Origin of the sequence: Colwellia sp. C1TZA3 (genome assembly GCF_007954265.1) — a bacterium.
Lineage (GTDB): Bacteria > Pseudomonadota > Gammaproteobacteria > Enterobacterales > Alteromonadaceae > Cognaticolwellia.
Map to the genome: position 1 here is coordinate 1 of NZ_VOLS01000009.1, position 57,671 is coordinate 57,671.

The following is a 57,671-nucleotide window of genomic DNA, read 5'->3' on the forward strand; positions in this document are numbered from 1 at the left end:
CCTGCTTACTTTTACATGTTTGGCAGCTTGAGTTCTGTCAGCTCCATCCTTAATGTGCAATAAAGCTAATAGGCGAATTCTCATTCTGCCATTGGTTTCTTGAGCAATAAGTGCCTTTAAATTAATAAGCTCCAATTTCTCAGATAATTGTTTTTTAGTAATATATTTCATAACTACCATTAGATCACAAATTTAATGTAATTGGTATAATACCAGTTCCATTAAGTTTGTGATCTTGTTGTGCGCAGGAAAAATAATTCAAGGTAAGGCGCTCGATTGAGCAATAGCTGGCTATTGGGAGTGAGAGCAACACAGCCTTGAGCTATTTTAACTAGTACAAGTGAGCAATAACTTAATGTAATTGGTATAAGGCTTTTGGCATAGCAATCACTTAACTAAAAGTATGTCGGCTGAATTAGATTTAATGTCAGATAATACAGTTCAGCTTTTTAAAGCGCTAGATTAGTGTATGCTTTAACTTAGTCTTTAATTATTAAGATAAAAATTGCTAAAAAATAAGTTTTAGCGGCATAATAAATCATAGTTTTTTTAGTCTTTACTGGTTTGACCACTATTTACATTTGGTTTTAGCGATTTATAATCGAGTATTAATTTAAGTGGTTACCGGTTAATTACCTGAGTATAAAAAATCACTAACGCTAGAGGTATATATGTACAACCTACCATTAACAATAAAACAAAAAATAATAATGGGGTTTAGCACAATAGGAATTTTATTAGTTGCAGGAAGCCTTTTTTTTTATAATTCATTAACACAAATCAGCAAGGCCAACAGTAATGTTGAGTTATTAGCTGTTCCGGTACAAAAGCAAAGTAGTGCCTTACAAATCAAATTACTTAATATGATAAAAGTAGGCGCTTTAGGCTTCACCCAACAAGACAGCGCTAACTTGCTTAAAAGTGAGCAAGCATACGCGAATTTAAATCAACAATTTCAATCTGCTGTTACGGTTTTACGCAGTAAAGTAACGGACCAACCTAAAATGTTACAAGCCTTAAAGCAGGCCGAAAATCATTATCAAGACTACGTCAGCCAAAGTGAAAAATTTTATTTGGCGAAAAAAAATGTCGCCTCAGCTAATGAAAATTTTATGATTAATTTTCAATTATTTATTGAAAGTCGCAATCAAGCCAGTAACAAAATGCTTGATCTTGAATTACTTGAACTCCCTGATAATGGTCAGTTACTCGCAGAGATTATTGGTACTGGCGCACGAATAGACGATATGCTGTTTACGCTAAAAGACACTATGTCAGGTTTAAAGCAAGTTTCTGAGCTTGATGTTTTAGCTCAACACAAAGAGGATGTAAGCTTTTTAATTGCCAACGTGACTAATAACTACGACTTTCTACTGCAGTTATTCGATGGTATTGATGACAAGTCCTTAGTTGAAGAGTTTGCTATTGAGTTTGCTATTTTAAATAATCTATTGGTTGAACCAGGCAAATTATATCAAGATAAACAACAAGCCCTTGACGATTATATTAATGCAAATAACACCTACAACCTTTCGGTAGAGAGCTTTAATGCGACCTATCAGCAATTAACCTTGCTGTTATCACTTGCGGAAGCTCGCTTTGATGAATTGCAGCTAACAACAAAAGCAAAAGTCGCCACCGGAGTAAACCTAGCAATATATATGGCACTGATCTTTGTTATTTTAGCCGCTTTTATTGCCGTGGCCACTACTCGGGCGATGTTAGGTCCTTTAGCGACGGCCAATAAATCATTAGCACTGATTGCGCAGGGCGATTTAACGCAAAGATTGACCATTAAGAACCAAGATGAATTTGGTGATTTATTTAATAATATCAATAAACTGAGTGATGATTTAACTTCATTGCTGAAAAATATTAGTCAGAATGCCTATTCACTAGATAAATCAGCAAAAGTGACTAGTGAGCAAAGCCACCGTATTGCCCAATCTACATCAGCACAAATTACCCGAGTGAATGAGGCCAAACAAATTGCTGAAAAAATGTTTCTCAGTTCATCAAGTGTTACAGACCAAGCAAACTTGACGGCTAACAACGTTTCAGAAGCTTCAAAGCACAGTTTTGAAGTACACACTATTGCCGACGATAACAGTAACCGCATTGATCTATTGTCAACCAGTTTAAGTGACTCAGTTGCAGTAATGGCACGTTTAAGTAAGCACAGCGATAGCATTGGTGGCATTTTAGATACCATTGGTAGTATTGCTGATCAAACTAATTTACTGGCATTAAATGCGGCAATTGAGGCAGCAAGAGCAGGTGAACACGGTCGAGGTTTTGCCGTTGTAGCAGATGAGGTAAGATCACTAGCGTCTCGTACACAGGCATCAACAGCTGAAATTCAAAAGATGATTAATTCACTACAAAAAGAAACAAAAACAGCAGAAGTAGCGATTTTTCAAGGGCAAAGTCAGGCGACTGAATGTGCTTCTAAAAGCCAAGAGTTAAGCCATGGCATCAAACAAATAGACACGGCACTGCAAACCATTGATGAAATGAGTAAAAGCATTAGTGTTGCGTCGAATGAACAACTGGGTTTTAGTCAAGATATTGAAGTCACGATGAATGCAGCGGCCGAAGCAGCAACCCATAATGCGGCAGAATCACAAGATTTATCGAATCGCAGCGATGATGTAAATAAATTGGCGGGTTCGCTAACTGATTCAGTAGCACGATTTAAGCTTTAAGCCTGAGATTTTAAGTTAATAAATACAAAAAAGCCCTAAATAGCAGAGGTTATTTAGGGCTTTTTTAAGCTCATAAAAATATGATGGTTATCTAGGCGCATCAGAATAAGGGTCAAATGGCTTGTTCTCATTTGAGCCTTTATTTGAACTACTACTTGAACTACTTTCGCTAGGGTTATGACTTAATTTATCATTAACACTAGGGCGGCTGCTTTCGCGCTTATGCTCAGGCTTATAGGCTTTTTTATGTTCAGGTTTAGAGCGATGAGTCTCTTTAAAACTATCTTTGCTTAGCGGTATAATCGCTTCACCCCGAACCAATACTTTGGGTTTTTTAGTTTTAATATGTAACGCAATAACTCGTTGGCGCGGTGGTGTTTCGAACTCATCTTCACCGGCTTCTGGTAAGTTTTTATAATCATAGAGATAAAAACGTTCAAGCTTTTCTCTTGCCCACTCAGTTTTACGCAAAAACTTTAAGCTTGAAGCTATGCTTGGATTACTTTTAAAGCAATTAATTCGCGTATACTCAGCCAAAATATCAAAGCCATAGTGGCTTACTAATTCGTTTAGTAGCGTGTCTAATTTTAATCCATGCAAAGGATTATGTAATTGTTCGTTTTCTTGACTCATATTTCGACTTATTTTTACCGTACTTGCGGCTATTATATACCCAAACCATCTTAAGGTGTGCGTTTCAGTGGCAATTAAGTGATTTAGGCGCAGCATAGCTTCCTATATAAGCTAAGTACTTATACCAATCCCATTAAGTTATTGCTCACTTGTACTAGTTAAAATAGCTCAAGGCTGTGTTGCTCTCACTCCCAATAGCCAGCTATTGCTCAATCGAGCGCCTTACCTTGAGTTATTTTTCCTGCGCACAACAAGATCACAAACTTAATGGAACTGGTATTACATCTATCTACGCAAAGTTACTGTTAGCTATTGTGATTTATTAGAAAAATAATGAACATGATATAAACCTCTTTAAACCCAGTAGTGACAGGTTTCATCATAAGATATATGTAATAGCAAGTTGATTAATTACCTGTTCATTTTTAATGGTTAAAATTAACAACTATGGCGTTATAAAATTTAGCTATTTTTCCACATGAAAAATAGCTCACTTAATTAATCAAATTGGTATAACCAATTAGCCTTTCTTAATATTAGACTTTGACCTTTGCTTTGACTGTGACTGTAAGTGCTTTGAAACGCTTAACTTGTTCTCTTCAAGTAGCGGTTGAATGTATCCACATCTGGCCAGTTTTAGCTATTATTTTAGTTGTTATAGCGTGGTAATAATAAAGCGGTACATACAGTGCTGTTTTATGTTGTATAATTATTTTTAACTCATGATTAACTGCTACATAAAATGGATATCTGACATGAAAAAACTCATTGTACTTTTAACTATTTCAACCTTAAGTAGTTCGGCTATCGCGCAAGAAACAAGCTGGTTTGAAAGCTTAAAAAATCTTGTTGGATTAGGTAATACACCTGAGCAAAGTGTGGAGGTAAATACTCCCGCTGAGCAAGGTACTGATGGTTTAGTTGATATGCTAACTAGCTCATTAGCTGTTAATACAAGCCAAGCCTCTGGCGGTATGGGGGCTATTTTAAATTATGTCAAAAATAATGTCTCAACTGAGCAATTTAGCCAATTGGCTAACTCAGTACCTGGTGTTGAAGGGCTGATCAGCCAAATGCCTGATATTAATAAACTTAACTCCGGTGCTAGCGAAGGCTTAGGTGGATTACTTGAACAAGCATCGCAATACAGTGATTCGTTAAAATCAATTAATAATGTTAAAAAGCAATTTGAAGCTTTAGGGTTAAAGCCTGAAATGATCAGTAACTTTATTGCTACAGCGCAAAGCTACTTGGACACAGAACAAGGCCGACAAGCAAAAAAAATATTAACTGACGGTTTGGGTAAACTGTAGGCTAATGAGGGTTTATTTAGCCAAAGGTTTATTTTTTATGATACGGAAGCTTTTTTATCTCATAAGTTTCTGTTAATAAGCTCATGTTAATATGCATACAATCATCAATTAACGAGCTAGTCTCAGCTTTGTATTATCAGTCATAACACTGAGAGTTTATTATTGAACCGGCGAACAACCTAAGAGAAGTGAATGGTTAAGTAAAACTTTCAATGTGCGGTATTGATAGTTTTGCTGAGCTCAGATGATTTTTTTTGGTCTACGGTTTTACTACTTCAATTGATCCAATCTTTTACCCTTTCATCTGGCTTTGCTCATGCTTTTTACTGACTTTTAATTAAAATTTTTTTTAGTTAAAATATAAAGCTAAATTGAGCATATAAATATCTTTTAATTACTTTATATTGAGTTATATTAACTTCTTAAGTATGAAGGGGAATAAGAAGTTATGTCATTTAATATCTTACGTAAGTTACAGCTTATGGCTGTTGTAATTATTGTTTTGTTTACTATTGTTATTTTAATTATTCGCTCAAATAGCAATTTAATCGCTGATAATTTTGAAAGTTTTTACCAACAAAACTATATAAAATCATCACAGTTTGAACGTGTTAAAGAAATACAAATTGACACTATGCTCAATGTACGTGGATTACAAATCAGCTATCTGCTGGCACTCAATAATCAAACCGCGGGTTATTTAAAAACCATTCAAAATAACAAGGTGCTAACGCCCAAATTACTTAATAAGATGGCAAGTAACATTTCGGGCAGTAATAATGAGCTAGAACAGTTGAAAAAACTTAGTATAGACTTTCAAAATAAAGCGACTTTGTTTGTTTCAGCAATGAAAGACTCTTCAGATAACAAGGCGCCACCGCTTGTATTTAAAGCATTTATGGGCTCATATAACGATTTAATTGCTTTCTTAACTGAATTTAAGCAACAAGTTGATTTATCAGCCGATAAGACTAGAAATTCAATTATTAAAAATATTGCATCTAATGGTATTATTTTTTATAGCGGAATTATATTTGCAATAATTGTTTCACTCATTTTAAGTTTTCTAATTGCTAATAGAATAAGTACTGGCATCAGAAATGTTCGAGATACTGCTGAGCAGTTAGCTAAAGGCTCTTTGCAACAACAAGCGACAGTCAATAGTCATGACGAAGTTTTAGCGCTTGCTGAAGCGCTAAATAATACTATTAGTAGTCTACAAGAAACCATTATAGCGATTAGTGAGTCGGGTAAGTTAGTTAACAACAATAGTAACAATATATTGCAATTAAATCAGGCAATGTTAACGAGTTCTGATTCCATTACAGATAATACTAATTTAGTGGCAACTGCTATTGAAGAAATGTCATTAACTAGCGACAGCATTGCCAAAAGCACCACGGAGTCAGCTGTTTTTGCTTCAGAAATACAAACACTAACGGTGCAAGGTTTACTTTCTTCTAATGAATCAGTTCAAGAAATTAGTTCGCTAATTGCCTCGCTTAATGTGTCTGCTAATGTTGTGCAGCAATTAAAATCAGAGACAACTCATATTGAGAAAATTCTTGAAGTGATCAGAGGTATTTCTGATCAAACCAATTTGTTAGCCTTAAATGCCGCTATTGAAGCTGCACGAGCAGGCGAACAAGGCCGAGGTTTCGCTGTTGTAGCTGACGAAGTGCGAGGATTAGCACAACGTTCTCAAGTGTCAGTAAATGAAATTGAAAGTTTATTAGGCAACTTGACTCAAGCGGGAGACCAGGCAGTTAAACAAATGGTTGATAGTTCAGATACGGCTAAGTCGCTACAAGAAAAAGTGAGTGAAAGTAATGGTTTAGTTGAGCAAATTCAAATAAAAGTTGATTTAGTTAATGACCAATCACATCAAATAGCTACCGCAGCAGAAGAGCAGAGTGTGGTAGTTTTAGATTTAAGTAAAAACATGCATGAAATTCAATCATTAGTCGAAGACAACGCTAAGTTAGTTAATCAATCAAATGAGCAAAGTGTTGAAATGAAGCAAGCTAGCCAGCAAGTTCAGGACCGAGTTAATTATTTCACTTATAAATAACCAAAGTATTGAAATAATCAACGTTGAGTGATTATCTTTGCAAAGTGAGATAGTTATGTTTAGTAGAGGTATTGATATTCTGATGTGCTGTGCAATAAATATCAGCGCTGATTTGAGCTCTTACGATAAAAACCTAATCAAGTGATTAGGTTTTTTATTAGTTATATCGAGATAATGATTTATACCAATTTGATTAATTACCCTTGATCTTGAAAAATGTCTTCAATGCTCAATTTAAATAGCCTTGCTGCTTTAAAAGCGAGTGGCAAACTGGGATCAAACTTGCCTTTTTCGATGGCATTGATAGTTTGGCGAGAAACCTCTAATGCCTCTGCAAGTTGTGCTTGTGTCCAGTCTCGTTCAGCGCGCAGTACTTTAAGTTTATTTTTCATCGGTATTTTCTATTATAAAAATAAGGCTAGCGCCGATAACGTTAAGCTTAAAGCTGACGACTTAACATTGGCAAAAAATGTCCGGATGACACGTGAGCAACGTATTAGCGATATTAACCATACGGCTTGTTGGGATATGGTGATTATTGGCGGCGGCATTACCGGCGCAGGTATTTTAAAATTAGCCTGTCAAATGGGGCTAAAGGTGTTGCTGCTAGAGCAAAAAGATTTTGCTTGGGGTAGTTCGAGCCGTTCTTCTAAAATGGTGCATGGCGGCCTACGTTATACCAGTTCCATTAAGTTTGTGATCTTGTTGTGCGCAGGAAAAATAACTCAAGGTAAGGCGCTCGATTGAGCAATAGCTGGCTATTGGGAGTGAGAGCAACACAGCCTTGAGCTATTTTAACTAGTACAAGTGAGCAATAACTTAATGGGATTGGTATTAGGCGCTGTGTGTCAGCAATCTATATTATCTCAAGCCGTCAGCGAACTTGAATTGCCCTTTAATGACGATATTGGGCAGCAAATACTGGCCTGCTATGGTGAGTTTAGTACTGCGTTTGTCCATGCCAGTGAAAAAAATGACTGTAAATCGATACGTTATAGCAGGCACTTGTGGTCAGAGTTAATTTGGTCGGCGCGATTTGAACAAGTACATCACCTTGATGATTTACTCTTGCGACGAACCCGACTGGGTAATGTGCTACCACAAGGTGCACGTGAACTATTACCGCAGGTTAAAGCGCAGTGTTCGCCTTATTTATCGTGGAGCGAATTAAAATGGCAGCAAGAAATTAGTCGATATTTAGCATTATGGCAAAATTCGTATAGTTTGCCGAATCGTAAAATTGCACGGATATAAGTGAAGATATGACACAAAGTAGCGCGACAAAGAGTATGAGAGACCAGACAAGTGATTTGATTTTAAGCATAGATAACGGCACGCAAAGTGTGCGTGCTTTATTATTTGATCTACAGGGCAATTTAGTGGCTAAAAGCCGTATTGAACTGCAAGCGTATTTTTCTAAAAAACCTGGCTGGGCCGAGCAAAATGCTGATTACTTTTGGCAAATGCTAGGCCAGTGTTGTCAGCAACTTTGGCAACAAAGCGAGGTTATTGACAATGGCTATCGTGAAAAAGTGACTGCTGTCACGGTAACCACGCAACGTGGCACTGTGATTAATTTGGACAAGAATGGCCAAGCCTTACGTCCGGCTATTTTGTGGCTGGATCAACGCTTATGCAAAAAAAACAAGGCCATGCCTTGGTATTGGCGTATAGCTTTTACCTTGATAGGTCAGGGTAAAGTCGTTGACTATTTTCGTCGTAAATCGCAAGCAAATTGGCTTGAACAACATGAACCTGAGGTTTGGCAAAATACCGATAAATTCTTATTATTGTCAGGTTTTTTAACCCACAAATTAACCGATCAATTTAAAGACTCGGTGGGCAGTATTGTCGGTTATTTGCCCTTTGATTATAAAAAACAAAATTGGGCGAAAGCGTGGGACTGGAAATGGCATGCTTTACCGGTGAAACAGTCAATGTTACCGAATTTAGTTAAACCGGGTGAAGTGCTTGGTGAGATTACCGCTGAAGCTGCGGCTCATACCGGCATAAAGTTAGGCACAAGCTTAATTGCTTCAGCGTCTGATAAAGCCTGTGAGGTGCTTGGCTCAGGTTGTATTAACCCAAATACCGCCAGTTTAAGTTATGGCACAACGGCAACTATTAATACCAATAACCCTAACTATGTTGAACCGCAAGCTTTTATCCCACCTTATCCTTCAGCCATTCCCGATAACTTTAATAGTGAAGTGATGATCTATCGTGGCTTTTGGATGGTGAATTGGTTTAAGCAAGAATTTGGTCAAAATGAAATAGATAAAGCGCAAACTTTAGGGGTTAGTGCTGAGAGTTTATTTGATCAATTAGTCGCGCAAGTGCCGCCGGGTTCTATGGGACTAATGTTGCAACCTTATTGGTCGCCAGGGCTAAAAAACCTTGAGGCTAAAGGCGCGATTATTGGTTTTGGTGATGTCCATACCCGCGCCCATATTTATCGCTCAATTTTAGAAGGCTTAGCGTATGCACTCAGAGAAGGTAAAGAAAGTTTAGAAAAACGTCAGAAACGCAAAATAACACGTTTAATTGTTTCAGGCGGTGGCTCGCAATCTGATGCGGCTTTACAACTTACCGCTGACATTTTTAATTTACCTGCACACCGACCACATACCTTTGAAACCTCAGGTTTGGGCGCGGCAATTAATGCCGCTGTCGGGCAAGGCTACTTTGACAATTATCAACAAGCCACTGAAGCCATGACACGCATCGAGCAGAGCTTTTTTCCTAATCAGGCGAATGTAACGCTTTATAACAAATTATATCAGCAGGTCTATCAAAAAATGTATCGGCAATTAAAACCGATTTATCAAAATATTAAAAAAATAACTGGTTATCCAGAGTAATAACAATTAACCCTATAAGGCTTGAACATATAAGGTTGTTCTTTAGAAATAACTCTGCTGTAGTTAATTGCTGTCGTCCCAGATGAAATTAACGGGGTTATACCTTATTGCTCACTTGTACTAGTTAAAATAGCTCAAGGCTGTGTTGCTCTCAATCCCAATAGCCAGCTATTGCTCAATCGAGCGCCTTACCTTGAGTTATTTTTCCTGCGCACAACAAGATCACAAACTTAATGGAACTGGTATTACTCATATTTAACATTTTTTTGCATAAAGACTGATTAATAAAATAATACCAGCTGCAGGTACGTGTTGGCCCATTGCATTAATCGCTCGCTTAACGGTTGACGGACTCAAGTTTGACCTATTGATCTGAGCAAGGTTTGTGCTTGCAAAAACTTACGGCGTATTGCTATGTAGCGCAATACGATTACCTTCTGAGTCATGAATAATGGCGCGAAAGCCATGTCCGCCAATTGATATTTTTTCTTCAACTAGTCGGCCACCATGGATTTCTGATTGCTTAATCGCATCGTCAAGTCGGCCATTAACATTAAAATAAATCAGTGGGCCAGAAGTGAATATTTGTTCAGGCGCTGAGGGTACTAGGCAGCCTGAAACATTGGTTTGGGCATGGGGCAATATGCCAACGGTGAAATGCTCAAATTCTTCCTTTTTCACCTTACCTTTTAGTATTGCGCTATAAAACTCAATAGCGCGGGACAAATCTATAACGGGAATATCAACCCAAACAATCTGATTTTCCATGATATTTTCCTTTGTTATTTATTGTATTAATATCGAACAAGGACAACCTTGACGGTGGTATATACCCGTTCCACTTCAAGATGCAGTTTCAGAGTTAAGCTAGGAAATCAGATCAAGGCGCGATACGAAGATAATGGTTATTCTCGGTAACTGCTCCTGCGTTACCCTAATGTCCTACATCCATGTAGGAACCTTATCAAGTAGTGCACAGGTTTTTTGTTCCAGACAAAACCTAAGTACATACATCCATGTATGCAACGCTGGACTGGTTTTCTAGCTTAGCTCCCTATGGGCAAGCCGATAAAGGGCCATCTCCGGCGTTATGGATTTCGACAATAGAATAACTATTCTCTTCAATCCATGCCTGGTACCTAACCCTTTCTCAACTTGCTGAAACCTGCACCTTGAAGTGGAGCGGGTATAAGTATAGTTGAGTAATTTAATTCGCCACATTGAGAAAGTTTTCATTTGATTTTATTACTTTTTTACAGGGAGGAAAGCATGAAAAAGGAATGAGGAGAGATTTAGGGACGTTTAAAGACAAGTTTTTAGCTGTCAGCTGTCAGTAAGTTAAAAGAAGTTTGAAGCTTGGTTTTACCGTGCTTTACCTCCTGTAGTCCTCCTGCTTTTCTCCTTGTGGATTATGTTGTTATTTTATTTTTTTTACAGTGAGGAAAGCATGAGAAAGGAATGAGGAGAGATTTAGGGACGTTCAAAGACAAGTTTTTAGCTGTCAGCTGACAGTAAGTTAAAAGAAGTTTAAAGCTCGGTTTTGCTGTGTTTTACCTCCTGCAGTCCTCCTGCTTTTCTCCTTGTGGATTATGTTGTTATTTTATTTTTTTTACAGTGAGGAAAGCATGAAAAAGGAATGAGGAGAGATTTAGGGACGTTTAAAGACAAGTTTTTAGCTGTCAGCTGGCAGTAAGTTAAAAGAAGTTTAAAGCTCGGTTTTGCTGTGTTTTACCTCCTGCAGTCCTCCTGCTTTTCTCCCTGTGAATTATGCTGTTATTTTATTTTTTTTACAGGAAGGAAAGCATGAGAAAGGAATGAGGAGAGATTTAGGGACGTTTAAAGACAAGTTTTTAGCTGTCAGCTGTCAGTAAGTTAAAAAAAATTTGAAGCTTAGCTTTGCCGTGCTTTACCTCCTGTAGTCCTCCTGCTTTTCTCCCTGTGAATTATTTTATGATGGTATTTTTTAAAGGTTTTTCTACTGGTTAGTAGCAAGCTGGGTAGAGAGTGGGTAGAATAATTACTTTGGTTTTTATGACTTTGGCGTGCACTATATTATGCGAATTATTCACACTTCCGACTGGCACTTAGGCCAACATTTTTATGGCAAAAGTCGAGCACGTGAACATCAGCAATTCTTAACTTGGTTAATTGAGCAGTCTCTAAGCCAGCAGATTGACGCCATTATTGTCGCAGGTGATATTTTTGATACCGGTACGCCACCGAGTTACGCCCGCGAAATGTATTTTGATTTTATCGCGAAGTTGCATCAAACACATTGCCAATTAGTGGTATTAGCTGGCAATCATGACTCAGTTGCCATGCTTACAGAGTCGCAAAAAATACTGCAGCAACTATCAACACGGGTTATTTCTGCGGTCAGCGATAATATGGCCGAGCAAGTATTTGTGCTCAATAGTCTTAAAACAGAACAACAAGCGGTGATCTGCGCTATTCCATTTATTCGGCCGCGCGATATTGTTAAAAGTTACGCTGGGCAATCAGCCAGTGAAAAACAACGTTCACTGCAGCAAGCTATTACCGGCCATTACCAAACTTTATTTTCACAAGCACAGACCTTATCGCACGCGGATCAAAATGAAGATACACGATTGCCCATTATTGCCACCGGGCATTTAACGACCATAGGTGCATCAACTAGTGAGTCTGTGCGTGATATTTATATTGGCACCTTAGAAGCATTTCCCGCCAGTGAATTTCCAGCGGCCGACTACATAGCTTTAGGCCATATCCATCGGCCACAAAAAGTGACCAAGAGCGAGAATATTCGTTATAGCGGCTCACCTATTGCATTAAGTTTTGATGAAGCTAACACCCAAAAAAGTATTGTTATTGCAGAATTTAAAAATGGCGAGCTTAGCAAGATAGAACTATCTAACGTGCCATGCTTTCAAGCTTTGGCAATGGTAAAAACACATTTAGAAACACTATCTGCAGACATTGCTGCTGTTGTTGAGTCGAAAAGTATCGAGTTGAAAAATGAAGCATCAACAAGTACAGAGTCAAAAGTCGCGGATAATAAAACGGCAGCCCAAGAAAAAATATGGCTCGATATCGAAATTGAAAGCGCAGAGTACTTACAAGACTTAAGCGCACGAATTGAACAAATAGTAAAAGAATTGCCGGTGGAAGTGTTATTAGTCAGGCGTAGCAAAAAATCGCGCCAACAAATGCCCAGTCATGAGAAGAAAGTCACCTTAAGTGAATTAAGTGTGCAGGAAGTGTTTGACGCGCGCATGGCGCTGGAGCTGTGGGAAAGTGACGAGCAGCAAGAACGTAAAACCCGCTTGAATAGTTTGTACCATAATATTGCCGAACAAACGCAACTTGCCAGCTCAACAAAACCATCCCCTTCAGAGCACAGCGAAGCTGATAGCCGCTCAACTATCAAAGTGGAGCAAAAATAATGAAAATATTGTCGCTACGCTTTGAAAATATAAATTCATTAAAAGGTCACTGGAAAATTGATTTTACTCAGTCACCCTTTGACACTAGTGCGCTTTTTGCCATTATTGGCCCCACCGGCGCAGGTAAAACCACCATACTCGATGCCATGTGTTTGGCGTTATATCATCAAACCCCAAGGCTAACCATTTCAGATAAACAAAACCAGTTAATGACCCGTCATACCGCGAGTTGTTTAGCTGAAGTTGAATTTGAAGTTAAAGGGCAAGCCTATCGAGCATTTTGGAGTCAACGCCGAGCCAAAAATAGTGTTGAAGGTAATTTACAAAAACCGACCGCTGAATTAGCCAAAATAGTGGCTACAGGCGTGGTGAGTAGTGACCGTGATATAAGCGTTGGTGAAGCCGAAGTTATCGCCACGAAAGTCTCCGATATTCGCACGGAAATAGCGCGCTTAACGGGTTTGGATTTTTCTCGATTCAGAAAATCTATGATGCTATCGCAAGGGGAGTTTGCCGCCTTTTTAAATGCACCCGCGAATGAACGTGCCGATTTATTAGAAGAGTTAACCGGCAGTGAAATTTATGGCGATATTTCTAAAGCGGTATTTGAACAACATAAAGAGGCCAGTAACGAGTTAAAGTTATTGCAAGCTAAAAGCACCGGCATGCAATTATTAAGCGCTGAGCAACAACAGCAAATTAGTACTGAGCTAAACAAGGTGACGGCACAGCAGCAACCCTTTGAAGCACAAATAGCCCATTGGCAGCAGATTCGTAGCTGGTTGATGAATGTACAAAATGCCAATAAACAAAAGCACCTTGCCGAGCAACAACAAGCATCAGCACAACAAAAGCAACATGATCATGTCACAGAGTTGCAGGCGTTAGCTTTGTCAGAGCCTGCTGAAAATTTACGGGCTGAGTATCAACAGCTAAATTATGTTAATCAACAACTTGTTGAGCTTGATGAACAAGCTAAATTACTTGAGATTGATGTTAAAGACAGTAAAACTAAAGTTGATAATGCTGAGCAATCACTGACAGAGTTTTTGTTATCTCATAAAAAATTTGTTGCTCAGCAAGATGAAACTGAGCAGTTAATTGTTGAACAAGTGTTGCCACTTGATAGCAAAATTTCTCAGTTGTCCGAGCAGAAAAACCAACAAACCGCACGAGCAAATGCCGCTAGCGAAGCGCTAATGCAAGCGACAGAGCAAAGCGCACAATTAGCCGCACAAAAGCAATTACAGCTAGACAAAATTACCAAGGCACAAGTCACTATTCAGCAACAAGGGCATTTGGCGACATTGCCTGAACATCTGCCGTTATGGCGTAATATTATTGCCCAGATGGTGAATGAAAAGCAGCTGAGCTTTGAGCTGATCACGCAAGACGCAAGCTTGCAAAAACAAGCTAATTTATTAGCTAATGAACTCACTAAAGAGCAAGAACAATTAGTTGAACTTGAAGCTGAATGTAAACAACAACAAGCAAGGTTTAGTGCGAAAGAACACCAAGTAACCCAGCTGTTACAGCAATACCAGTGTCAAAATGAGCAAGCACTCAGTCAGCATTTGTATGGCATGCAATCGACCATTAATGAGCAAGCGCAAGCATTACATAATGCCCAACGCTACCAGACGCTAAGCGTTGAATTAGATGATATTGATAAAACACTTAAAGCAGACAATCAACAATTAGAGAGCTTAGCTGAGCAGTTAACGCCTTTGCGTGCACAGTATAAGCGGCAAAAAACTGCCTTGATTGACGTGCAGTTAATTGTGGATCAACAAAAAACTATTATGTCGCTAAGTGCGCATAGAGCAAACTTACAAGCCGATGAAGCTTGCCCATTATGTGGCTCAGAGCAACATCCGGCCATTGCTGATTATCAGGCCCTGAGTGAAAATAATGCAATTGAAAGCGAATATCAGCAGCGTTTAAAACAACTAAATATTGAGTTGGAGCAACTTGAACTGCAAGGTAAAAATTTATCTTCAGAGCAAGACAGACTAAAAGAAAAACTTAACTTAGTTATTGAAAACCAAGTAATAAAACAACAAGAGCAGCAGCATTTAACCCAGCAGTGGTTAGCGCAAAAAGAGTTATTAAAAATTGATGTTGAATTATCCGCATTTGAGCAAATAACAGCAGACATGCAAGCACGTCGACAACATTTTGAGCAGTTAAATAATGCTAATAATCAATTACAGCAATTAAAACAGGATCAGCAACAACAAGGGGAATTAGTTTCAAGACAAGAAAAGCAGTTGGTGAACTTAGTTAACCAGAGCCAAAGCAAAACCGTACAGTTAAATCAGCTGCAACAACAAGTCGTGCAAAACAAGCAAAACCTTATCGATAAGCTTGCACAAATAGCGCAAGAGTGGCAAAAATTAACCCTGTTTATGCAAAAGTGTCAGGTGGTCATGCCAGAATGCTTTGCTGTTTTTAATCCAGCGGATACTGACACAGCTCAAAGTGCTATTACGGCTAACGAGTTTGTTGAGCTTGTGCAATTGCAACAAAGCTGGATAAATGAACTTGAGCAACAAAGTCATGCTTATCAAACGGCCCTGTGTGCTGTGGCGACTGACAATGAACAACTGCAACAAGTGCAACAACAACTTGCGGTAATACAAAGTAAAATTGAACAACTCAGCGGGTCTGAATTAAGCATAAAAGCGGATTTAACCTCGCTAGAAAAACAGCATAATGACACTAAAGCGCAGCGCAAAAGATTATTTGCCGCGCAAGATGTGCAACAAGTCCGTCAACAATTAAAGCAACAGCAACAAGCGCAAGAACAAGTGCTTGTTAAGTTGCAAAATAGTGTTAATGAGCAGAAAAATTTCCAACAAAACATTGCTGGTAAGCTCAACGGCAATGTCGACGCGATCAGCCGTTTAATGCCGCAACAACAAGCGGCGGCGCAAACTTGGCAAAGCCAATTAGCCGGTAGTAATTTTGACACTGAAGACGACTTTAAAGCGGCATTGTTAACACCAGAACAGCGTAATACCTTAAAAGCAATACAGTTAACTATTGAGCAACAAACTCAACAAGCCAAGGCACAATTGCAGCAAGTGCAACAACAGTTATCGCAACTTGGTGAAGATAAAAAACACTTGCAAGAGCAGACCAAGCAACTGGTTGCCAATATTCACGCGGGTGAAAATGCGGCTTGCAATAATGAGCTACTATCGAAAGATTTAATGTTCACTGCAACCGTAGCAATAGACGATCACTTAGATGTTGCTGAGTTTGATGATAAGGCAGTTATTTGTGCTAACACCTTGAAACAATTACAAATACGCCAAGGACAATTAAGCCAACAAATCAGCCAAGACCAACAACAGCGTAATGAACAACAAACATTACTTGATGAAATGCTTAAGCAACAAAATGAACTTGATGACCTTGCTCACCTGAACGGTTTAATTGGCGCGGCTGATGGCGCAAAATTCAGACGTTTCGCCCAAGGCTTAACGCTTTCTCATCTGGTTTATTTAGCCAACCAGCAGCTTAATCGCTTGCATGGTCGTTACCAATTACAACGCCAACAATCAGACAACTTAGCACTAGAAGTGCTTGATACTTGGCAAGCAGATAGTGTCCGTGACACTAAAACCTTATCGGGGGGCGAAAGCTTTTTAGTCAGTTTAGCGTTAGCTCTGGCTTTATCAGATTTGGTCAGCGCAAAAACCAGCATTGATTCGCTATTTCTTGATGAAGGTTTTGGCACCTTGGATAACGACACCTTAGAAATAGCACTAACAGCACTTGATTCATTAAACGCCAGTGGCAAAATGATCGGTGTTATAAGCCATGTTGATGCCTTAAAAAAACGCATTGATGTGCAAATAGAAGTGAAGAAACAAAGCGGACTTGGTGTTAGTGAGTTAGCAGAGTGTTATCGCTATATTGGTGCTTAAAACTGTATGGTTATTAAAGCTAAAGTAGTAGTATCAAGCAGAAATAACCATATCCATAACTATAACAATAATTGAGATGCCTCATGACCCAAGTAAAACGAAATCCGTCGGTTGTCATCGTTGGAGCAGGCATGACCGGCATTTTAATGACCATCAAGCTGCGTCAAGCCGGTATTACTGACATTATTGTTTTAGAGAAAAAAGACGCTGTGGGCGGCACATGGCGTGAAAATACTTATCCCGGCGCCGCTTGCGATGTGCCGGCTCATATGTATACCTATTCATTTGAAGCTAATCCAAATTGGAGCCGTTTTTTTGCCCGCGGACCAGAAATAAAGCAGTATTTTGAGCACGTAGCTGACAAGTATGATGTGAAACGTGACATACGCTTTAACGAAGAAGTTACCGATGCAAACTATAATAAAGGTAAATGGACGGTTAAAAGCAGTAAAAATAATACTTATGTCGCTGATTTTATTGTCTGTGCAACCGGTATATTGCACCATCCTAAATTTCCAGATATTCCCGGTATAGAAAACTTCAAAGGCGCTAAGTTTCATACCGCTCAGTGGGATCACAAGGTCAATATATCTAACGCGACTCGTGTTGGTGTCATTGGTACTGGCTCAACTGCGGCGCAAGCTATCCCTGAACTGATTAAAACTGGTGCTAAAGTCTCTGTTTTTCAGCGTACACCACAATGGTTAATGCATCTGCCCGATTTTAAGTTTTCAATCACCATGCGAAAACTTATGACTCGTTTTCCCGTTATTACAAAAATGCACCGTAATGCGGGGAAATTTTTTTTAGAGCATATTTTTACCAAAGCCGTCACCGGGCACTTTATACAGAAACATTTACTGAATTTTTTATGTCGTGCTAACTTAATATTAAGTGTAAAAGACAAAGTATTACGAGATAAATTACGACCTAATTATCAAGTAGGCTGCAAGCGCGTAATTATCAATACAAGTTTTTATAAGGGTATTCAACAACCTAATGCTGAATTAGTGACTGATGGTATTGAGCGAATTACTGAAACAGGCATTATTACTAAAGACGGTAAACATCATGATGTAGACGTTTTAGTGTTTTCGACGGGCTTTAATGCCTTTAACTTTATGCGGCCAATGAATCTAATCGGCCGTAACAATTTACATATCGACACTGCTTGGCAGCATAAAATAAAAGCATACCGGTCAATGATGCTAGCCGGCTACCCTAACTTCTTTTTAATGCTAGGGCCAAATACGCCTATTGGTAACTTTTCTGTTATCGCCATGAGCGAAGTTCAAACAGATTACGTCATTAAAATGATCAATAAATGGCGTGATGATGAATTTGATGAGTTTGAAGCTAAGCAAGAGGCCATTGACGAGTTTAATGCTTATGTAAAAGAAGGATTAAAAGGCACAAGCTGGGTGGGGGGTTGTCAAAGCTGGTATTTAGATGCCGATGGCGACCCCATTTTATGGCCATATACCTGGCAGCGATGGGTTGATGAAATGCAAGAGCCACAGATGGAACACATCGATACTGCATCGTTTTAATGAATAGATTACAGGCGGTTTCATGACTAAAATACCGGTTTTATTAACGAGCGTTTATTACACTAACTAGGTAAAGTTTACCTAGTTAGATAAATGGCTTAATGGTGAAGTTTTTAAGCCAATAAAGCTTGTGGTTAATCCTGCTAAGCAATAATAAAAAGGCGCTTTACAATGCACAACACCAACCAGCAATTCATGCCGTCGAAAAACCCGCAACTACAGAGCAAGCAGTTAGAGGCCAAGCAATTAATGGCAGCTAAACTTTTGGCATTTATGCCAGCCCTGCATAAGCTAGCACCCAAAATATTTAGAGCTGTATTTTTAATGCTAGACCGGTTACTTGGTCTTAAAAAAATTGCAATGTATCGAGTTGTTGATTTAAATATCCCGGTTAGTACCCATAACCGCGGCAACACAAGCATAAAAATTCGTTGTTATTATCCCACCAGTAAAAAGCTTAAAAAAACTCTGGTATATTTTCATGGTGGTGGCTGCGTTATTGGTAGCATTAATAGCCATGATCGATTCTGCCGATATTTAGCCAAGTACGGCCAGATGACTATTATTTCTGTAGATTACCGGTTATCGCCAGAATATAAATTCCCCACCCCTATTTGTGATGCCATTGATGCGTGGAATTATATTAATGACCATACTGAAACACTTAATATTAACCCCAAATACATAGGTGTTGGCGGTGATAGTGCAGGCGGATATCTTGCGGGTTTAATTGGGTTGAATGCACTGCAAACACAGCTACCAGCGCAGGCTAAAGTAAAACCGTCATTTCAATTTTTAATATACCCGATAGTAGATATGCAAGGTTTGAGCGGCTCTTACCAAAAATTCAATAAGGATTTAATGTTAACCCGTGATTTGATGGATTACTTTATCAGTCATTATGTCAATGCCCCAGATGAAGTGACTTTGGCATTAGTTAGCCCTCTGCAAACAAAAGATATTAGTGAGTCACCAGCAAGTTATATATTAACTTTAGGATATGATCCGCTCAGGGATGACGGTATTGCTTATGCAGAACGACTTAAGGCTGCTGGTATAAAAACCTATCACGAACATTACGATGACTGCATGCATGGTTTTATTTCAGTTACTAAGTTAAGTACTCGCGCCATGAAAGCCACTCATAACTTAGCGATGGCATTAAACAGATTTAATGAATAATGTTAATTTATAGGGGATTAGTGCTGTTGAGCGCTTACCGATTTTTATTCTGAGCGCAGCCAGCGAATGTTTTATAGTATCCCTTTAAGTTAATATTCTGCTGTGTGGGCTAACGTGGTGTGGTTAACATCATTCACTATAAAAATTAATAACATAAAGTTTAAAATAAAGGTTTACTTTATCAATTGTTAAAGATATATTCCAAAGGTTAATTATTCACATCTAGTCTATTTAACCGATTGTTTATAAAATCGCGTTTTGTCTTTCCCTTTCACAGTTAGTCATCACTTAATTTATTAAGCTTAAATTATTGTCTGATTCTTCGAGTTTTTTATCGCAAAAAGTAGTTATTTTTTCAAATAAAAAAGTTCCACTATACAATAATATAGCTTTTGTTCATGCGTTTAAACGCACTTTAAAAGAGTTTATTATGTCTTATACATACCAAGGTACGATCTATTCGATCGCCTCACCCGTTCGATCAATTTCTGTTAACAAAAATAATGTCGCAGTGACTGATAAAAACGGTACAAAACTGATTTCATTTACTAATGTAAATGAGTCAAAATCATTTTTAGCTTGGATTTACCAAAGCTAGAAAGTCAAACCTACTTAACCAGAGTTCTGGTTACCTAATAATACCAATTTGATTAATTAAGTGATCACCTTTTTCATGAGGAAAAATGGATAAATACAAGGCATAAAATTTAGTCAGTAGTTATTCACCTTATAAATTTTATAACACTGTAGTTATTCATTTTAACCATTAAAAATGAGCAGGTAATTAATGAGATTGGTATAACACCCGTTTGAGTTTTGTTTTTACTGAACGCCAATGTGTAACAGGTTGAGTTGGCGCTAGTGCTAGCAACTGTTGCCATTGCTGTTCAGTTAATTGAACTTTCGCACCATGCGCTAAAAGTATAGATTCAACCTCCAAAGCCTTAATTTTCATCAATGATTTTTGATAGCGATCAGGGTAAAAAACCGGATAGGGTGGAATAAGTTTACCCCTGACTTTAACCATTAAATCGGCAACATAAATTTGCTCAGTACCTTGATGATGCAAAGATATATCTCGGTCAGTATGACCTTGGGTAAAATGAACTTGCCAGTCTTCAAAACCAGGTAAAGCCGCCTGATCAATAAGATAATAATCTGGTGTCAGCGAGCTTGAGTAATAAATAAACTTTTTCGCTTTTTTCTGGCGACCCGCAACCCACAACGTCAATAACATATCAGTTAAGTGCATTAATTTACCGTCAATTCCTGAATACCATTGTCCTGGCACATTTGCAGCCGCTATTTTACAGCCGTATTTTTTACGTAATAGATTTGCTGCTCCTGCGTGATCTGGGTGCATATGCGTAACGACAATTAAGGCAAGATCCGACATCGAACGTTTAAGTTGGTTAACGATAAAATCTTCTAAAATATCGACATCAGCTCGGCAGCAACCATCAAGCAATAGCAGCTTATCTGGGTACTCAGCGAGATATATATTTTGAATATAACCATTTAAGTAATGTAATTTGAGCATAAAAGTGACTTTGGCGAGTGAGTTGTTATTAAACTACCTTGTTATTGATGAAGTATCAACAGGTTAGACCAGCTAGTGGGCAGCTGTTTTATTTTCAGTATTGCCAGTATTTAAACCTTTAGTTAAACTCAAATTAATTTGTAAAAACGCAGAAAATTTTATTGTTAATTTGCTCTTTAAATAAAAAGTAAAAGACGAAAAATATGGTGAACACTGCTAAGGTCGACATCTTCATAAAAAGGAAAAAAAATAATGATAAAATTAATTTTAGCCGTAGCTTACAGCATAGCATTACTAAGTGCAGTGACGACATCGGCTAATAATAACAAACTAACCACAGTAGCTACATTCGATGCACAACACCCTCCAGGCAACATTGCTATTACGCCATTAGGCAGAAAATTTTTGTCGATACATGGTTTTTACGGGCAAAAGCAAAAAATTATGGAGCTTTTAAGTGATGGCACTACCAAGCCTTACCCTAATGAAGGGTGGGCGTATGCTTATAAAAACGGTAAAGGTTTTTACGATGTATTAGGCATTAATGTATCAGCCGACGGTGTTTTATGGATGTTAGATACGTCAGGCCCGGATTATGCTGGACGATTAGTCGGTTGGGATACTATTAACGAGCAGCTTCATAAAATCATTTATTTAGCAAAGCCAACGATTACAGATACCTCGTTTTTAAACGACTTAGCCGTTGATAACAAAAATGGATATATCTATATAGCAGATACTGCACAAGGTAGCCAAGCCGCGATTATTACTGTAAATATTAAAACAGGCGCAGCGCGAAGAATACTGCAAGACAGCCATTATACTACTGCCGAGAATATCGACATAATTATTGAAAGTCGCACGATGAAAATGGGGGGACAAGCTGCGCGTTTAGGGGTAAACCCAATTACCCTTGAGCCAAATGAAAATTGGTTATACTTTGGCTCTATGTCGGGTACTTCAGTATACCGTGTTGCTACCAGCGCAATTATAAATGAAGATCTATCCAGTAAAGCGCTTGAACAAAAAGTAGAGCGCTATGGCACTAAGCCCATTTCTGATGGCATTATTGTCGATGGCGGTGGCAATGTTTATGTAACTGATATTACAAATGGCGCTATCGGTGTGGTTAAACCCAGTGGCGATTACGAGGTGTTATTTAAAGATGAGCGTCTTGTGTGGCCTGATGGCTTCAGTTATGGCGCTGATAATAAAATTTACTTTACTGTTAATGAACTTCACCGTTCGCCACCACTCAATAATGGTAAAGATGAAAGCCAGGGGCAATTTAGCGTGCTTGCGTTTGAGCCACTTGTCAAAGGTAAAGTAGGTCGTTAAATGCCCCTGAGTGAGAGCTAACTACCGATTACTATTAATACTGAGCAGTCCCTTAGGGACTGCTTTTTAGTATCTAAAAGCCCAGTGAAAACTAGACTTTGGCGTAGATAATACCAATTACATTAAGTTTGTGATCTTGTTGTGCGCAGGAAAAATAACTCAAGGTAAGGCGCTCGATTGAGCAATAGCTGGCTATTGGGATTGATAGCAACACAGCCTTGAGCTATTTTAACTAGTACAAGTGAGCAATAACTTAATGGGATTGGTATAACATACCAATTACAACAATTATCGCTCAGTGCTCAATTCATTAATTCAATTGGTATAACTATTTTGTTAAACTCTTGGGCAAAGACTCACGCATAATTTTCTGCCATTTTATGATGGCAGCTTAATGTTAAATACCTGTTTGGAAATAAAATGAAAATTACTGATAAAAGCGTTGTTCAATTTCACTACATACTTAAAAATGAAGCGGGTGTAGAAATAGAAAATTCATATGCTAACGAACCACTAGCCTACTTACACGGTTACAAAAATATGCTAGTTGGTGTAGAAAACGCTTTAACAGGTAAGGAAATTGGTGATAATTTTTCGGCAACCCTCCAGCCTGAAGATGCTTATGGTGAGCGTAAAGAAGACGCCATTCAACGTGTGCCAGTAAAACATATGCAAGGTTTACCTTCACCCAGTGCTAAATGGAAAGCGGGTATGACAGCGGTGGTTAACACGGACGATGGTCAACGCCAAGTGACAGTTGTTAAAGCCGGCAAATTTATGGTGACCGTTGATATTAATCCGCCACTAGCGGGCCAAGTATTAACCTTTGATTTAAACGTTGTTGACGTTCGTGAAGCAACAGCTGAAGAAATTGAGCATGGTCACGCCCACGGCGCTGGCGGTCATCACCACTAATACTAAGTTGATTAATTACCTGCTCATTTTTAATGGTTAAAATGAATAACTACAGCGTTATAAAATTTATAAGTAGAATAACTACTGACTAAATTTTATGCCTTGTATTTATCCATTTTTCCTCATGAAAAAGTAGATCACTTAATTAATCAAATTGGTATAAGTAATGTCATTAGCAAAATATATTCAAAAAAACCGGCTTCAAGTCGGTTTTTTTATGCTCAGGATGAGCGGTATGCTGCGATCACATGACCGTTCCTAGCCATCCATGGCTCCACGGCATTAGTACATCCCTGTACGTCGATGTGAAAGAGCAGCGATGCTCAGGCCTTTCTCAGACATGCTGTCTTTCTAGGCATTAGTGCATCCATGCACGTCGACGAGCGGTCAGTTTTTTTGTTCCCGACAAAAACTAAGTACCGAAATCCATGTCGGCAATGCTGCGATCACATGGTCGTTCCTAGCCATCCATGGCTCTACGGCATTAGTACGTCCTTATAACGGTTACTGAACTGAATAAACTTTCCGTTTATCGAATTCATATTATATTTTTTTGCCACACTGTTATGGTAAATTATTAATTTAGTGCAATTTATACCCGTTCCACTTCTAGCTTAGCTCTGAAACTGCATCTTGAAGTGGATTGGGTATAGATAATACATTCAGGTCATCAAATAACAATAAGGTCTAGAACATGTTTACATTAAAATCATCGTTAACAACCATAGCGTTACTCGTCAGTACCGCGTTGTCACAGTCAGCATTGGCGGAAACTACCGTTATTCATGCAGGCGAGTTATTAGTTACTGCCAACAAGGCGCCGCTTAAGCAACAAACCTTAGTGATAAGTGATGGTAAAGTCACTGAGCTTAAACCTGGTTTTGTTGATATAAGTCGCTTTGCCAAAGACGCAAAATTAATTGATTTATCATCAAGTTTTGTTATGGCAGGTCTGATGGATATGCACGTACATTTACAAGGTGAACTTGGCCCCAATAACGATAGTGAAATGGTTAATCTATCTGATGCAGATATATTAATGAAAAGTGCCTATTTTGCGAACAAAACCTTAATGGCTGGCTTTACCACCGTACGTGATTTAGGCAGCAGTGCTGAACAAATGTATGCACTGCGCGATGGTGTCAAACGTGGTTGGATAACGGGGCCAACGATTATTGCTGCTGGCAGTAGCGTGGCGGTGACCGGTGGGCACGGTGATGTTGATGGCATGGCGCCTGATTTAATGGCACTACATACTGCAAAAACAATTTGTGATGGCCCTTATGATTGCCGACGAGCAACTCGTCACGCCATTAAGTTTGGTGCTGATGTTATTAAAATCACTTCTACTGGTGGTGTGTTATCAGATACGAATACCGGCACGGGTCAGCAAATGGCTGATGATGAGTTAAAAGAAGTGGTTGATACGGCGCACTCGCTTGGCCGTAAAGTGGCGAGTCATGCACATGCGGCTGCTGGTATTAACGCGGCATTACGCGCCGGTGTTGACAGTATCGAGCATGGCAGTTATGCCGACAAAGAGAGTATTAAACTCTTTAAAAAAAGTGGTGCTTATTTAGTACCCACATTAATGGCCGGTGATACCGTCGTTGATATGGCGAAAACCACTGACTTTATGTCGCCAGCGATTCGCGTTAAAGCTATTCGTGTTGGCGGTGACATGATTGAAAACTTCAAACGTTCATATAAAGCGGGTGTAAAAATAGCTTACGGTACAGACAGTGGCGTTTCAAAACACGGTTATAATGGCCGAGAAGCACAATTAATGTTTGCCGCGGGGATGGCTCCACAAGATATTTTAGTTTCTGCGACCATCAATGGCGCCGACTTAATTGGTAAATCAGAAACCTTAGGTACACTAGAAGTGGGTAAAGTGGCTGATATTATTGCTATGCATGCTAGTCCATTAAACGATATTAATGAACTCCTTGATGTCGATTTTGTGATGAAAGCAGGTAAGGTCGTTAAACAAAAATAATATTGTTTTTTTGTAGAATGATAAAATAAGGGATAAAAGTAAAGGCTGTTTTTTTAACTGCCTTTACTATGTTTAGGTCTCTCTCAGATATCCTATTTTTAGAGCACTTGTGCAACTAAATGCGTCGACGAGGGCGTGTTTTTTTGTTGCAGACAAAGCTCAGCCCCGATTGTCAGTAATGTTATCATCACAGGTATGTCAAAGCATGATAAAGGCTTTCCTTTCTTCGCAGAACTCTATAAGTAGGCCGCCTTGGAAGCATAACACCATGGGAAATAGCAAAGTACTGACAAAAACTACTGATTAACATTATCGTCGATAGCTATCACGTTAAATGTTGCATTATCGAGCATTTGCCAATTGATATTAAAATTATACAAGCTCATGCCATAGATTTTATCGTCGATGCTTTGCTGTTTATAGGCGGGTCTAGGGTCTTGGCTTAACACTTGTTCGATCAGGCTTTGTAGTGTTGGGTAATGCTGGTTACAGTTGGCTAAGGCTAGTAATGCTGCGCTGGAAAATATCACTTTAATATTGCTGCTGGGTTGTTCTTGAGCATAGCCACCATGGGCACTTTCGATAATGTCAGCATAAGGTATGTAAGGTTTAATATCGACGATTGGCGTGCCATCAAGTAAATCTAATTCACTTATATGTAAAATTACCTGTGAACTCTTTTGTCCAGTACCATGCTGGCCAGTGCTGCCTGGCTCTGTAAAACCTTGTCTTGTAGAGCATAGTTCTATTTGGTCAAGTTTAACCACCGACATGCCAATAGGGTTAGGCCTAAATGTTGACCTGGTGGCAAATACGCCAAGTTTTTTATTGCCGCCTAAACGTGGCGGACGTACCAAGGGCTTCCAACCTTGGGCTTGCGTACCATGAAAAATAAACAATAACCAAATATGACTAAATTGCTCTAAGCCCCTGACTAACTCAGCATTATTGGCTGAACCCGTTAGACGTAATTGTCCTTGAGCTGCGGTAACAATACCTGGTTGTCTAGGAATGGCAAACTTTTGCTTATAAGGCGAGTTGATAGTGCCAATAACATTTAAATTAACGCTATTAGTCATTTTTTATCTTGCTCAACCTTATAGGCACGGCCATAGCAAACGGCAGAGGCAAGACAATATTTTGCGGCTTCATCTGCTTTGATCATCACACACTGGCTAAAAATGATGGCATTTGCCTCAAGTTGATAAGCTTTGCGACGTGCTTCGGTGCGGGCATCAATTTCATTGGGGGCAGCATGGTAGGCTTTCTCTTGGCAAGACTCACCTTCAACCAAACCCAAAAACTTATATTGACCGGTAAACTCTTTCTCACTTGCCACTATTTTTACTGTTGTTGGAGAAAAATAATTTTTGAAGTTTTTGGGATCTAAGTTTGTTGATACATTATTTATTTGTGCACAAGCCGAAGTTAGTAAGGTCAGCAGTATGGTGATGCTAGTTGTGTATTTAAGTAACTTTGGTGCTATTTTATGTTTTTTAATCATTTTTTAAACCAGTATTTATTTATCTTGACGTTGATGTCAAAGCTGAACGTCGCTATTTCACTAAACTCATCTCGCCTTTAATCCAATAATTGAATAGTTTATCAATGGTTTTACTTTGCTGTTTCATTGAGATCCAATTACGCATAAATAGTTCAAAGCTGTGATCATTTTTATTAATCGGGAAGGCCATATAAAGTGGCGCTAACTCAGGTTTAGGCACTACCACAGTATAGCTTGGCTTGAGCAGCGTCCAAGCAGATGACGCCGCTGCGCCAAAAAGCATAGCATCAATATGGGAAAATTCGGGCTTAAAGAATAACCGCGGTGTTGATATCTCCCAAGCCTTACCATGGGTAAACGTTTTCGCAATGGCTTTTTCATAATAAAAACTTTCAGGAATACCTAAAATAAGATCATCTCGCTGTAAAATTTTATCCCAGTGAGTAAATTCTGCACGCCTTTTATCTTTAACGATAATAGCCAGGTTTTGCTCGCTGTAAGGCATGGTCAAGGTAAACCTCATCATGTTATCTGGAATAACGGGCACACCTGTAGTGATGTCTAGATAACCTGAGCTTAATAATGCTTCTGCCTGATGGCGAAATACCTTCACGAACTCAAGGCTAACATTTAAGTCAATGGCGAGTTGGTTCATTATTTCAATATCAAAGCCAACGAGTTTGCCATTGTTGTTGTGAAATGAATAAGGCAAGTCGTCGCGAAAATAGCCAACACGGATAAAACCACGTTGCTTTATGCGCGTAAGTACGCCAACAAAGGGCTGAACCGTGTCGCTGTTTTCATGGACATTATCCAAATATTTGCTGTGTACGCTTTCCATCAGAAAGTCACGTTTTATAAACTTAGCATAGCCTTGGTACTGATAACTAATTGAGCTAAAAGTAAATTTTAAGCCGATAAAGGCAAAGACTGACAACAGGGGAATAATGGCTAAATTTCTAATTAAGGCCTTTTTCTTGATACGAAAAGCCTTGGCCATACTTGTCGCAACCAGTAAAGGTAAACAGCTGGCAAAGGTCACTGAAAGTAATGCCGATAAACGACCGACAACTAAGTTTTCAGCAACAATAAAGAAATCAAACATTGAATGAGAAACGTTGAATAACTCTAAAAGATTTTGCATGGCTAAGGTGCTGGTACCAAACAATTGTGGAATACCCATCACCACCAACTTTACATAATCTTCAAAGCTTATGTAAGCACCAGAGAACCATGCGGCAAACAAAACAAACAACAGCGATAACAGTTTACCGCCCACTGGTAAACTATAACTAATAGGTACGATGACATCAGGGACTTTATCAACATTATCGGTGTCAGGGTATTGTGAGGCAATTAACTGTTTGGTTTTTTCAACAATGATCGGTATAACAACAAAAAAACTGCCGGTGGCAAATGCCGTGATCATGGCCTCTCTTGACGCTTTTAAAATGGCACGGTAACCAAAAGGAGTAATGGTCGCAAGCAGGGCAGGAAATACCACAAAACACAGTAAAAGTGCCAATACTAAGGCACTGGCAACATAGATCATCAAGCCATCGAGTTGTGAGGCATCAAGTGTTGCTGCCGCGCGCCAACCAATACAAAAGACACCAACGGGGGCAAAACGCATCACTAGATGACTAATATTACTGACTGATTGTTTTAAGTTACCTAGCACCGCTAGGGTTTGACGTTTATTTTTAATTGGCATTAAGCCAACGCCAATAAAGACACTAAAAAACACCACGGAAGGGATCACCGCATTAGCGAAGGCATTAAAAGGGTTAGACGGAATAAATAATTCAACAAGATTAAACTCTTGACTAACTTTAATGGTATTAGCGCTATAAAATTCGGCAGACTGCCAATTAGGAAATGATAACGGCGCCATTAATATAAAGCACAACATCAGTGCTATTAGCAATATCACCACTATTATGCTGCTTTTAAGCGCCGATTTGGCTTTGCCGGCAGACAAGCCGCCAATGCCGACCATAAGTGACAGTGCAATATAAGGCAGCGCAGTCATTTGCAATAACATAACAAAGGCATCAGCAAGATGATTTACCATTGAATATAAGGCTACGCCAAAGCTACCTATGATGAGCCCAGTTGCCATGGCAATCATAATTTGGCTAGATAAAGAAATTTTACTGAGCTTAAATGTTGTCATATTGGGTTGTAATTATTTTGATTGATGCTTAATTCGCACAATAGGGAGTTACGATACAAAATATTAAAAAGGCAAACCCTAGTTATATATTCAAGGTTTGCCTTAATTATTGCTGTTATTTTAAGAGCTAGACACAGGTTAATGTGTTGTTACTGACTATTTAACGCGCATACCAGGTTGTGCACCGTCATCAGGGTTAAGTATCCACAAGTCTTTACCACCGGGACCTGCGGCTAAAACCATACCTTCTGACATACCAAAGCGCATTTTGCGTGGCGCTAAGTTAGCTACCATCACTGTGAGCTTGCCAATTAAATCTTCAGGTTGATAGGCGGATTTTATTCCAGCGAACACTTGGCGTTTTTCACCACCTTCTTGATCATCCAACGATAAGGTTAAACGCAGTAATTTATCGGCTTTTTCAAGGTGTTCAGCATTCACTATCTTTACAATACGTAAGTCTATTTTCGCGAAATCATCAAATTGAATTTCAGGTGAAATAGGATCATCTATTAATGGCTCACCGGTTAGTGCTTTTTCTGGTGCTGATTTTTTCTTTTCTGATTTTTTATCTTTTTTCGGCTCAGCTGCTTCAGTTGTTACGGTTAAATTGTCTTTTGACGCATCAGTCATCGCATTAACTTTATCCATATCAACACGTTGTAATAAAGCTTTGAACTTATTAATTTTATGGCTGGTTAATAGCGTTTTATGTCCTTGCCAAACCAGTTCGTCATTTAAGAATGCGGCGGTACTGTCAGCTAAAACCGGTAGCACTGGCTTTAAGTAAATCATTAAAATACGGAACATATTAATGCCAAGCGAACAAATGTCTTGTACTTCTTTCTGTTTAGTTTCGTCTTTAACTAGCTGCCAGGGTTCTTTAATGGCGATGTATTCATTCACTTTATCAGCCAGTGCCATGATTTCACGCATACCACGAGCAAAATCTCGAGACTCGTAATGCGAAGCAATACTATCACCAGCGGCCATCACTTCGTCAGCTAAGGCTGGGTTATCAATGTTTTCTGACAGCATGCCGTCAAAGCGTTTGGTAATAAAACTGGCACAACGTGACGCGATATTAACCACTTTACCAACCAGATCTGAATTTACGCGTTGGGCAAAGTCTTCAAGGTTTAAATCTAAATCATCAATACGGTGAGTTAGCTTTGCGGCGTAGTAATAACGTAAGTATTCAGGGTTTAAATGGTCTAAATAAGTGCGGCCTTTGATAAAAGTGCCTTTTGATTTAGACATTTTCGCGCCATTGACGGTAACAAAACCATGGGCATAAACTGAGGTTGGTTTTCTATAACCGGCACCTTCAAGCATGGCTGGCCAGAATAAACTATGAAAATAGATGATGTCTTTACCAATAAAATGATAAAGCTCGGCTTCTGAGTCCAATTGCCAAAAAGTATCAAAGTCGATACCCGTTCGGTCACAAAGATTTTTAAAACTGCCCATGTAGCCAATAGGTGCGTCTAACCAGACGTAGAAGTATTTACCGGGCGCGTTAGGAATTTCAAAACCAAAGTAGGGCGCATCACGACTGATATCCCATTGTTTTAAGCCTTGTTCAAACCATTCAGCTAACTTATTAGCCATTTCTTCTTGTAGTGCGCCACTGCGCGTCCATGCTTGTAACATGTCGCCAAAAGCTGGCAGGTCAAAGAAATAATGCTCTGAGTCACGTAATACTGGTGTGGCGCCAGAAACCACTGAACGAGGGTTTAAGACATCCATGGGGGAATAGGTTTCACCACAGTTATCACAACTGTCACCGTTTTGATCTTCACTTTTACATTTAGGGCAGGTGCCCTTAACAAAACGATCAGGTAAGAACATACCTTTTTCTGGATCATATAACTGTGAAATAACCCGCGTTTTTATATGACCATTTGCATCTAAACGGTTATAAATTTCTTCAGCAAAGGCTTTATTTTCATCAGTGTGCGTTGAATGATAATTATCATAGCTGATATGAAAGTCGGCGAAATCTGCCATATGTTCTTCACGAACACCAGCGATTAACTCTTCAGGCGTTACACCAAGCTCTTGTGATTTTAACATAATAGGCGTGCCGTGAGCATCGTCAGCACAAACAAAGTAAGTTTCATGACCTCGCATACGCTGGAAACGAACCCAGATATCAGTTTGAATATGTTCTAATAAATGGCCTAAATGAATAGAACCATTGGCATAAGGAAGGGCACAAGTAACTAAAATTTTACGCTTCTCTGCAGATTGCACAGACGACTTTGATAACGACATATAAAGTTTACATATTATTGGTGGTAATTATGCAGGGAATGGTACAGAATTTGTCGTTACTTTTCATTAAGAATTATCGCCTTTATGTCATAAAGGCTAGATAAAAATGCGTTTTAATCATGTTATCAAATTTCTTTTCTAAAAATGTAGTCAGTGTCGAAAGCCAAAAGGCTATTAATGTTTTTCTTGATGCTTATCGCTCTGATATTTTCCCTCAAGGACCGCTTGTTATTGCTCAGGCTGTTACCATAGTTATGGCTAAAAAGGTGATGGCTAAAAAAACTATCCTAATCAAAATGTCCCTGCCGTTTCCATGTGACGGTGAGCTGCATGATATTGCTGAGCAATTGACGGAACTAATGCAGCAACCGGTCAATTTTGATGTTGAATATCATGTTGAGCCGGTTAGAGAACACAGCATTAAAGGCATCAAAAATATTATTGCAGTTGCTTCCGGTAAAGGCGGTGTGGGTAAATCAACCACCGCGGTTAACTTAGCCTATGGCCTAATTGCCGAAGGGTGTAATGTTGGCATTCTAGATGCAGATATTTACGGTCCGTCTGTACCGACCATGTTGGGCTTAAAAGGCGCAAAACCGAGCTCAAATGATGGTAAATTAATTACGCCACTTGAGGCTAATGGCTTGAGTGCTATGTCAATTGGCTTTTTAGTTGATGATGCTAGTGCTACGGTGTGGCGAGGCCCGATGGCTAGTCGTGCTTTTTCGCAATTACTGAATGAAACTGACTGGCCTGATTTAGACTACTTGATTGTTGATATGCCACCGGGTACCGGTGATATCCAATTAACGTTAGCGCAGCAAGTACCGGTAGCAGGCGCTGTGGTGATTACTACGCCGCAAGATATTGCCTTAGCTGATGCCATTAAAGGTATGGCGATGTTTGAGCAAGTAAAGCTGCCTGTGCTCGGTATTATTGAAAACATGAGCTATCACCAGTGTGAAAATTGTGGTCATCAATCACATTTATTTGGCGATGGTGGTGGCAAGCGCATCGCTAACGAGGCAAAAACACAATTACTCGGACAACTCCCCCTCGATATTCGTATTCGAGAAGACGCTGATAGTGGACGTTGTGCAATAAATGAAAATAGCACTGGAGAAGTTGCTCTGCTGTATCGTAATATAGCGCGCAAAGTTGCGGCGCAATTATATTATCAACTAGATATGCGCAGCCCAACAACCGCAAAAGTACTGGTTAAAGAAAGCAAATAAAACCGAAATTATTTTAAGAGGCAAAAGAATACAACGTTCTTTTCGTCGACATAACACCAATTGAAATTATTTTCGCTAAGCGCTGAATTGATTAACTTACATTGGTATAACAACTGAGTTTAAGAAGAATAATCATGAGATTAAGTGACAAAGATATAGAAGAAAGCCTTCGCCAAGGACAAATCGGCATCTCGCCAGCACCAGATAGTAGTATGATCTCTGGGGTTAGTGTTGACATTCGCTTAGGCAACGAATTTCGGGTTTTTCAAGACCACACCGCACCTTATATCGACTTAAGCGGACCAAAAGATGAAATGCAAAAAGCGATGAATGCTGTGATGAGCGAGGAAATTTATATTTCTGATGGTGAAGCGTTTTTTTTACATCCAGGAGAGTTGGCATTAGCGGTTACTTATGAGTCTGTAACACTACCAGACAATATCGTTGGCTGGTTAGATGGTCGTTCATCATTAGCACGTTTAGGCCTGATGGTGCATGTTACCGCTCATAGAATTGATCCCGGTTGGTCAGGTCAAATAGTGTTGGAGTTTTATAACAGTGGCAAACTACCCTTGGCATTGCGCCCAAAAATGAAAATTGCCGCACTTAACTTTGAAACTATGTCGTCAAGTGCTGAACGTCCTTACAACAAACGTGAAGATGCAAAATATAAAGATCAAATGGGCGCTGTTGCCAGCCGCATTAGTCAAGATGAGAATCATAAATAATAAAAAGTTCAAAAACTTTAAAGTTAACAAAAAGCCAACGAGATAATCGTTGGCTTTTTGGTTTTAAATATACAACAAACCTAAAAATTTTAAGTCTTTACTCATTCTTTTCTCATTTTCCTTCCTGTAAAAATAATAAAATAATTCACAGGAAGAACACAAGGAGAAGTAATACCAGTTCCATTAAGTTTGTGATCTTGTTGTGCGCAGGAAAAATAATTCAAGGTAAGGCGCTCGATTGAGCAATAGCTGGCTATTGGGATTGAGAGCAACACAGCCTTGAGCTATTTTAACTAGTACAAGTGAGCAATAACTTAATGGGATTGGTATAATACCAGTTCCATTAAGTTTGTGATCTTGTTGTGCGCAGGAAAAATAATTCAAGGTAAGGCGCTCGATTGAGCAATAGCTGGCTATTGGGATTGAGAGCAACACAGCCTTGCGCTATTTTAACTAGTACAAGTGAGCAATAACTTAATGGGATTGGTATAAAAGCGCTATAGGAGATGAATATCCCCTTAGAGAGGTGGATTATTTATTTTAATAGGTGTTAATTAGCGTTAACTACAGCGGGTTGTTCTATTTTAATTTTGCTATTTGCTTTTGAAATACATGCATTTAATGCCGAAATTAACTTGTCGCGGCTATGAAAATGACTAACGGTGTCACTACTTAGTTCATGATGACAAACATCTATACGTGTTGAAGTGACGCTAACATCGTGACATATCGCGCTATCAATCGGCAGACAACCGACGTTTTCTTCAATCCAAGCTAACTTTTCATCTAATGACAAAGCGGCAGCAGGGCTATTTTCAGCGACAATATTATCAATGAACACGCGATGAGCATTGGTTTGATTTAAGGCATTACTAATATCACGTACCAGTAACGGCGGCACCACACTGGTTAGAAAGCTGCCAGGGCCTAAAATAATTAAATCAGCATTTAATATCGCCTCCACACAACTTGGCAATGTTTTAACTAATGGCGCTAACATTAAGCTTTTTGGCATCATTGACATATTGTCAACTGATACTTCACCGATACGACAGCGACCTTTTGGATAGAAAGCCATTAGATCTGTTGGGGTTTCAGACATAGGTAATACGGGTGTTTTAACTCTTAATAACCGTCGAACCAGTTTAATAGACTCAAGCGGGCGTGAGTGTATTTCTCCTAAACCATAAAGGATTAAGTTACCGAGGTTATGACCACCAAGCTCATCATTGCCATCGAAACGAAAATCGAACAATTGGCTGCCGACTGATTTTTCATCAACTAGTTGGGTAAGGCAATTGCGTAAGTCGCCCCAAGCGATTGAACTACTGCGTTTTCTTAAACGGCCAGTGGAGCCACCATTATCAGTCGTGGTGACAATACCGGTAAGTTGATTTCCTAAAAAGGACAGGGTAGAAAGCACACGTCCTAGACCGTGACCACCGCCAATGGCAACAACATTGAGTTTTTTTAGCTGCATATCACTATTATTTTTTTCAATTGATAGTTAACCATAACGCTTTATTTACGATAAATAAAGCAACTCGCTATAGTTTATAACGCTTTTAGCGAGATAAAACTATTTTTTGAGTATATTTTTAGCTGAAGTTATTAGCAATAATAGCGCTGTTATTTCAACACCAGTGAATCAATAAAATATGGACTGTGCAAATAGTTAACAAGGTAAAAATTAGTCAACTTGTACTATAAATAGTCAGTTAGATAAAATCTTTCAGAAAAATGACCTAATATCTAAAATAAGGGTTGACAGTATCTTGGTCGCTGCTTAGAATGCGCCTCGCTTTCAACGAGTAACTAGATTGCTTGTTGGGCAAAGAATTAGAATAAGTATTAGGCCACTTATTTTGATTCGATAGTGGGGCTATAGCTCAGCTGGGAGAGCGCTTCGCTGGCAGTGAAGAGGTCTGCGGTTCGATCCCGCATAGCTCCACCAATATTTTTATTATTCACCTGTGCTGATACCGCAAGTGAAAAGTAATTAAAAAGATAATGTAGTTGGATATGCCGCGAGGCTGTCGGACTACAGAAACAAAGTAACTATATTTTGTTTTATCGTTTTAGTGTCCTTATCGTCTAGAGGCCTAGGACACCGCCCTTTCACGGCGGTAACAGGGGTTCGAATCCCCTTAGGGATGCCACTTCTTCGGAAGACTTCTACGGAAGTAAAAAAGAAAATGAGTTCGTGTTTTATGACACAAACAAGAAATATATAATGTAAATCATAAGTTCACTAGGCTAGAGCTTTTTACGGTTTTATTATACTAAGTGTTTCGAGTTTATAATGTGTCCCTATCGTCTAGAGGCCTAGGACACCGCCCTTTCACGGCGGTAACAGGGGTTCGAATCCCCTTAGGGATGCCACTCATTTTTAGTTAGACAAGTTTACTGGTAAGTGTTTTTTTGACACATACTATAGAATATGTAGCGTTACTATAAGTTCACTAGGCTAGAGCTTTTTACAGTAACATTATAATTAAGTGTTCTTTGGTATTTATGTGTCCCTATCGTCTAGAGGCCTAGGACACCGCCCTTTCACGGCGGTAACAGGGGTTCGAATCCCCTTAGGGATGCCACCATTAACTTAGATTAATAAATGTTTTTTATAATATTTAATAATCAGATACAAAACATGAAGTCGTTATTTAACGGTTATCATATTGTTTTAGTGTCCCTATCGTCTAGAGGCCTAGGACACCGCCCTTTCACGGCGGTAACAGGGGTTCGAATCCCCTTAGGGATGCCACTAATTATTTTACTTTTAGTCAAATAAACAGTGTTAAAAGTGAAATAAAATAACCGACTTATGTCGGTTTTTTTATGCCTAAAATTTATTAACTAACCAATATCAAGTGGCCGGTGCTAATGTTATGAGTTTAAATTTCCAGTGTTTATTCACATTGAATCATAGCTTATACCAAGTTGATTAATTACCTGCTTATTTTTAATTAAATAAAGCAACTGACTAACTTGGTATGAATACAGCAAATCTAAATACTTTCAAGTCGCTACTCGTTCATTTCTTATGCTTTCCCCCCTGTAAAAATAACAAACAGTAAGATAATTCACAGGAAGAAAAAAAGGAAGACGGTAGGAGAAGTAAAGGATCAGTTGAGCTTGAATGTCTCAAATCATTACTCGTTCCTTTCTTATGCTTTCCTCCCTGTAAAAATAACAAACAGTAAAATAATTTACAGGAAGAAAAGAAGGAGGACGGCAGGAGAAGTAAAAGATCAGTTGATCTGTTGCTCTTAAATATCTCAAGTCGCTACCCATTCCTTTTTTATGCTTTCCTCCCTATAAAAAATAATAAAACATCGACGTAAAAGGATTTACTACATGCTGTGGAGTTTTGTTCTTATACCAATTACATTAATTAAGTGACCACCTTTTTCATGAGGAAAAATGGATAAATACAAGGCATAAAATTTAGTCAGTAGTTATACCAATCCCATTAAGTTATTGCTCACTTGTACTAGTTAAAATAGCTCAAGGCTGTGTTGCTCTCACTCCCAATAGCCAGCTATTGCTCAATCGAGCGCCTTACCTTGAATTATTTTTCCTGCGCACAACAAGATCACAAACTTAATGGAACTGGTATAAGGAGCAATTATACTCCTTGAATTTGAATAGTTAAGCTTATTGAATTTTAATCAACAATATAATTTATTGGCTATGCGACCCAATAAGTTAATTCACTTATGAGCCGCATATTTAGTGTAATTACGCTTGCTTAATTAAACTCATACTTTCTTCAGCAAAACCTACGCCGGCCTCGTTATAGAAGTTGAATACTTTATCTACGCCAAAGCTTTCAATGGTAATGAGTTCATCATCATAACGCGCAATAGCAGCGATTTTACCCTGATAATTAGTACGCCTTATTTGTGCAGTTATATTCTTAATATCTAGCACAGAAGGCATTGCTAACAGTGTTAATTCAATCTTACTCAGATCAATGTTTTCCCAAAAGTCAGCGTCTTCAGCATCACCTAAATAGGTGTGAATACCGATTTCATTTAACCATTTTACTTTGTCTACATCGGTGTCTAAGCCCCAAACTTGATTGTCTATCTGAGCACTCAGGGCTCTATAAGCACCGATGCCAACACGGCCCATGCCAATAATCGCAATAGGTGCTTCGAAAGGCTGAACAAAATCGTCTTCGACTAAACGTTTTTTACTTTCAAAGCGTTTAAATTTTTCTTTATTATTAGCAAAGTATTCATGGGAAAAGTTATAAAGTACATTAGTAATAATAAAGGATAATGCGACCGCTAATGACAATATCACTAGCCACTCAGCAGAGAGCCAGCCTGCTTCAGTGCTAAGTGCCGCAATAATAAGGCCAAATTCACTATAATTACTTAACGCTAACGCCGACAAAAATGCCGTTCTACCGCGCAGATTAAGCTTAACCAAAATAAAGAAAAACAGCAGGAATTTAACCGGTAGTAACAAGGTTAATACTGACGCTATAGCGAGCATTTCTAGCGTGGGCAAGGCAGTGAAACCGATCGATAAGAAAAAACCAATCAAAAATAAATCTTTAAAACTGAGTAATGACTTATTTATTTCACTGGCTTTGCTATGAGAAGCCAAATACATACCCGCTAGAAGTGCGCCTAAGTCGCCCTTGATTTGAACCAACTCAAATAACTCATAAGCACCGAAAGCGATAAAAAAGCCCATTAATGGAATAAGTTCGCCATGACCTGCTTTACTAATGGCTTTGTTAATATAAGGTTTTAATGGCATGAAAAGCAGTAACAAGCCAGCCCAAGGGCTGGGTAGTTCACCCGTGGCAACGACAAGAAATATGACAGCAATCACGTCCTGCATTACTAAAACACCTATCGCCAGTTTACCATGGCGGGTGCGCATTTCACCGTGCTCTTGCATGAGTTTAACAACACACACCGTGCTACTAAAACTTAACGAAAATACGATTAATGCTGATGTAGTGAGACTTAAGCTACTAACAAAAGGCATAGTGATAAGGGCGATGGTTTTTAACAGTACAAGTCCAATCAATAACCATAAAACACTGTGGCTTAAGCTACCAAACCAAACTTCTGGCTTGAGTAAGTCTTTGATATTGAGCTTGAGTCCAATGGTAAATAGCATCAAGGTAATGCCGATATCTGCTAATACATTGACCATACCATCGGCTTCATAGCCTAAAAAGAGTAAAATAAATCCAGCTGCTAAATAGCCAATTGAAGGTGGTAGAGCGAGTAGTTTGGTTAATAAACCACAAGTAAAAGCAAAACCGATCCAAATAAATTCCATGTTAAATTAAGGCTCCAGTGTCATTATTTCATTAAGTTGCTGTTCAACATAGTCAGCGATTATTGGCTGTGCTTGCGCATTAGGGTGAATACCGTCTGCTTGCATAAGCGCTTTATTGGTTGCGACGGCTTCCATAAAAAAGGGCAGTAAGGTTATATTGCGAGCTTTGGCGACATCTGTAAAAACTTGCTCAAACATATTATTGTATCTTTGCCCATAATTTGGCGTTATTTTTATCTTAATCATTGAAACTCTTATGTTTTTATCTTGCGCTAACTTGACCATTTGTAACAAATTATTTTTAATTATTTTAGGTGAATAACCACGTAAACCGTCATTGCCGCCTAATTCAATTAATAAATGGTCAATTTTTTCATTCGTCAAAATGCCTGCTAGCCGAGATAATCCGCCACTTGTCGTTTCACCACTAACACTGGCATTTATTATTGTGTAAGCTTGTTTCTTTTTAATCAGTTTTTGATTAAGTAAGTGTACCCAGCCTTGGGTGGGTTTCATCCCATAACTTGCGCTGATACTATCACCTAATAGTAAAATGTTACGGGTTGGTGTGATACTAATGCTGTTATCAGCCGTATTAACCTGTGTGTTTTGTGCAGCATTGGCTGCAGTGATAAAAAATAAGCTAATAAATAATATAAAGAGTGGATAATTTTTCATGCATGTAAATTCCGAGAGTATGCTAAGCGTTAAAGACCTAACTAAATCAGTGCAAGTTGAAGATAAAACACTAGTTTTGCTTCAACCACTTAATTTAACTATTGCCGCGGGCGAATCAATTGCCATTGTTGGTCCGTCTGGCTCCGGTAAAACGACATTATTATCGATTTTAGCGGGTTTAGATTTACCAAGTTCCGGACAAGTGTATCTTAAAAACCAACCCTTACACCAATTTAATGAAGAGCAGCGCAGCCAAGTTCGCGCGCAGCATGTGGGTTTTATTTTTCAACAATTTTTATTAATTAACAGCTTAACTGCGCTTGAAAATGTAATGTTGCCCGCCGAGTTAGCCAATATGCCTGATGCGCAAGCACGTGGCGAAGCTTTACTGACCCAAGTGGGCTTGGCTGACCGAATTCAGCATTACCCTTCTCAGCTTTCCGGCGGTGAACAACAGCGGGTAGCTATTGCGCGCGCATTCATTGCTAAGCCAGATGTTTTATTCGCTGATGAACCTACAGGCAATCTAGACAGTAAAACTGGTCAATATATTATTGACTTAATATTTGATTTGAATGTTAAAGAGGGCACCACTTTAGTCTTGGTTACCCACGATGCTAAATTGGCGGCAAGGTGTCAGCGCCAAGTTGAGATGGACAGTGGTGCTTTAACTGAGCCGATGGCTGAAGCCACATTAGCAAACACAGAAGAAAATCAGCCTGATAGTCAAACTACAACGCATCATGATCTTAAAAGCAAAACTTCAGTTTCACAAGTAGGTTAACGATGAGTATTGTTAAACAAAAAGCATCAACCATGTGGTTTACGCAATCACTACGCTTATTACATCATGAGCTTCGCCGTGGTGAACTGACCATTATATTTATCGCTATCGTGCTTGCCGTTGCGACGGTATTTTCACTGACCGGATTTTCTGGCCAAATTAAGCATGCCATAGTGGCTAATAGCACCAATACTATAGGCGCCGATCGTGTATTGCGTATGTCGTCAGAAGTCGATAAGAGTATCATCGAGAAAAGTCAGACCTTAGCACTACAATATGCCCAAAAAATTGAAACTGAATCAATGGCATTTGCTGGCGACAATATGTTGCTCAGTGAACTTGATGCAGTATCTGATACTTATCCTTTGCGCGGTGAACTTAAAATTAAAACCTCGCTAACGCAAATTGCCAGTATTGTTGCCAATGCACCTAAACCAGGCACAGTTTGGGTTGAGCCCAGTGTGCTAAGTCGCTTGGACGTTAAAATTGGCGAGGTGATTGAAATAGGTGTTGCGCCACTCATTATTGCCGGTATTGTTACTGATATTCCTGACCGTTCATACCGCGCTTTTATTGCTGGGCCAACGGTTATTTTAAATATTGCTGATATGCCGAAAACCGAGCTTATTCAGCCAGGCAGTCGTATTACCTACAAGTACTTGTTTGCTGGTGAAACCGAGGCTATTGAAAGCTTTGAAACATGGATCAAACCACAAATTAATGAGTCACAACGTTGGTATGATGCTAAAGCCGCACAAAATCGCTTATCAAGAATATTAGACACCGCAGAGAAATTTCTATCACTAGCGAGCATGCTAGGTATTGTCTTAGCCGCTGTTGCAGTCGCTGTGGCGAGTCGTCGTTATGGTCAGCGTCATCAGCCTAACGTGTCGATATTTAAAGCCCTGGGTGCGTCAATTTCACATGTGAGGAAACTTTATTGTCTGCATTGGGCTTTATTGAGTTGCTTAAGTATCGCCGCAGGATTAGTGACGGGTTATGGTTTGATGTTACTGGGCGCTAATGCCATTGCGAGCTATTTATCATTGGCTGATGCACCGCTGACATTTGTGCCATTTCTAACCGCAATATTTACCGGCTTATTGTGCGCCATTGCTTTTGCTATTCATCCGATCATGACTTTAGTAAAAAGCTCACCATTAAATGTTATTCGTGGTTTTAGCCAAGAAAAAGTTGCGCGCTTTGGCTGGCACCAGTTACCACCATTATTGGCATTGTTTTTATTACTGTTTATTTTCAGTCAAGATTTGGTGATGAGCGGTGCGTTGTTAGTGGGTGGTGTTGTTGTCTCATTTATTTTGTTGTTGTTTGGACGCGGCCTAATGAGCGCAGGTCGCAGTGTCGGTACTAAGGCTGGAAAGTCTTGGCATTTGGCCTTAGCGAACTTAAAACGTCGAGCCAGTGAAAACAGTGTGCAACTGGTCAGTTTTACTATCGCTATAATGCTGTTGTTACTAATTACGGTAATGAAAAGCTCAATATTATCAGAGTGGGAACAACAGTTTCCTGATGATACACCCAATCATTACCTAATCAATATCACTCAAGATCAAATTCAGCCTTTAACAACCTTTGTTGAAGAAAATAACATTGCTAATCAAGGTTTCTACCATATCTACCGTGGTCGTTTATCCGCGATAAACGGTGTAAAGACTGTTGATAAAGATGATAATGATAGCGAAACACAAAACGCTGAAAAAACTGACAGCAATAAAAAACAAGACAGTAAGAAAACCAAGCAGCAAAAGAGTCGTCAAGGCATGGGCCGTGAACTTGGCTTAACTTGGCGTACTGAGTTACCTGATGAAAATGAAATTATTGCTGGGCAGTGGTGGCAAGTTAGTGACGAAAAACCTCAAGTGTCAATTGAGAGCAATATAGCGGAACGCTTGGCGGTTAAATTAGGTGACGATCTGACCTTCACACTCGGTTCAGATGAATTTACCGTGCCAGTGACCAGTATTCGTCAAGTGAATTGGCAAAGCCGGCAGTTAAACTTCATTATGGTTTTTAACCAAAGTGTTCTTGAGCAATTTCCAACGACATCAATTTCGGCTTGGTCGATATCAGATGAGGACCGAGACTTGGTTTATGGCTTTTTAGCAAATTTCCCTACCATTACGGTAATGGACTTTGCTGCCATTATGGCGCAGCTCAATAGTATTATTGAGCAAGTGACGGTGGCGATTCAGTTGATCTTAATTTTGGTGGTACTTGCCGGTAGTTTAGTCTTAATAGCACAAGTACAAGCTAGTATGGAAGAAAGAGAGCGTGAACTAGCGATATTAAGAACCTTAGGCGCTAAAGGCAGTTTACTGCGTAATAGCGTGTTATATGAGTTTGTAGCACTAGGTGCTATTGCCGGACTAATGGCAAGTGTTGGTATGGAAATAGCCGTGTATATATTACAAAGTCAAGTCTTTAACATGTCAGGCAGTTTTCACTTTCAATATTGGTTAGTGGGCATTGGCGCTGGCGCCTTTTTTGTTGGCTTAATTGGCATGCTCAGTTGTTGGCGCTTACTTAAACTGTCGAGTGTTACCTTGATCCGACGCACAATGTGATTTTTTACGCTAGAAAAACTATATCGCTTTTAACACTAGCGGGCATGCTATAGAATCGCTTATAGTTTTAAGCACTTACATTAAATTAGAAATAAATTGGGTTGAATAAATGGGTTTACAAGGCAAGTCTGAAGGCGCGGTGAAGTTTTTATTAGTGACTGCGGCGTTATTTATTGTGTTAGCGGGAATAAAAACCGCTGCGACACTATTAGTACCCTTTTTATTATCAGCGTTTATTGCCATTATTTGCAATCCGCTAGTGGTTATGGCAGCGCGCTATAAAATTCCTAAGCCGATAGCGGTTATCTTTGTTATTGGCATTTTTGTTTCTATTGCGCTGTCACTGGCTGGGCTTGTTGGTAACTCTTTAAATGAGTTATCACAACTTATTCCCGTTTATCGCGCGCAACTTCAAGAACAATTTATTTGGCTAACCCAGCAACTTGATGATTACAACATAGCAATATCGTCAGAATTATTGATTGAATACTTTGATCCCGCGGCCGCAATGGGGCTAGCAGCTAATATGCTCAGTGGTTTGGGCGGCGTTATGGCTAACTTGTTTTTAATCATTATTACGGTTATTTTTATGTTGTTTGAAGCGTCATCGGTACCTCAAAAATTACATTTAGCCCTTGATGATCCGCAAGCGCGTATAAAGCAAATTGACCGATTTCTATCCTCAGTAAATAATTATATTGCGATTAAAACCTTGGTCAGTATTGCTACGGGTATCATTGTTTCAGTTATGTTGTGGGCATTTGGTTTAGACTTTTTCTTACTGTGGGGCGTGTTGGCTTTTTTACTGAACTACATTCCCAATATTGGCTCAATTATTGCTGCCGTACCGGCCATGTCGTTAGCGGTTCTGCAATTAGGGCCTGCGGCGGCAGGTTTTATCGGCTTAGGCTATTTAACCATTAATACGGTAATGGGTAATGTGGTTGAACCGCGTTACTTGGGTCGTGGCCTTGGGCTATCAACCTTAGTGGTATTTATTTCATTAATTTTTTGGGGTTGGTTGCTAGGCACTGTTGGCATGTTGTTGTCAGTACCCTTGACCATGGTTATTAAAATTGCCTTAGAAAACTCTGCAGAAGGCAGTTGGTTCGCGGTGTTATTATCTGGTGAAGAAGAGTTGAAAGAGACTTAATTAAGTAAAAGGTGGTGATAAGCTATCTTTTCTAATCTATATCACTTTAAAAGCTCTAAAGTTAAAGAGCTCTGAGCTTATCAGGTGGTTATTAAACGGCTCTGTAGCTGATTATTAGTCAAATAATAACAGCCATACAAAACAGATTAGAATGGATGGCGAATATTAAAAATGAGCAAGTCAACATCACAGCACTAAGTTACCGGCAATGCTCTTTAGCAAGTGGTTATAGTATTGAAGGGGCTAAGTGCCACCGTGTTTGAACTAACTAGGCTTTTGACCAATCTTAAAATAACCGGTTGAAAGAAATTGCACCGCTTCATGGCGTTTTTTACCAATTAAGATTGCCCCATCATCCATAAAAAGAAAGTTTTTCCAGCAACGTTGAAATACTGCCCAAGTGGTTTCAATAACATTATCTCGCGAATTACAATAATAAACTACGGTATTATTATCCCACTTTAGGTGCGCTAAAACGATTTCAGGTAATAAACATTCTTCACTATCCCAAATGTTTTCCCATTTACCAGTATCAAGCCAGGATGCAGAGTTTTCTGGCCAATCACCTTTTTTAAAAAAGTCTGGATGATCAACCTGCTTACTAATAGCGCCATCCCAAAGTACTTTGGCTCGAGTACTTACCATAGGCTTAATTTTTGTTTTGTCACTATCACTAATGGGTAAGCTTTTATGCTTAAAGACCCAAGCGTTTTTTAATTCGTCAATTGAGGTGTAATTCATAAAGGGTATATGTGCAGCTTTAATTTAAGTATAACAAGAGCACCTAGTATCTCATTAATTTGGTTAAAATTGCAGGTTATAAAATGAAAAAATATAGTTAAAGCTACTGACTAGAGTAATTAGCTGGCTTTGTATTTTAACTAGTACAAGTGAGCAATAACTTAATGGGATTGGTATTAGTTCAAATTAGTCATTTGACTATCTATTTTCTTGGCTCAGACAAGGGAAGTATATCAGCACTAAGACTCAGTAAATAATAGAGGTAATTGACAAACGACAAGACTAGTTGTAAATAAACTTATACCAAACTGGTATTAATGAATTTTCTGCTTGATAATTTTAAATTTCGGGCTGTCTTGCTCTTGTCTATGACAAATACTTAATAAATCTTCAATCAAACAATAAAGTGCACGACGTTCAATTTGCTGGATTAATGTTTGTTGCTCGCTAGTTAGCATGTGGTACATAGTAGCGGCGCCAAAATCGCCAAAAATAATATTAGCGTTTTCATCAAACAGGGTGTTATGTGCGTATAAATCACCATGACACACTTGATTTGCATGCAAATGTTCAAACACGTCTTCCATTTGCCGTACTATTTTATCAATTTGACTAATGCTTAAGGTAAAGTCGGCAGGAAAAGTATCACGGGTGCAGCTTTTAAAGCTTGGTGGTAAGCCCAAGTTGTTAAAATTAGCCGGTATTAAGCTCATGATTAACGCTAAATAGCCTTCCTCGTTCACTTGTGCTAAAGAGCGAACAAGGTTTGGATGATCGCCGGCTTTTAAACAGGCTTGTAACTCGTCTTCAGGGTAACCATCACTGGTTACTTTGCCTTTAAAAACTTTAACGGCAACCTTATCTGGCAATGCTAATGGATTATCAGTCCACGTTGCGCCTGAAATAACCCCTGAAGCGCCTTGTCCCAGTATATTATGTAAGGTAAAACTTGCTGCTGGCACCGACGGAACTGAGGCAATATTAAGGTTAGTACGACTAAATGGATTACCGGAAAAAGCAAACCATGCGAGTTTAGGTAACCTTAGCAATTGCTCTGGGCATTCAGTCAGACTGTTCGCTGATATACGCACTAATTCAAGGTTATTTGACTGTGCTAGTGTTAACGGCAGTTTGGTTAACTTATTACCTGCTAATGCTAATTTTTGTAGCTTTGGCCGCTCACCTAAAGAGTCAGGCAAAGTCTCAAGGCAATTATCTGTTAAAATCAGCCAACGTAATTTAGTCGGTAGCGCGTTAGCAGGTACCTGATTAATTTGGTTTGATTTAAAGCCGACCATTTCTAGGTTTTCACAGCGCCCAAGTACTTCAGGTAATACTTGAAAGCGGTTGTTGGAAGCAAAAATTATTTTAAGTTTTTTTAGCTTAATTAACACGCTGGGTAGTGACGTTAATTGATTGTTAGATAAATCTAGCACTTCTAAACTATCGGCTAATGACAAAATCTCTAATGGAAATGAGCTTAAGTTTTCAGAGAGTTTTAAACGCTGAATACCCATGAGTTTGCCAGATTTCAACTGAGATAGCGTATGCATTTATTAATCCATTGTTACTGTTAGTAGATGAAAGTTGAGCTATGTCAAACATGGTATGACATAGCTCAAAACATAAAAAAACCCGAGAAGCTTACTTAAAGGCTTTTCGGGTTCTTTTGGGGTTTTAATGAACCCTAATGTGGTGCTCGCTACTGGACTCGAACCAGTGACACCTTGCATGTCATGCAAGTACTCTAACCAACTGAGCTAAGCGAGCTTTACTTCTAAGTAAAATTGTTGAGTGACTCAACGAAGCGCTATGTTAGCGATCTGTTTTAGCAAGTGCAAGCAGTTTTATCTAAAACTTGATGCAACTGCTGATTAATTCAGCAGTGGGTGTTGTGCTTGCTTATTTAATCGACAAATGGCGTAATAAAAACCTAAAATAATAAATTAAAACTGTGTGTTAACTTGTTAACTTTCCAGTGCTGCTTGTTGATCAAAGCGATTCTGTACCACTTTTAAACGCCAAGCCAGTAATACTGCCGCCACGGTTAAGCCAGAAATAAAACCTATCCAAAAGCCATAAGGACCGGATGCTGGTGCTATCCAATCGGTTAGGCCTAGTATTGAACCAAAAGATAAACCTACAACCCAGTAGGAAAAGAAGGTGATATACAAAATCGATTTGGTGTCTTTATAGCCACGCAGTGCACCTGCTGAAATAACTTGTATGGCATCAGAGAATTGAAATAAAGCCGCTAAAAACATTAAGCTAGCAGCAAGTTCAAGTACTTCTGTGTCTATGCTGTAGATCGCGGCAATTTGTCTGCTAAATAATAAGGTAATAGCTGCGGTTGCTACCGCAATAACCAGTCCCAAAATAACCGAATATCGGCAGAGTTCCTTGGCTTTTTCAAAGTTTTTATTGCCGACTTCAAAACCCACTTTTATCGTCACTGCCATCGCTAAACTTAAAGGCACCATAAAAACTAAACCAGAAAAGTTAATGGCAATTTGGTGGCTTGCAACAACATTAGCGCCAAAGGGCACAAGTATTATGGCTACGGCGGCAAATAAGCTTACTTCAAACAGTAATGAAAATGCTATAGGTGTACCTAAAGCTAAGATAGTTTTAATTTCTGACCATTGTGGCCAATAGAATTTGGTAAACAATGGCGCGTGTTTTAGGTGTTTTGAAAAATAAGCATAGGCAAGCATGCCAAAGAACATCACCCAATAAACAATGGCTGTGGCAATACCACAACCCGCACCACCGAGTGCCGGCATACCAAACTCACCATAAATAAAAATATAGTTGGCGGGTATGTTAATTAACAAGCCTAATATGCTGATGATCATCGTTGGGCGAGTAAAAGATAAACCTTCTGAATAATTACGTAAGACTAAATATAAGCAATACCCTGGACCACCCCAAACAATGTAACCTAAATAGTCAAACATCAACTGCTTAAGCTTAGGCTCCATTGAAATAGCGTCGATTAATATCGGAGTTGCGATGTAGTAGATAATAATGATGATAATGGAGAGAAAAACTGCTATCCAAGCGGTTTGATAACTGGCTTTTGCAACTTGGTCAAACTGTTTGGCACCCGATAATTGCGAAATAATACTCGCCAGTGCCATCACAAGGCCTGATATAGCCAAAATCAAGGGTAACCAAACACTGCTGGCTACTGCAACAGCGGCCATATCAGTAGCACTAACACGACCGGCCATGACAGTGTCGGCAAAACCCATTAAATTTTGGATCAATTGGGCGATTAAAATGGGGTAAGCCAATTTCATTAAATTTTTACTATTGGAAAAAAAACGAGTAATGTTCATCAAAGCAATTATATCATTAGGTTATTCTTGCTAAGATAGCAAAAAGTAGAATATTTGTTGGATGATATATGTTTACCGGTATAGTGCAATCACAAGCTGAAGTAATTGCGATAATGAGTAAAAATAATGCGATAAGATTAAAAATCGCCTTAGAAAGCGCGCTAATAGCTAACCTTGAAGTTGGTGCCAGTGTGGCGATAAATGGTGTTTGTTTAACGGCTGTTGAGTTTGGCCACTTAAGTAAAGACAGTAGTTTTATAAGTTTTGATGTTATTGATGAAACCTTACGGGTGTCTAACCTGGCGGATATTAAATTGGGCACACAAGTCAATGTTGAGCGCTCATTAAAAATTGGTGATGAAATTGGTGGTCATATGCTCAGTGGTCATGTGCATACTCAAGCTGTTTTGGCTAAGCGTATCGATAGTCAGGACAACTGTAGTTTAAGTTTTACCTTAGCGCCTGAATATAAAAAGTATGTATTTGCCAAAGGCTTTATCAGTATTAATGGCATTAGTTTAACGCTAGGGGCTGAAGTAGGGGAGCTGTTTTCGGTCTATCTGATACCTGAAACCTTGGCGCGCACCAATTTACAAAATGCAGTGATTGGCGATAAAGTTAATATTGAAATTGATCAGCAAACCATAACAATTGTCGAAACAATTGAACGTATGAAGTTAAGCTAGCATTAGTTTTACGTGATTATTTGTTATTTTTTATATGTAAATGTGACTTGCTAGTATTCACCTAAAGTACAGCTAGCGCTCTGGCTAGCTGTTGGTTAATTACACTAAGTTGGTTAATTACCTGTTCACTTTTGATGGTTAAAATGAAAAACTACGACGGTATAAAGTTTATAAGTAAAATAACTACTGACTTAATTTTATACCTTATATTTATTAATTTTTCCTCATAAAAAAGGTGATCACTTATTTAATCAAATTGGCTTAATATTTAGCTGGGGTAAAGTAGCTAGGGTAATAGTCAAGTTAGCTAACTATAAATTTTAACCAAGCGAATGTTTAAAAAAACTGTTCATTATCGCTACCAACACCCAATAGAATCTTTTGACGATACTCGTCAATATGTAAATTTAAATGCATCTCCATACAACAAGCCGGGCACTCTTCATAATAATCTTGATCACCTGCACTAGTGTCTAAATCCAGACGAATAGAGTGGCCGCAATGTGGGCATTCAATACGTTGTTCTTTAATATCATGGGGCATAATGGCTCCTAGATTTTAAGCTTGAGGACGGGTACTTTTTAGTATGAACACTTTTAGTTAAAGTGCGAGTATATGAAGGTTAAATATAGCCCAAAATACTTTTCACTGTAGGTCAAAACATTGTTTAGATAAAATTTGGCACAAAGGTGTTGGTTATTTTATGCGTGAAATTAGTCAACCTCAGTGATTAGATTATTAATCTTATTGGGTACACCATCCCATTGCTCGGCATCAACAGGCGCAGGAATAACTTCGCTGATCACGGGCCATATTTTTGCCAATTCAGCGTTTAGCTCAATAAAGTCTTTTTGATCTTCAGGTACATCACTTTCTTGATAAATAGCGCCGACAGGACATTCAACGGGGCACAAGTCACAATCAATGCATGAGTCAGGATTAATGACTAAAAAATTAGGTCCTTGATGAAAAGCATCAACAGGGCAAACTGCGACACAATCAGTGTATTTACATTGAATACAATTATCAGTAACTACAAATGCCATTTTATTTCGCTTATTTTATCTTATTGAGCTATCAGATCGACTAGCATTGTTACTATGAAAGGTCGGATCATACCTAGCTTATAAACAAATTCAATTATTGTTTTAGCTTTGTATTTGGTATCGCTAGTACTATCAGGTAAAATAGCGCCAATTTTTACCCTAGTCTCGCTTTGGATACACGATATGTTGCGTTTAACTAACGTCAAATTACCACTAAACCATCAACCGGAAGAATTAGAGCAAGTTATTCTTGCAACATTAAAAATCACCGCTGAGCAGCTTACCCGTTTTTCAATCTTTAAACGTGGTTACGATGCACGTAAAAAGAGTAACATCATTTTGATGTATACCTTAGATGTAGAAACAACAAAAAATGAACAGCTTATTGCTGAGCATGTAAATGATCAAAATATTAAACTTAGCCCTGATACAAGTTATAAGTTTGTTGGCCAAGCACCCGAACATTTAACTGAGCGCCCAGTAGTTATTGGTATGGGACCTTGTGGTTTATTTGCAGGTTTACTGTTAGCACAAATGGGTTTTAAACCTATTATTTTAGAGCGCGGTAAAGAAGTACGCCAGCGTACTAAAGACACTTTTGGCTTTTGGCGGAAAAAAATTCTTAATACTGAGTCCAATGTGCAATTTGGTGAAGGTGGTGCTGGTACATTTTCTGACGGCAAACTCTGGAGCCAAGTTAAAGACCCGAAGCACTATAGTCGCAAAGTATTACATGAGTTTGTTGACGCCGGTGCGCCGAGTGAAATTCTATACGTCAGTAAGCCACATATTGGTACTTTTAAATTGGTCACCATGGTTGAACAAATGCGGGCAGAGATTCACCGTCTTGGCGGCGAAGTGCGTTTTGAGCAACGTGTAGATGACATTCATTTTACTGAAACAGAAGATAACAACGGAAACCGGCAAGTTACCGGTTTAACTTTATCGACAGGTGAAGTCATAAACACAAAACACATCGCTTTGGCTATTGGCCATAGTGCACGTGATACTTTTACTATGTTGTATGAAAAAGGTGTTTTTATAAAAGCTAAGCCATTTTCTGTTGGTTTTAGAATTGAGCATGAACAATCAGTGATTGACGATGCCCGGTTTGGCAAAAACGCTGGCAACCCTATTTTAGGTGCGGCGGATTATAAACTTGTTCATCATTGTAAAAATGGCCGTTCAGTTTACAGCTTTTGTATGTGCCCAGGCGGTACAGTCGTCGCAGCGGCATCAGAACCAGGACGTTTAGTCACTAATGGCATGAGCCAATATTCACGCCATGAACGTAATGCAAATAGCGCTATTGTTGTGGGGATTTCACCCGAAGATTATGACGAAAATGGCAGTAAAGACAATGTGCTTGCGGGTATTGAGTTTCAACGTCGGTTAGAAGAGGAAGCCTTTAAATTGGGTGGCGAAAACTATGATGCACCCGTGCAATTAGTGGGTGACTTTCTTGCTGGACGAAAAAGTGGTGAGCATGGTGTTGTAGCGCCATCTTATAAACCTGGGGTTAAATATTGTGACTTGAGTAAAATTTTACCTGCTTACGCTACTGAAGCTATTCGTGAAGCATTACCGGCATTTGAACGTAAAATCAAAGGCTTTTCGATGGCTGATGCAACACTAACCGCTGTTGAAACACGTACCTCGTCGCCAATCAGTATTACCCGTGATAAAGACAGTTTTGAAAGTATCAACAGCAAAGGGTTATATCCAGCAGGTGAAGGGGCAGGTTATGCTGGTGGTATTTTATCTGCGGGTATTGACGGTATTAAAGTGGCTGAAGCGATGGCACTATCAATGCTCAATAGTTATAAATAAAAGCTTTAGTGCGCTATTGTTGTTTGAGTCATCAAGACTAACAGGCCATAGTTTGGTGATTAAATTCAACCGTAATAAGACTAAAAGTGCAGTTTAGTATTTCATGCTTGAGTTTGAGTTATACGGCGTTAAAAAGTCTTATTGTGACTGTATTTCTTGAATATTACTCTTAACTTGTTGTTGCCACTTACTTTTAGGTAATTGGCGTTGGATATTATGTAGTGTGGTCCAAATGCCGTTAAGTGTGATGGGTTTGGTTAACCATAGTGGAACATTACCTTTAGGGTCAACCATAAACTGGTAGGTTATTGCTATGCGTTTGTTGTCCAGCGGCACTATCGTCCAATGGGCGCTGAGTACCTTCATACGTATCACATTTTGGTTTTTTTCTATGGTATCACCGGCATCTTTAACGGCAATTTCAACTGATAGATCCTCGTTTTGCCAATAACGAGAATGGGCCACTATTTCACGTGCTGAAATTGGCCATAAGCCTTTAAATCGAGTAATAAATACATTTTCTTCACTTGAAATTTGGCTAATGCATTTAGCTGACTCCACATTGTCAAGCCAGTGAGGAGCCAGCTTAAAATCTTCAATAAAATAAATAAAACCCGCCAAGCTTGAGTTAACCTTAGCTTGTGCCTTAATTTCAATGACATCGTTATATTGACTAGCGCGATAAAGCACACTTAAGTCACTATTTTGCTGCCAAACTTTCCATGACGACAAAGCATTTGCTTGAACATTATGGCTTAATAGCAGTAAGGAAATGAGTAAGGGGTAGTTCAAGCTTGTTAAATGAGTAACCAACAAAGATATACGGGTAGGGTTAGAAACTTGATGCAAACAGCTATTCCTTATTGTAAAGCATTGCGGGCATAAACTGTGTTAGTGCAATAATGTGATTAATAATACCGGTTTCATTAATTATCTGTTCTACTTTATACGCAGGGGGGAACCAAATAAAAATACAAAGCATTTATTTTAATAATACCAATTTGATTAATTAAGTGATCACCTTTTTCATGAGGAAAAATGGATAAATACAAGGCATAAAATTTAGTCAGTAGTTATTCACCTTATAAATTTTATAACGCTGTAGTTATTCATTTTAACCCTTAAAAATGAGCAGGTAATTAATCAACTTGGTATAACGCCGTAACTGGCTTTTTTAATCAGTAGAAATAATCAGAAAATTAGTGAGATGGGTATAACACTAGTTCATTAGTTTAATTATTTTTGATGGATTGGGTTGCCATACACCAGCACCGTTATGTGCAAGATGATTTATACCTTGATTTAATACTTTATTGCCAACAATGGTTGAATTTTCAGGATGACTAATTAAAAATCCTTGAATGTATTTAACCCCTAAAGACTTTAATAATTCTAGCTGTATAACATCTTCTATGCCTTCAGCTACTATTTTTAAATCAAGTTGGTAGGCCATATCGATGATTGATTTCAGTATTTTCTTATACTTAGTACTGCTGGTTGCTTCATTAACAAACATTTTATCAATTTTTAAAATATCGACAGGCAATGTTGCCAATATTGCTAATGAACTAAAACCTGTACCAAAATCATCAATGGCAATAAAAACACCTTCTTGACGAAGTTTCTCTAATTCTGTGATAATTTCATCTGATATATCAAGGAAGCAAGACTCGGTAATTTCAAGCATTAATGATGAAGGTGGCAGGCCAGTTTTTGCCAGTGTATCCATAATCCATTGATAGAGCGGACGATGCTTAAGTTGAATAACGGAGACATTAACCGATATTTTAGTTTTTTTCATCCCGGCGTTATACCAAGCAAACATCTGACGGCAGGCTTCATTTAATATCCAATCACCTAGTGGTAATATTTGGTTAGACTCCTCAGCAATCGGAATGAACTCTGTAGGTGAAATAACACCTTCCACTGGGTGTTGCCATCGCACAAGTGCTTCAAAATAACTGATCACACAACCCTCAACATGAATGATAGGTTGGAAGGTTAAAAAGAAGCTGTGGTTGGATAAGGCTTGTCTCATTTCTTCTAATAAATAATGATAGCGTCTTAATTGGCTGCCCATTTCAGGAGAATATATGCGATAAACTCCTCGGCCATCTTTTTTAGCACGGTACATCGCTACATCAGCTAATTGTACTAGTGTATTAGGTTTACTTGCACTCTCAGGGTACATAGCAATACCGATACTAGCGCTAATTTTAATAGTTTTATTGCCTAAAATAAATTCACGCTCTAGCTCTGATAAGACATATTTCGCAATATTAATAGCACACTCTGAATTTTCTATATCAAAAAGAAAAATGGTAAATTCATCACCGCCCAGTCGAGCTAAGTTTTTTTCAATACGGTTACTTGATGGGCTAAAGTTTAGTTTATTACTGCGCACAAGAGAGTTTAATCGCTCGGCAACTTGGATCAGTACTTCATCACCAAATGAATGACCAAACGAGTCATTAACTTGTTTGAAACCATCAAGGTCAATAAATAATAGCCCACTCTTTATTTTTTCGCTCTGTGTTAATTGCTCTTCAATATGTTGAAGAAAAGTGTGGCGATTAGTTAACTTCGTCAATGCGTCACAAAAGGCACTTTGTTCAGTATCAATTTTATATTGCTTGGTATATCGTGCGATGTTTTCTAAAGCATAATTTAGATTAGCTAATACAGAATATTCTGGTTTGTATGACTGTTTTTGACCAAAGGTGTCTGCTATGCCATCAGTAATAAGACAAATATCTTTTAATTTACTGTTCTGATAATTCAAAATTAAAAAGCCAGCAATAAAACCAACTACAAGCAGTGCTAAGGAAGGATAAAGTACAGCTAATATAATATTAAATATAATGAAGTTTAATGGCGTGACTAACCAGTTATCAGCTTTTTTTGTTACTTTAACAACCAGCTTTTGCTTATTGTTTCTGGCTAAGTTATCAATAAGTAAAATATGACTTAGATAGCCATCAACATCAGTTAACTGATGTTGGGGTAATTCATAAGCAATATCGGGTTGGCTGTGATGAAGAGTACTTATTTCTTTAGATAAAATTGAAATAAAAAATATATAAACAATAATAAAAAATAATATAGTTAAAAGCGCGGTCGTTTGCCAATATTTAGCGGTAGATTTATTCATACTTTAATATTCCATCATCATCAAGCCGCTACAATCTGGAATATTACTGCCACAATATTTTAGATTAACGTTAACATTAGGTTACATTTTTTATATTTTTTCATATGATTACATTATTATACATATGAGTAACTTAATTGGGATGCCATCATATCCACACTGGTTTGTTTTATCAAGCCGTTATAGGTTTTGAACTATAATATTATGGCTAGGTAACGTAGGGGGCCTAAAAAGAAGTACCATATTACTAGTGTAATTAATGCATACAATATAAATAACATATAGATAACATTTTAATAATAAAACTGAGTAACATAAACTTACTTTTTACGCTTAATAATAGCGCCAACGCTGTACTTGAAATTTATTTTCGGTTACTCTACGGCGAAATTTTATTGCTGGTTATTAACGCTTAAGTAACGAGATACCCAAACGTTAATGACTGAAAAGACAATATTAACAATTAATTTAATTGCCAAAATAATTTAAATCAAGTGACACTTCGTATGTGCCACCACTGAACAAAGGAAAATACATGCCTGTTATTACGCTTCCCGATGGTAGTCAACGCACTTTTGAACAAGCCGTTTCTGTAATGGCTGTCGCCTTAGATATCGGTCCTGGTTTAGCAAAAGCCACGATTGCTGGTCGCATTAACGGTGAGTTAGTCGACGCCTGTGAATTAATTACCGAAGATGCAGCGCTACAACTTATTACCAGTAAAGATGCCGAAGGTCTTGAGATCATTCGTCACTCTTGTGCGCATTTATTAGGGCATGCTATTAAGCAGTTATATCCGAATGTTAAAATGGCGATTGGTCCAACGATTGATAATGGTTTTTATTATGATATTGACCTTGAAGAATCAATTACTGAAGACGATTTAGTCAAACTTGAAAAACGTATGACTGAATTAGCCCGTACTGGCTATGAAGTGGTTAAGAAAACAGGTTCATGGCAAGACGCTTACGATGCCTTTACTGAACGTGATGAAAGCTACAAATTACAAATTCTTGATGAAAATATCGAGAAAACAGACACACCTGCTTTATATCACCATCAAGAATATATCGATATGTGTCGTGGTCCTCATGTTCCTAGTATGCGCCATTGCCATCATTTTAAATTAATGAAGGTAGCGGGTGCTTATTGGCGTGGTAATTCTGACAATAAAATGTTGCAACGTATTTACGGCACCGCATGGGCTGATAAAAAACAACTTAAAGCCTATATTGTTCGTTTAGCCGAAGCTGAAAAGCGCGATCACCGTAAAATTGGTAAAACCTTAGATTTATTCCATTGGCAAGAGGAAGCACCAGGTATGGTGTTTTGGCATAACGATGGCTGGACTATCTATACAGAGTTAGAAAAGTTTATTCGTGAAAAATTACGCGAATATGATTACGACGAAGTTAAAGCACCGATGATGATGGATCGTAGTCTTTGGGAAAAGTCAGGTCATTGGGATAAATATGCTGATGGCATGTTTACCACTGAATCGGAAAAGCGCGAATACGCCATAAAACCTATGAACTGTCCAGGGCACGTACAGATATTTAATCAAGGGTTGAAGTCTTACCGTGATTTACCTTTGCGTATTGCCGAGTTTGGCTGTTGTCATCGTAACGAACCTTCTGGTTCTTTACATGGCCTAATGCGTGTTCGTGGTTTTACCCAAGACGACGCACATATTTTTTGCATGGAATCGCAAGTGCAAGCCGAAGTGACCAAGTGTATTGAAATGGTTTACGACGTATATAGCTCATTTGGTTTTGAAGATATAATCGTTAAGCTATCAACTCGACCTGAAAGTCGCATTGGTAGTGATGAGATTTGGGATAAAGCGGAAGCCGGTTTAGCAAAAGCATTAACTGATAGTGATATTGCTTTTGAGTATTTACCTGGTGAAGGGGCTTTTTATGGCCCTAAAATTGAATTTACCTTAATGGATTGTTTGGGACGTGCTTGGCAATGTGGTACTGTGCAACTCGATTTTGCACTGCCAGAGCGTTTAGGTGCAACTTATGTTGGTGAAAACAACGAAAAATACGTTCCAGTGATGATCCATCGTGCTATTTTAGGTTCACTTGAGCGTTTTATTGGTATTTTGATCGAAGAGTATTCTGGAAAATTTCCAACGTGGTTATCGCCAATTCAAGCAACTGTGATGAATATTACCGATAAACAAGGTCAATATTGTGAAAAAGTTGTAAAAAAACTAAAAGAAAGTGGATTTAGAGCAAAACTAGACTTGAGAAATGAGAAGATAGGCTTTAAAATCCGCGAGCACACTTTAAAGCGTGTTCCGTATTTGTTAGTCGTCGGTGATAAAGAAATGGAAACTGGCGAAATTGCGGTACGAACGCGAAGTGGTGAAGATTTAGGAACAATGTTGGTTGACGACTTTATTGCTAAATTATCAGATGAAGTGAAAACTCGTCTTTAAGCACTTTGCAAAACGAACACGTAACATTATTATTTTACCCAAGTAAGCTAATACTAGCGCTTACTTGGTCACAACGTTCTTTGGAGGAACATGGCTATTAAAGGTGGACAACGTGGCGGGCAAAAAGAGCCGGCGCATCGTTTAAATGAGTTAATCACAGGTATTCTAGGCAATGAAGTTCGTTTAATTAAATATGACGGCGAACCAGGTGGCATAGTTTCATTTGATGAAGCAATGGACCAAGCGGAGGACGCAGGTGTAGATCTTGTAGAAATCAGCCCAACAGCAAAACCTCCGGTTTGCCGAGTTATGGATTACGGTAAGTTTATCTATGAAAAGGCTAAAGAGCAGAAAGAGCAACGTAAAAACCAGAAACAAATACAGGTTAAGGAAATAAAATTCCGTCCTGGTACAGATGAAGGCGATTATCAGGTAAAACTACGCAACCTGAAGCGCTTTTTAGAAGGCGGCGACAAGGTCAAGGTAACATTACGTTTCCGTGGCCGTGAAATGGCCCACCAAGAGCTTGGTCT

The 57,671-nt window shown here is 38.7% G+C and carries 41 protein-coding genes and 6 tRNA genes (1 of these 47 running past the window's edge); 28 read left to right on the forward strand and 19 right to left on the reverse strand.

Annotated features, from left to right (window positions below; all coding sequences use genetic code 11):
- Positions 1 to 710: 710 nt before the first annotated feature.
- Positions 711 to 2,705 (forward strand): methyl-accepting chemotaxis protein, encoded by a 1,995-nt coding sequence (locus tag ESZ39_RS04180; protein ID WP_146878543.1) that lies wholly within the window; start codon positions 711 to 713, stop codon positions 2,703 to 2,705.
- 87 nt (positions 2,706 to 2,792) lie between these two features.
- Here ESZ39_RS04180 and ESZ39_RS04185 read toward each other — a convergent pair whose 3' ends face one another.
- Positions 2,793 to 3,434 carry a VF530 family protein gene (locus ESZ39_RS04185; RefSeq protein WP_223270229.1) on the reverse strand — a complete coding sequence of 214 codons (642 nt, stop codon included), beginning with the start codon at positions 3,432 to 3,434 and terminating at the stop codon, positions 2,793 to 2,795.
- 659 nt (positions 3,435 to 4,093) lie between these two features.
- On the opposite strand from ESZ39_RS04185, the gene ESZ39_RS04190 reads away from it, so the two are divergent.
- Both ESZ39_RS04190 and ESZ39_RS04195 read left to right on the forward strand, forming a co-directional pair.
- Positions 4,094 to 4,651, forward strand: a complete 558-nt coding sequence (locus tag ESZ39_RS04190; protein WP_146878544.1) for a DUF2780 domain-containing protein — start codon at positions 4,094 to 4,096, stop codon at positions 4,649 to 4,651.
- Between the two features lie 448 nt (positions 4,652 to 5,099).
- Positions 5,100 to 6,722: a methyl-accepting chemotaxis protein gene (locus tag ESZ39_RS04195; protein WP_146878545.1), complete on the forward strand. Its 1,623-nt coding sequence runs from the start codon at positions 5,100 to 5,102 to the stop codon at positions 6,720 to 6,722.
- A gap of 197 nt (positions 6,723 to 6,919) precedes the next feature.
- Here the strand turns inward: ESZ39_RS04195 and ESZ39_RS04200 are convergent, their stop codons facing one another.
- Complete coding sequence (locus tag ESZ39_RS04200; RefSeq protein ID WP_146878546.1) at positions 6,920 to 7,114, reverse strand: helix-turn-helix transcriptional regulator; 195 nt, start codon at positions 7,112 to 7,114, stop codon at positions 6,920 to 6,922.
- 67 nt (positions 7,115 to 7,181) lie between these two features.
- On the opposite strand from ESZ39_RS04200, the gene ESZ39_RS04205 reads away from it, so the two are divergent.
- The 3 genes from ESZ39_RS04205 to ESZ39_RS04215 all read left to right on the forward strand — a co-directional run bounded on the left by ESZ39_RS04205 (position 7,182) and on the right by ESZ39_RS04215 (position 9,583).
- On the forward strand, positions 7,182 to 7,469 hold the full coding sequence (locus tag ESZ39_RS04205; RefSeq protein WP_317615702.1) for an FAD-dependent oxidoreductase: 288 nt from the start codon (positions 7,182 to 7,184) through the stop codon (positions 7,467 to 7,469).
- Between the two features lie 75 nt (positions 7,470 to 7,544).
- Positions 7,545 to 7,976 carry a glycerol-3-phosphate dehydrogenase C-terminal domain-containing protein gene (locus ESZ39_RS04210; protein WP_146878547.1) on the forward strand — a complete coding sequence of 144 codons (432 nt, stop codon included), beginning with the start codon at positions 7,545 to 7,547 and terminating at the stop codon, positions 7,974 to 7,976.
- An 8-nt stretch (positions 7,977 to 7,984) separates the two neighbouring features.
- On the forward strand, positions 7,985 to 9,583 hold the full coding sequence (locus ESZ39_RS04215; protein ID WP_223270230.1) for an FGGY-family carbohydrate kinase: 1,599 nt from the start codon (positions 7,985 to 7,987) through the stop codon (positions 9,581 to 9,583).
- A gap of 399 nt (positions 9,584 to 9,982) precedes the next feature.
- On the opposite strand, the gene ESZ39_RS04220 is transcribed toward ESZ39_RS04215, so the two are convergent.
- On the reverse strand, positions 9,983 to 10,351 hold the full coding sequence (locus tag ESZ39_RS04220) for a VOC family protein (RefSeq protein ID WP_146878548.1): 369 nt from the start codon (positions 10,349 to 10,351) through the stop codon (positions 9,983 to 9,985).
- Positions 10,352 to 11,637: 1,286 nt separating this feature from the next.
- On the opposite strand from ESZ39_RS04220, the gene sbcD reads away from it, so the two are divergent.
- From sbcD to ESZ39_RS04245, 5 genes are all read left to right on the forward strand, one after another.
- The gene (sbcD, locus tag ESZ39_RS04225) at positions 11,638 to 13,008 is read left to right on the forward strand and encodes an exonuclease subunit SbcD (RefSeq protein WP_146878549.1); all 1,371 of its coding nucleotides are present in this window, start codon (positions 11,638 to 11,640) and stop codon (positions 13,006 to 13,008) included.
- Complete coding sequence (locus ESZ39_RS04230; RefSeq protein ID WP_146878550.1) at positions 13,008 to 16,943, forward strand: AAA family ATPase; 3,936 nt, start codon at positions 13,008 to 13,010, stop codon at positions 16,941 to 16,943. Before sbcD ends, ESZ39_RS04230 begins: the two co-directional genes overlap by 1 nt.
- An 83-nt stretch (positions 16,944 to 17,026) precedes the next feature.
- Positions 17,027 to 18,493 (forward strand): flavin-containing monooxygenase, encoded by a 1,467-nt coding sequence (locus ESZ39_RS04235; RefSeq protein ID WP_146878551.1) that lies wholly within the window; start codon positions 17,027 to 17,029, stop codon positions 18,491 to 18,493.
- Positions 18,494 to 18,664: 171 nt separating this feature from the next.
- Complete coding sequence (locus ESZ39_RS04240; protein WP_146878552.1) at positions 18,665 to 19,675, forward strand: alpha/beta hydrolase; 1,011 nt, start codon at positions 18,665 to 18,667, stop codon at positions 19,673 to 19,675.
- 310 nt (positions 19,676 to 19,985) lie between these two features.
- Positions 19,986 to 20,273, forward strand: coding sequence for a hypothetical protein (locus tag ESZ39_RS04245; RefSeq protein ID WP_146878553.1), 288 nt, complete (start codon positions 19,986 to 19,988; stop codon positions 20,271 to 20,273).
- Between the two features lie 186 nt (positions 20,274 to 20,459).
- Here the strand turns inward: ESZ39_RS04245 and ESZ39_RS04250 are convergent, their stop codons facing one another.
- A complete protein-coding gene (locus tag ESZ39_RS04250; RefSeq protein WP_146878554.1) occupies positions 20,460 to 21,215 on the reverse strand; it encodes an MBL fold metallo-hydrolase in 756 nt (251 codons plus the stop codon).
- 252 nt (positions 21,216 to 21,467) lie between these two features.
- Here ESZ39_RS04250 and ESZ39_RS04255 point away from each other — a divergent pair, with 252 nt between their 5' ends.
- From ESZ39_RS04255 to ESZ39_RS04265, 3 genes are all read left to right on the forward strand, one after another.
- Complete coding sequence (locus ESZ39_RS04255; RefSeq protein ID WP_146878555.1) at positions 21,468 to 22,553, forward strand: L-dopachrome tautomerase-related protein; 1,086 nt, start codon at positions 21,468 to 21,470, stop codon at positions 22,551 to 22,553.
- Between the two features lie 420 nt (positions 22,554 to 22,973).
- Complete coding sequence (locus ESZ39_RS04260) at positions 22,974 to 23,468, forward strand: peptidylprolyl isomerase (RefSeq protein ID WP_146878556.1); 495 nt, start codon at positions 22,974 to 22,976, stop codon at positions 23,466 to 23,468.
- A gap of 694 nt (positions 23,469 to 24,162) precedes the next feature.
- A complete protein-coding gene (locus ESZ39_RS04265) occupies positions 24,163 to 25,467 on the forward strand; it encodes a metal-dependent hydrolase family protein (protein ID WP_146878557.1) in 1,305 nt (434 codons plus the stop codon).
- A 296-nt stretch (positions 25,468 to 25,763) separates the two neighbouring features.
- Here ESZ39_RS04265 and tsaA read toward each other — a convergent pair whose 3' ends face one another.
- The 4 genes from tsaA to metG all read right to left on the reverse strand — a co-directional run bounded on the left by tsaA (position 25,764) and on the right by metG (position 31,424).
- Positions 25,764 to 26,546, reverse strand: a complete 783-nt coding sequence (gene tsaA / locus ESZ39_RS04270; protein WP_146878558.1) for a tRNA (N6-threonylcarbamoyladenosine(37)-N6)-methyltransferase TrmO — start codon at positions 26,544 to 26,546, stop codon at positions 25,764 to 25,766.
- The gene (gene rcsF / locus ESZ39_RS04275; RefSeq protein WP_146878559.1) at positions 26,543 to 26,971 is read right to left on the reverse strand and encodes an Rcs stress response system protein RcsF; all 429 of its coding nucleotides are present in this window, start codon (positions 26,969 to 26,971) and stop codon (positions 26,543 to 26,545) included. The genes tsaA and rcsF overlap by 4 nt, the downstream gene beginning before the upstream one ends.
- A 52-nt stretch (positions 26,972 to 27,023) precedes the next feature.
- The gene (locus ESZ39_RS04280; protein WP_146878560.1) at positions 27,024 to 29,147 is read right to left on the reverse strand and encodes a cation:dicarboxylate symporter family transporter; all 2,124 of its coding nucleotides are present in this window, start codon (positions 29,145 to 29,147) and stop codon (positions 27,024 to 27,026) included.
- Between the two features lie 156 nt (positions 29,148 to 29,303).
- Positions 29,304 to 31,424 carry a methionine--tRNA ligase gene (gene metG, locus ESZ39_RS04285; protein WP_146878561.1) on the reverse strand — a complete coding sequence of 707 codons (2,121 nt, stop codon included), beginning with the start codon at positions 31,422 to 31,424 and terminating at the stop codon, positions 29,304 to 29,306.
- Between the two features lie 119 nt (positions 31,425 to 31,543).
- Here metG and apbC point away from each other — a divergent pair, with 119 nt between their 5' ends.
- A complete protein-coding gene (gene apbC / locus ESZ39_RS04290) occupies positions 31,544 to 32,659 on the forward strand; it encodes an iron-sulfur cluster carrier protein ApbC (RefSeq protein WP_146878562.1) in 1,116 nt (371 codons plus the stop codon).
- A gap of 134 nt (positions 32,660 to 32,793) precedes the next feature.
- The gene (dcd, locus tag ESZ39_RS04295) at positions 32,794 to 33,387 is read left to right on the forward strand and encodes a dCTP deaminase (protein ID WP_146878563.1); all 594 of its coding nucleotides are present in this window, start codon (positions 32,794 to 32,796) and stop codon (positions 33,385 to 33,387) included.
- Positions 33,388 to 33,937: 550 nt separating this feature from the next.
- Here dcd and ESZ39_RS04300 read toward each other — a convergent pair.
- Complete coding sequence (locus tag ESZ39_RS04300) at positions 33,938 to 34,867, reverse strand: uridine diphosphate-N-acetylglucosamine-binding protein YvcK (RefSeq protein WP_146878564.1); 930 nt, start codon at positions 34,865 to 34,867, stop codon at positions 33,938 to 33,940.
- Between the two features lie 398 nt (positions 34,868 to 35,265).
- On the opposite strand from ESZ39_RS04300, the gene ESZ39_RS04305 reads away from it, so the two are divergent.
- The 5 genes from ESZ39_RS04305 to ESZ39_RS04325 all read left to right on the forward strand — a co-directional run bounded on the left by ESZ39_RS04305 (position 35,266) and on the right by ESZ39_RS04325 (position 36,151).
- Positions 35,266 to 35,341, forward strand: a tRNA-Ala gene (locus tag ESZ39_RS04305).
- Between the two features lie 129 nt (positions 35,342 to 35,470).
- A tRNA-Glu gene (locus tag ESZ39_RS04310) sits at positions 35,471 to 35,546 on the forward strand.
- 147 nt (positions 35,547 to 35,693) lie between these two features.
- Positions 35,694 to 35,769, forward strand: a tRNA-Glu gene (locus ESZ39_RS04315).
- A gap of 136 nt (positions 35,770 to 35,905) precedes the next feature.
- Positions 35,906 to 35,981: transfer RNA gene (locus ESZ39_RS04320), tRNA-Glu, on the forward strand.
- A gap of 94 nt (positions 35,982 to 36,075) precedes the next feature.
- Positions 36,076 to 36,151, forward strand: a tRNA-Glu gene (locus ESZ39_RS04325).
- A 977-nt stretch (positions 36,152 to 37,128) separates the two neighbouring features.
- Here ESZ39_RS04325 and ESZ39_RS04330 read toward each other — a convergent pair.
- Both ESZ39_RS04330 and ESZ39_RS04335 read right to left on the reverse strand, forming a co-directional pair.
- Positions 37,129 to 38,697 carry a cation:proton antiporter family protein gene (locus ESZ39_RS04330; RefSeq protein WP_146878565.1) on the reverse strand — a complete coding sequence of 523 codons (1,569 nt, stop codon included), beginning with the start codon at positions 38,695 to 38,697 and terminating at the stop codon, positions 37,129 to 37,131.
- 6 nt (positions 38,698 to 38,703) lie between these two features.
- A complete protein-coding gene (locus tag ESZ39_RS04335; RefSeq protein ID WP_146878566.1) occupies positions 38,704 to 39,375 on the reverse strand; it encodes an arylesterase in 672 nt (223 codons plus the stop codon).
- On the opposite strand from ESZ39_RS04335, the gene ESZ39_RS04340 reads away from it, so the two are divergent.
- The 3 genes from ESZ39_RS04340 to ESZ39_RS04350 all read left to right on the forward strand — a co-directional run bounded on the left by ESZ39_RS04340 (position 39,374) and on the right by ESZ39_RS04350 (position 43,897).
- Positions 39,374 to 40,159, forward strand: a complete 786-nt coding sequence (locus ESZ39_RS04340) for an ABC transporter ATP-binding protein (protein ID WP_146878567.1) — start codon at positions 39,374 to 39,376, stop codon at positions 40,157 to 40,159. The genes ESZ39_RS04335 and ESZ39_RS04340 overlap by 2 nt on opposite strands.
- 2 nt (positions 40,160 to 40,161) lie before the next feature.
- The gene (locus tag ESZ39_RS04345; RefSeq protein WP_223270231.1) at positions 40,162 to 42,744 is read left to right on the forward strand and encodes an ABC transporter permease; all 2,583 of its coding nucleotides are present in this window, start codon (positions 40,162 to 40,164) and stop codon (positions 42,742 to 42,744) included.
- A gap of 109 nt (positions 42,745 to 42,853) precedes the next feature.
- Complete coding sequence (locus ESZ39_RS04350; protein WP_146878568.1) at positions 42,854 to 43,897, forward strand: AI-2E family transporter; 1,044 nt, start codon at positions 42,854 to 42,856, stop codon at positions 43,895 to 43,897.
- Positions 43,898 to 44,161: 264 nt separating this feature from the next.
- Here ESZ39_RS04350 and ESZ39_RS04355 read toward each other — a convergent pair whose 3' ends face one another.
- From ESZ39_RS04355 to ESZ39_RS04370, 4 genes are all read right to left on the reverse strand, one after another.
- Positions 44,162 to 44,638: a DUF2947 family protein gene (locus ESZ39_RS04355; protein WP_146878569.1), complete on the reverse strand. Its 477-nt coding sequence runs from the start codon at positions 44,636 to 44,638 to the stop codon at positions 44,162 to 44,164.
- Positions 44,639 to 44,952: 314 nt separating this feature from the next.
- On the reverse strand, positions 44,953 to 46,191 hold the full coding sequence (locus tag ESZ39_RS04360) for a leucine-rich repeat-containing protein kinase family protein (protein WP_146878570.1): 1,239 nt from the start codon (positions 46,189 to 46,191) through the stop codon (positions 44,953 to 44,955).
- Between the two features lie 140 nt (positions 46,192 to 46,331).
- Positions 46,332 to 46,408, reverse strand: a tRNA-Val gene (locus tag ESZ39_RS04365).
- A gap of 197 nt (positions 46,409 to 46,605) precedes the next feature.
- A complete protein-coding gene (locus tag ESZ39_RS04370; protein ID WP_223270232.1) occupies positions 46,606 to 47,940 on the reverse strand; it encodes an MATE family efflux transporter in 1,335 nt (444 codons plus the stop codon).
- A gap of 107 nt (positions 47,941 to 48,047) precedes the next feature.
- Between ESZ39_RS04370 and ESZ39_RS04375 the strand changes: the two genes are divergently transcribed.
- Positions 48,048 to 48,665, forward strand: a complete 618-nt coding sequence (locus tag ESZ39_RS04375; protein WP_146878572.1) for a riboflavin synthase subunit alpha — start codon at positions 48,048 to 48,050, stop codon at positions 48,663 to 48,665.
- Between the two features lie 336 nt (positions 48,666 to 49,001).
- On the opposite strand, the gene ESZ39_RS04380 is transcribed toward ESZ39_RS04375, so the two are convergent.
- On the reverse strand, positions 49,002 to 49,208 hold the full coding sequence (locus tag ESZ39_RS04380) for a CPXCG motif-containing cysteine-rich protein (RefSeq protein ID WP_146878573.1): 207 nt from the start codon (positions 49,206 to 49,208) through the stop codon (positions 49,002 to 49,004).
- Between the two features lie 170 nt (positions 49,209 to 49,378).
- The gene (gene fdxA, locus ESZ39_RS04385) at positions 49,379 to 49,711 is read right to left on the reverse strand and encodes a ferredoxin FdxA (protein WP_146878574.1); all 333 of its coding nucleotides are present in this window, start codon (positions 49,709 to 49,711) and stop codon (positions 49,379 to 49,381) included.
- Positions 49,712 to 49,894: 183 nt separating this feature from the next.
- Between fdxA and ESZ39_RS04390 the strand changes: the two genes are divergently transcribed.
- Complete coding sequence (locus ESZ39_RS04390; RefSeq protein WP_146878575.1) at positions 49,895 to 51,541, forward strand: NAD(P)/FAD-dependent oxidoreductase; 1,647 nt, start codon at positions 49,895 to 49,897, stop codon at positions 51,539 to 51,541.
- A 138-nt stretch (positions 51,542 to 51,679) separates the two neighbouring features.
- Here the strand turns inward: ESZ39_RS04390 and ESZ39_RS04395 are convergent, their stop codons facing one another.
- Positions 51,680 to 52,390, reverse strand: a complete 711-nt coding sequence (locus tag ESZ39_RS04395) for an START domain-containing protein (protein ID WP_191321700.1) — start codon at positions 52,388 to 52,390, stop codon at positions 51,680 to 51,682.
- A gap of 370 nt (positions 52,391 to 52,760) precedes the next feature.
- On the reverse strand, positions 52,761 to 54,692 hold the full coding sequence (locus ESZ39_RS04400; protein ID WP_146878577.1) for a putative bifunctional diguanylate cyclase/phosphodiesterase: 1,932 nt from the start codon (positions 54,690 to 54,692) through the stop codon (positions 52,761 to 52,763).
- 535 nt (positions 54,693 to 55,227) lie between these two features.
- Here ESZ39_RS04400 and thrS point away from each other — a divergent pair.
- Together thrS and infC are read left to right on the forward strand one after the other, a co-directional pair.
- Positions 55,228 to 57,138 carry a threonine--tRNA ligase gene (gene thrS, locus ESZ39_RS04405; RefSeq protein ID WP_146878578.1) on the forward strand — a complete coding sequence of 637 codons (1,911 nt, stop codon included), beginning with the start codon at positions 55,228 to 55,230 and terminating at the stop codon, positions 57,136 to 57,138.
- Between the two features lie 90 nt (positions 57,139 to 57,228).
- Positions 57,229 to 57,671, forward strand: partial view of a translation initiation factor IF-3 gene (gene infC, locus ESZ39_RS04410; protein ID WP_146878579.1) — the 5' portion only. The gene runs 112 nt beyond the window's last position; 443 of the gene's 555 nt are visible here — the first part of the coding sequence; its start codon is at positions 57,229 to 57,231; its stop codon lies beyond the right edge, outside the window.

What these genes read in the sequence shown, in the direction of transcription:
- ESZ39_RS04185 (WP_223270229.1), bottom strand. Translation starts at nt 3,434, where the DNA reads ATGCTGCGCCTAAATCACTTAATTGCCACTGAAACGCACACCTTAAGA.
- ESZ39_RS04220 (WP_146878548.1), bottom strand. Translation starts at nt 10,351, where the DNA reads ATGGAAAATCAGATTGTTTGGGTTGATATTCCCGTTATAGATTTGTCC.
- ESZ39_RS04380 (WP_146878573.1), bottom strand. Translation starts at nt 49,208, where the DNA reads ATGCCCCATGATATTAAAGAACAACGTATTGAATGCCCACATTGCGGC.
- ESZ39_RS04280 (WP_146878560.1), bottom strand. Translation starts at nt 29,147, where the DNA reads ATGACAACATTTAAGCTCAGTAAAATTTCTTTATCTAGCCAAATTATG.
- ESZ39_RS04260 (WP_146878556.1), top strand. Translation starts at nt 22,974, where the DNA reads ATGAAAATTACTGATAAAAGCGTTGTTCAATTTCACTACATACTTAAA.
- ESZ39_RS04180 (WP_146878543.1), top strand. Translation starts at nt 711, where the DNA reads ATGGGGTTTAGCACAATAGGAATTTTATTAGTTGCAGGAAGCCTTTTT.
- ESZ39_RS04390 (WP_146878575.1), top strand. Translation starts at nt 49,895, where the DNA reads ATGTTGCGTTTAACTAACGTCAAATTACCACTAAACCATCAACCGGAA.
- ESZ39_RS04400 (WP_146878577.1), bottom strand. Translation starts at nt 54,692, where the DNA reads ATGAATAAATCTACCGCTAAATATTGGCAAACGACCGCGCTTTTAACT.
- ESZ39_RS04190 (WP_146878544.1), top strand. Translation starts at nt 4,094, where the DNA reads ATGAAAAAACTCATTGTACTTTTAACTATTTCAACCTTAAGTAGTTCG.
- ESZ39_RS04230 (WP_146878550.1), top strand. Translation starts at nt 13,008, where the DNA reads ATGAAAATATTGTCGCTACGCTTTGAAAATATAAATTCATTAAAAGGT.
- ESZ39_RS04345 (WP_223270231.1), top strand. Translation starts at nt 40,162, where the DNA reads ATGAGTATTGTTAAACAAAAAGCATCAACCATGTGGTTTACGCAATCA.
- ESZ39_RS04330 (WP_146878565.1), bottom strand. Translation starts at nt 38,697, where the DNA reads ATGGAATTTATTTGGATCGGTTTTGCTTTTACTTGTGGTTTATTAACC.
- ESZ39_RS04375 (WP_146878572.1), top strand. Translation starts at nt 48,048, where the DNA reads ATGTTTACCGGTATAGTGCAATCACAAGCTGAAGTAATTGCGATAATG.
- apbC (WP_146878562.1), top strand. Translation starts at nt 31,544, where the DNA reads ATGTTATCAAATTTCTTTTCTAAAAATGTAGTCAGTGTCGAAAGCCAA.
- metG (WP_146878561.1), bottom strand. Translation starts at nt 31,424, where the DNA reads ATGTCGTTATCAAAGTCGTCTGTGCAATCTGCAGAGAAGCGTAAAATT.
- ESZ39_RS04340 (WP_146878567.1), top strand. Translation starts at nt 39,374, where the DNA reads ATGCATGTAAATTCCGAGAGTATGCTAAGCGTTAAAGACCTAACTAAA.
- ESZ39_RS04265 (WP_146878557.1), top strand. Translation starts at nt 24,163, where the DNA reads ATGTTTACATTAAAATCATCGTTAACAACCATAGCGTTACTCGTCAGT.
- thrS (WP_146878578.1), top strand. Translation starts at nt 55,228, where the DNA reads ATGCCTGTTATTACGCTTCCCGATGGTAGTCAACGCACTTTTGAACAA.
- ESZ39_RS04235 (WP_146878551.1), top strand. Translation starts at nt 17,027, where the DNA reads ATGACCCAAGTAAAACGAAATCCGTCGGTTGTCATCGTTGGAGCAGGC.
- fdxA (WP_146878574.1), bottom strand. Translation starts at nt 49,711, where the DNA reads ATGGCATTTGTAGTTACTGATAATTGTATTCAATGTAAATACACTGAT.
- ESZ39_RS04360 (WP_146878570.1), bottom strand. Translation starts at nt 46,191, where the DNA reads ATGCATACGCTATCTCAGTTGAAATCTGGCAAACTCATGGGTATTCAG.
- ESZ39_RS04255 (WP_146878555.1), top strand. Translation starts at nt 21,468, where the DNA reads ATGATAAAATTAATTTTAGCCGTAGCTTACAGCATAGCATTACTAAGT.
- ESZ39_RS04210 (WP_146878547.1), top strand. Translation starts at nt 7,545, where the DNA reads ATGGGATTGGTATTAGGCGCTGTGTGTCAGCAATCTATATTATCTCAA.
- ESZ39_RS04300 (WP_146878564.1), bottom strand. Translation starts at nt 34,867, where the DNA reads ATGCAGCTAAAAAAACTCAATGTTGTTGCCATTGGCGGTGGTCACGGT.
- ESZ39_RS04350 (WP_146878568.1), top strand. Translation starts at nt 42,854, where the DNA reads ATGGGTTTACAAGGCAAGTCTGAAGGCGCGGTGAAGTTTTTATTAGTG.
- ESZ39_RS04355 (WP_146878569.1), bottom strand. Translation starts at nt 44,638, where the DNA reads ATGAATTACACCTCAATTGACGAATTAAAAAACGCTTGGGTCTTTAAG.
- ESZ39_RS04250 (WP_146878554.1), bottom strand. Translation starts at nt 21,215, where the DNA reads ATGCTCAAATTACATTACTTAAATGGTTATATTCAAAATATATATCTC.
- ESZ39_RS04240 (WP_146878552.1), top strand. Translation starts at nt 18,665, where the DNA reads ATGCACAACACCAACCAGCAATTCATGCCGTCGAAAAACCCGCAACTA.
- ESZ39_RS04200 (WP_146878546.1), bottom strand. Translation starts at nt 7,114, where the DNA reads ATGAAAAATAAACTTAAAGTACTGCGCGCTGAACGAGACTGGACACAA.
- tsaA (WP_146878558.1), bottom strand. Translation starts at nt 26,546, where the DNA reads ATGACTAATAGCGTTAATTTAAATGTTATTGGCACTATCAACTCGCCT.
- ESZ39_RS04370 (WP_223270232.1), bottom strand. Translation starts at nt 47,940, where the DNA reads ATGAAATTGGCTTACCCCATTTTAATCGCCCAATTGATCCAAAATTTA.
- ESZ39_RS04215 (WP_223270230.1), top strand. Translation starts at nt 7,985, where the DNA reads ATGACACAAAGTAGCGCGACAAAGAGTATGAGAGACCAGACAAGTGAT.
- ESZ39_RS04335 (WP_146878566.1), bottom strand. Translation starts at nt 39,375, where the DNA reads ATGAAAAATTATCCACTCTTTATATTATTTATTAGCTTATTTTTTATC.
- dcd (WP_146878563.1), top strand. Translation starts at nt 32,794, where the DNA reads ATGAGATTAAGTGACAAAGATATAGAAGAAAGCCTTCGCCAAGGACAA.
- sbcD (WP_146878549.1), top strand. Translation starts at nt 11,638, where the DNA reads ATGCGAATTATTCACACTTCCGACTGGCACTTAGGCCAACATTTTTAT.
- rcsF (WP_146878559.1), bottom strand. Translation starts at nt 26,971, where the DNA reads ATGATTAAAAAACATAAAATAGCACCAAAGTTACTTAAATACACAACT.
- ESZ39_RS04195 (WP_146878545.1), top strand. Translation starts at nt 5,100, where the DNA reads ATGTCATTTAATATCTTACGTAAGTTACAGCTTATGGCTGTTGTAATT.